Origin of the sequence: Vibrio gigantis, assembly GCF_024347515.1 — a bacterium.
In the GTDB taxonomy this organism is placed as follows: domain Bacteria; phylum Pseudomonadota; class Gammaproteobacteria; order Enterobacterales; family Vibrionaceae; genus Vibrio; species Vibrio gigantis.
Genome location: NZ_AP025493.1, coordinates 173,014 through 230,684, shown reverse-complemented (window position 1 = coordinate 230,684; position 57,671 = coordinate 173,014). Strand labels below are relative to the sequence as shown.

The following is a 57,671-nucleotide window of genomic DNA, read 5'->3' as shown; positions in this document are numbered from 1 at the left end:
CTAGCTTAGGCCTTCTCAGAGCCATTCGCTGCAATACCACCTCTATAGATGACATGTCTTGATAGCTTTCTAACCATCTATGTTCTGCCATTTTCTGATGGACAGTAATGAAATTCTCAGGCCAATGAGGCTCTTGATGTTCAAAGATCTGTTGATGGCTATCGAAACAAAAATGCTCTAATGTCTGCTGCGAGAACAGAGCCCAATGATTGGCTAAACAGTGATCCCAGAATACATCGAGTGCGATGGGCGCAAAACGTCGTGTTTGGTCTGAGAAAAGCAATTTTGCAGAGCGAGATAGATCATGACGGTCAGTATAACTATCAACGAATCGATGAAGCCTAATTCCGTCACAAAGTGACTCTGAGTAATATTTATTTGGGTCGCCTTTAACGAAGTCACCTAACAGGTTGCCTGCTAAGTTGCTGTTACAATGCTGAGCGATATGAAGATGTGCGAGAAAGTTCATTGAACCTCATTAAAGTATCGAGAACTAAGTAACATGGTAAACGTACTCGTTTATCTTCGCGAACTTTAATGAGGATAGTTTGGTATGACGTGTGAGCGAATGAGATTTGCTCAGCTTAGAATTGCTTGCTTTGAGAAACTTTAACTAAAGTAACTTTTAGATCAACAGACCTTTCCTTTAAGGCTTAATTAAAGATTAGTTCGAAGACTTAAAAAGTTCTTCGGCTAACTGTTTCACTGCCTGTTCATAGTCAGACAAATCAATGCCAATTTCCATTGCATCTAACAACTCTAGACTTTCGTCATTATAAGATTGGTCACTCATTGTGCCCCCTCTATTCCTTGATGTGGACATGATGTCCGATTAACTAGTGCACCATCTTGGACTTATATTATGTCACTTTGATGAACGCACTCTACTCTACCCATTCCATATTTATAGCTTGAAGCTACTCGCGATCATTAGCGCTTTTTTACGCTAAAGGGGTATACGCGAACGACATATGTACTGCCACCTTACACCAAGTACAACAAATTACTCTACAAATTTTGAAGCCGATCATGGTCAAACGTTTGCTTTGGTCATTTCAAAGCTGCCACACACCCCCACTGTAAACTCAAGCTTACAGTGGATATTTTTAATTACAATAGACATTGCATTTGGAATTAAACTCAATCAGAATACTTAAAAATCGAGATATTCTTTGGGTTTATCCGCTTAAGCTAGAAGAATTACAATGAAAACACACCCTAACGTAAAGAATTATATACAATGAATAAATCAAAGGTTTTTGGTAGTACTTTGATCATTGCAGGCACAACCATTGGTGCTGGCATGCTCGCTCTTCCACTTGCTTCTGCAGGTATTGGCTTTTCAACTTCACTTTTCTTAATGCTTGGTTTGTGGGCTTTAATGGCCTTCACTGCTTTATTAATGGTAGAACTTCACCAATTCGCAGAATCTGACGCAACCCTACACACGTTAGCTCACACAATTTTAGGGACAAAAGGAAAGTGGATTGCGAGCTTCGCGGTGATGTTTCTTTTCTACGCTCTGTGTGCGGCATACATAGCTGGCGGCGGTGCACAATTTAACCAACGTATTTCGGATATCGCAGGTATCGAACTTAACGGTCAAGTCACCACGCTTCTATTTACCCTATTAGTTGCCGCCGTAGTGACGATTGGTACCCACAGTGTTGATAAAGTTAACCGAGTTTTGTTTGGCTTAAAGCTAATCGCAATGGTGCTGGTACTCAGCTTCCTCGCTCCAAACATTACATCTCAATACCTAATGAGCATGCCTTTACAGCAAGGTCTGATTGTTGCGGCAATTCCTGTTGTATTTACCTCTTTTGGTTTCCACGGCAGTATTCCATCGATCGTTCGATACTTAGATGGTGACGTTCGTTCTTTACGTAAGGTAATGATCATTGGCTCTGCACTGCCATTAGTCATCTACATTTTCTGGCAGAGCGTGACTTTGGGTGTGATTAGCCAAGAACAATTGTTGTCAGATACAAGCTTGGGCGCACTTTTAGTTTCACTGTCGCAAACCGTTCATCAATCGAACTTGAGTGTGATAGTAGGTGTGTTTGCAGATCTTGCACTTCTTACCTCATTTATTGGCGTAAGCTTAGGCTTATTTGAATTCATGGGCGATTCGCTGAGCAAGAAACTAGGCAATGCAAAACGTGTTAAGACAGCTGCTATCACTTTCTTACCACCTCTCGGCTTTGCTCTATTCTACCCACAGGGCTTCATCATGGCGTTGGGTTATGCTGCGATTGCACTCTCAGTGCTCGCGATCCTTCTACCTACCGTAATGGTATACAAAGTTCGCTACACAGATTTCTCGGTAAAATCTCATGGTACAGAAGCTACTTACCAAGTAGTGGGTGGAAGCAAAACGCTATTTTTAGCAGGTAGTGTGGGCGTATTTATCATTGCGATTCAAATCCTTATATCAGTAGGGTTATTACCGTCTTTGGGCTAGCCAACTCATACAGGATAGAAATACTTGATTTAGCTCTCATAAACGACATGTGGTTATCATTAATTTTCACAATTAATCGATTAGTATCACATTTTTATTGAGGTCGGTTATTTAGAGTCCACGGTAAAGGATTTACCGTGGAGTTTTTATGAAAGAAGTACAATTTCGAACGATAGACAAACTGTTTATTAAAATGTCTATCAACGACAAGATTTGGGTCATTTTCTTAATCTTTTTTGCCGCAGTGGCGAGCCTAGCTGGGCTCAACTACGTCAACAAAATGGAACAAATTGAAGTAAGTGTAAAACAGCAAGTTGAATATCAACTCAAAGGCATTTTGTCAGCGTCAGATTCCCCAGCCTCTGTTCGTTCTGTTAGCCAACAAACTCGCCCTCAACAAACCACGATTACAAGCAATGGTTCGGTGACAGCAACAGCCCTTGCACAGGATGGTAACTACTACTCACTTACCGTTTCAACTAGCGATTTACAGAATCAAAAGCAGCAAGCACTGTACACTTTGTTACTTAGCTTTTTGTGGTGCGTGCCTTTTGGTCTTTTCTGTTACTGGGTCGCGACTTTCTTAGGCGGTGCACTTTGGGTTCTTTACTCAACGACTCAGAAGATTGGTGATGGTGACTTAACATCACGCCTTGGCTTCCACCCAGGTCGTGACGAGTTTGGCACGATTGGTTGTGCTCTTGACCGTTCAATGGACACGCTCAGTGAGTTAGTCAACAACGTAAACCACAGTGCAGCAACCCTAAGTGAAACGTCAGCTTCTTTCGAAACAGAGATGAAGCGCAGCGAAACACAAATTATGAGCCAGAATGCGTCTCTCGACTCGGTTGCTACAGCAATGGATCAGATGACGGCTTCAGCAAATGAGGTCTCAAACATCTCTGCACGTTCAACAGAACAAACAGAACAAGACGCACAGCAAATCAACGATAGCCACGCAAAGGTTCAACAAGCAATCTCAGAAATCACCACCCTCTCTTCTTTGATTGAACAAACCTCTTCTTCTGTTACGAGCTTGAATGTAAACACAAGCCAAATTAATGAAGTGATCACGACAATCAATGCTATCTCAGAGCAAACCAACCTACTTGCACTGAATGCAGCGATCGAAGCGGCGCGGGCTGGCGAACAAGGTCGTGGTTTCGCTGTTGTTGCAGATGAAGTGAGAACACTGGCAAGTCGTACTCAGTCGGCAACGGTAGAAATCCAAGCGATGATTGAGCGTTTACAGCAAGAGAGCCAAAATATCGCAAAAATCACCGAGCAAACTGTCGATCAAGCGCAAACCAGTAGCCAACTGATTTCTAACATTGGTCACGACGTAAACTCGATTGCAGATTCAGCTCAAGCACTAATGGACATGAGCATTCAAATCGCAACATCAGCCGATGAACAAAGTAACGTAGCCAATACGATTGCAGCAGAGCTCAATGACATCCGAAGCCAATCTGATGTGATTAAAGATGTCGCTCAGAACTCGTCAAATGGCGTATCTAAGCTAACAGAAGCGTCGGTTTCTCTATCTAAGACATTGGCACGATACCGTACTTAATTGCGTGAAAAAGAAGGCTGCAGCTGGTTTTGTTTACCCGAAAGACAACGAACAACCGAAAACAGAAATAAGTTGTAAGCATAAAAAAGGACTCTTTTGAGTCCTTTTTCTTTATCTACAGGGGAAGCTAGTTAGTGACTTGCCCCAATACTGGTCCAATTTTGTTCCCTTCTTCTCGCGCTTCCTCTCGAAAGAACAAGCTATAAAGCACAGGCACGACACCGAGCGTCAGTACGGTCCCGACCACCATGCCAAAGATCATCACAATCGACATTGAATACCAAAACTCACCGCCAGAAAGCGCTAACGGGACTAGTCCAAGTATGGTGGTTAGTGTAGTCATCACAATAGGTCTTAAACGACTCGTACAAGCTTCAATAATAGCGTCACGTACACTCATCTCGTTATTACGATTTTGTTCAATGCAATCAATCAGCACAATTCCGTTGTTAATAATGATCCCCGCTAAGCTAAAAATACCAAGCATTGCGGGAAACGTGAAATACGCGCCCGTAATCAATAAACCAGACACCGCACCAATCAAAGACAAAGGAATCGTCAGCAAAATAATTAACGGTCGACGAATCGAGTTGAATTGAAGCAGCAACAGAAGAATCATCACAGCAAAACACTGCGGCAAATACCCAAACAAGGCACCATTAGCTTTGCTTGCGCCCTTAAGTTCACCACCTAGCGCTATATGGTAGCCCGGTGGAAGATCTATTTGGGAAAGCTTAGGTTGAACCAGCTTGTTAAGCTCACTCGCTTGTAGACTTTCGTGCTTCACGCTAACAGTCACCGTTCTTTGTAAATCAAAACGACGAATGATTGAAGGCTCGCTGGTTGCTTTGATAGTGGCAAATTGAATAAGCGGTAAAGCCTCACCATTAGTTGAAGACACGATCTGTTTAGTAAAGAGCTTATCGATTGTTTTCTCTTTGTCTTCTGCACCAACGATAACTGGAATCACATCTTCATTTTCTCGAAAACTGGTGACCTCTTTACCACGCAAGTAGCTGTCTAAACTGGTCGCTATGTCTCGACTACTCACGCCAGCGCGAGTAGCCCTTGCTTGATCTATATCGAGGATAAGTTTAGGGACGTTGTTTTCCCAATCATTCGAGACACCAACGGTGCCGGGTACTTGTCGTAGGGTTAATTCAATCTGTTTGGCAATGCTCTGGATAGTCGATATGTCTTTACCCACCACTTGGTACTCAACCAAACCCAACTCGGTTCCCCCTAACCACATTCGTTTGGCTTGCCCACTCGCTTCTGGCAACTGTTCGATAATAAATCGATTGGTTTTATTAACCATTGCCAACGCGGCTTTGTAGTCTGTTGTGTTAACAACCATAAAAACGCGATTTGGCGCTCGATCAATAGGTGAAAGTGCTAAGAAAAAGCGCGGCCCACCGTCTCCTACATATCGAATAGTACTGGTGACGTTCGGGTTTTGCTCTTTATCCAACAACCAATCTTCAAGTCGCTCAGACACCCTTTCAGACTCTTCAACTTTAGTGCCGGCAGGGAGATCAACAAACACAAGATACTGATTTCGCTCTGAGCCCGGCATGAACTGTACCGTGACGAACTTGAAGCTATAAATCGATGCAGCAAAGATACTCAGCACTACCGCCAAAGTGACTAAGCGCATGTTTAAAATAGTACTGATAAGGTGTCGGTAACCAAGATGAAAACGAGAAAGTGATCGCTGCTTATGTTCATGTTCCGCTTGGCTGATTGGTTTCATGAACCAAACACACAGAACTGGCGTGGCGAATAAACACAGAAACCACGAAGACAATAACGCAACAGTAATGACCTGCGATAAAGATCGTAGATATTCCCCAGTGACATCTTGTGCTAACAACAGTGGCATAAAGGCCAATATCGTTGTCAGCGACGACGTTAACAACGGAACCGCCATCGCTTTCGATGCCGAGACTGCCGCTTCAACACGATCGATACCTTCTGCCATTTTACTTTTGATAAACTCAGCAATTACGATTCCATTATCCACCAGCAAACCGAGTGAAATGATGATCGCAGCAATAGACATCCTCTGCAGCTCAACGCCCCAAATCGACATCCCAATAACAGTAAGGAGTATGGTTAGCGGGACGATGCTACCAATGATCAATCCCATTCTTACACCAAGAAACGCCATCACAACCGCCAATACGACACCGATGGTTTGCATCAGGTTATTGGTGGCAGAATTCACTGCCTCATCAACTTTTTCTGGCTGGAAAGTTGCGAGTTCTAAATTCATACCTAACGGCAACTCCGCTTGGGCAGTTTCAATAAAATCTAATACTTCAGTACCAAATGCATCACTTTGACTACCCGACGCCATAGACGCGGCAATCACAACCGCACGCTTACCGTTAAAATAAACCGGTGTGTTAAACGGGTTTTCATAGCCGCGCTCAACATCAGCCAAATCTCTCAAGTAAACGGTATTTCCGGATTCACGTTCAATCAAATCAAGATCTAGGATCTCATCAACACTGTTAAAGTTTCCGGTCGGCTCAATCTCAATTTGCATGGTATCGGTTTCTATAAGACCGCCAGGCAATACGACATTGCGAGCCTGAAGTGCCGATACGATCTGACGAAACTGAAACTTTTCATTAGCCAAAGCACCACTGCGTGCGTTAATCCAGATGCGCTCTTCATTAACACCGTAAAGCTCAACTTGAGACACCATTTGAACACTGCTCAATCGGTCTTGTAATGCTTCAGCCGTTTTTCTCAGCTCTTGGTCATCGAAAGCATCACCAGTTAGCGCAATTGTAGCCGAGTAAACGCGGCCAAATTCATCGTTAACAAAAGGACCTTGTGTACCGTCTGGCAAACTAGTTTTCATGCTGTCCATGCGATTTCGAAGTGTGTCCCAGATAGGCTGTAGATCGAAGTATTTATCATGAACGGTAACGGTAATCTGTGTAACCCCAGTGCGTGACCAGGACTTTATCTCTGTTACTTCGGGGATCTGTTTGATTTCTCGCTCTAAGGGCTTAGTGATGAACTTCTCGATACGGTCTGGTGACATACCCGGGAATTGCGCAATAACAACAGCGCTACGAATTAGAATTTCCGGGTCTTCTTTGCTTGGCGCATTCTTAAATGTGCTAATGCCGATAACAAAAAGCATCACCAAGAACACTTGCGTAAATCGATGATATTTGAGGGCGAGTTCAGTAATTTTATGCATGATATCTCCCCTTACAAACCTTCCCACAGAGCGACTTGTTGCCCTTCATAAAGATAAGGAACGCCCGCTGTTACGACGTGTTCCCCCTCAAAAAGGTTGCCGATCACCACAACTTGAGCATTAATATTGCGTTTAATCTCAACATAACGCTTTTCGATCACATAACTTTCTGGATTAACAACAAAGATGGCTGCGTTGTTTTTCTCTGAACTGGCATCCCGGTCATTGAAGTTAAATGAATCGATAGGAAGTAATACTGCGCCATGGTTTGAGCCACCAATATTAAATTGAATTTCTGCGGACATGCCATTGCGTAACTCAGCCTTTGATTCACTCAGTTGTAAGGTAACCGCATACGCATTGCCTCTTTCGACCACAGCACCAATCTCAGAAACGGTACCCGTGAATGGAGTATCATTAACCGCTGGAATCTTAACCTTGGTTTCTTCGCCAAAGTAAACCTCAGAGATCAACGATTCTGGTACCAAGAAATCCACTTCGTAGGCAAAGTCATTCACTAATTCGATGATCTTCTGTCCGGAGCTAACTTTAGTAAATTCATCAATTAATACTTGGCTGACTTGACCAGAGAACGGAGCGTATAGTTTAGAACGTTCTAAATTAAGCTCTGCATTGGACAAATCAGTTTGAGCGAGGTTCTCTTGCTGTTGCTTAGCGTCCAAGTCAGCTCGAATTGCGATCAACTCAGACTCGGACACAAAGCCTTTCGTACTCAACTTTTCCGAGCGTCGGTACTTGTCTTCAGCTTGCAACTTAGCCACTTTCGCCGCTCCTAACGAGGCCTGCGCTTTGCTTAACGCAAACACCAGATCATTTGTTTCAAGTTGAGCGAGCACTTGTCCTTTTTCAACTCGCTGACCTTTGGAAACAATAAGTTCACTGACTGTTCCCCCTACTTTAAAACTCAAAGGCGACGTTTGTGCGCTTCGCACAATACCGCTAAGTTCACGAATTTGAGTATGTGATTGGAAAACGGTCGTAATGTACTTAACGCTACGAATGGGCTTCGTTGTGTCTAAGTCAGATTTGACAGGGTCTTGTTTGCACCCTGTTAGGATTAGGGCAACAAAAAGCAAAGTAATATGTTTCACGGGACGATCCGAAGTTATGGTACTCCGTTCCAGTATAGCAAACTGTATAATGTTTAACTATTCAATTATCATTACCATGAAGTTTGTCGCAAAGGGGAGATTATGGAGTGTCAAAACTGTCTAATATTCGAGCTTAGGGGTAATCTAATTGAACGGGTCTTTTTTCGCTTACCCTCTTGCTGCAGGTGACACATAATGAATAAAACAGAAGCACCAAACATCGACGACATCACATGCCCTTTATGCCAACACGACGAGTATCTGCTTTCAGAAAGTGGGGAAAAGTTTACTTGCGCATCTTGCGGTTTCCACACCAAACAATTTAGCAAGGTAGTCAGCCTTCAGTTAGGCTCTACCCCACCAAAGCTACAGAATTCGCTATACCATCAGTTGAGCAGTGCTTGCCACTAATCCAAACTGAAATTTCTTCTAAACTGTAGATATCCTGAGCCGAAAGTTCTGCTGAGTCGGCTTCGGAATCTACGATTGATTCGTCAATACTTGGTCGCAAGCGGAACGATTGAATACCCGCGCGAACACCTGCCTCAATCCCTTTCAAAGTATCATCCACATATATACACTCATTCGGTAGAAAGCCCATGTTCATTGCCGTGTAAATAATCAGATCAGGTTCTGGTTTCCAGCTATTAGCGTCAAAAGCTGAAAAGACTTTGCCTTTAAAGTCATCGAACATTCCAGTCATTGCCAATGAAGATTCAACTCTAGATTTGGGTGCATTGGAAGCGATACAAAACTCGATATCTTGTTGCTTAAGGAATTCGATAAGCTCGATAGCGCCGTCCATCGGCTTTAAATGACGCTGAAACAATGCTTCTAATTCGATCCTGTATAACGGTTCTAGTGTATCAATTGAGATAGATAAGCCTAAACGCGCTTGCGTATCCATTAAGATGTCGGCCAGCTTCCCACCTTGGAAGTGCGCATAACAGTCGTTGACGTTCAACTCCGCCCCAAAGCCAGTGAAAACGTTCACCAAAGCTTGGCAGCACAGCTTTTCACTGTCGATAAGTGTTCCATCACAATCGAAAATTACACATTTAGTCTGTTCTAACCGCATAGATATCTCACTCAGATTGAATCCAAGTTTTATCCTATAGTGTTCTTACAATACGCGAGATGATTGAGGTAACAGTTTGCGGAGACAGGCTTATTTCTCTTCGCGAAATATGGGCTTGATCACTTTATGGCTCGGAATAAGCAACAGTTTTCATCAGATTATCCCTGATTCTACGAAACCAAATAGCGCGAATTTCACATAAGCAATTCAATTTCAGTGGAAAATATTAATCACCACTTCCTATTCGGATCGTGACTCATTGATAAACAAACCAAGGTATATAGACTATTCAGATAGGACGAGAATCAACTAACAACCGGCTCTTCTAATACCTTTGCTTCAAGCGAAGGTGCTGACGCATATTCTACAGTTCCAGTATCGGGGTACGAATCTCGAATAGCGACAAACTCGGGTAAGTGTTCCAGTAGCAATTTGGTTAGCTGAGGATCAAATTGGTAGCCACTTTCTCTTTCGAATAAATCGACCACCATCTCTAAGGGCCACGGCTCTTTGTAACAACGCGCACTAAGCAGTGCATCAAATACATCGGCTACGGCGGTGATCCGAGCAAATAGGTGAATATCATCACCCACTTTGCCACTAGGGTAACCAGCTCCATCCCAACGCTCATGATGTTCGTTAGCAATAATCGCAGCGAGGTTGGTAATATCACCCGCTCCACTCTTCAATAAGTTATAACCCGCCGTGGTGTGAAGCTTCATCACCTCCCACTCTTGGTCAGTTAACTTTCCCGGTTTATCCAAGATTGATTCAGGGACTGAAATCTTACCCACATCATGCATAGGACTGATGATCTCAATCATCTCGACCTCGCGATGGCTCAAACCACGATACTTAGCAAGCAACGCAGACAACTTAGCAACGCGCTTAACGTGATTACCCGTTTCACCCGAGCGGGTTTCAATAGCCTCCCCGAGAACATGAATCATATCCTTTTGAATATTCAAGGTCTGTTTCTGGAGCTTTAAGATTCGTTTGTTCTTTTTGGCTAGCTCTTTCTTTTGGCGCAGAGTGACAAATTGCATCAAGATGATCAGGCTCAAGCCCGCAATAACCATCGACAGCCCCAATAACAACTGGAAGTTTTTGCGAATAAAGGAAGAAGGCTCATTGATGAACACCGCTTCGTCAGGTAACACGCTTGCACTAATTCCGTATCGTTTCATTGCGGGATAATTAAATACAAAACGTTTGTTGTCCCCAGGAGTTAACGGCGCAGTAAAACCAAGAGGAAGGTATTTGTCTAGCGCATCAACTGCCTCCTCACCCATGCTTTGTGAGTGATTAACATAGCCACCGAGTACATCACCGGAAATATAGAACTGCCACAAAGCAAATACTGGGGCAGCACTCGCTTTAGATAATGTCTCCGCAATCTCTTGATAAGTGTGGTAGACCCCTTGCTTTAACTCGGTGTTGTAGTGACTGAGCAAAACCGCATCGTCCACAGAGATCCCTTCCAAAAATTGACTTGTATGCTCCAGTGAGAGATCGCGAATTTCTACGAGGTTTATATTTGGAAACTCAGCCATCATGCGATTCATTTCTTTGCGAATCAACTCAGACGTGACACTGTAATCATTTACAAAATAGAGGTTCTTTAGATTAGGCCTTAGCTTAGAGATAAGCTTAATATTGACGTCGATCTGATCATTCTCGTACAACACAGTCGCTTTGTCAGACACTGAGTACATATTAGTGCTAGCGTCATTTATCCCTACAGCCACCACAGGTGTTGAACGCTCAATTAAAGTGTCTAGCGATTCGAGGAAATTGGCAGCGTTGTCGTCAGTAGCAATCACGCCGTCAAATTTATAACCTGCATATTTCGCACGTAAGTAGTTCGCGAGAGAGTCATAGTACTCTGGGCTGTGGACACGCTTTGAATCCAAATACTCTATTGAGAGTTTAACTTCGGTTTGAGATTGATGGAACGCACTGTCTATTCCTTTTTGGAAGTCAGCAGTCCATTGATAAGAAGGTTCGTATGAGTGTAAAACTAGGATGCGTTTGATATCCCAGTCGTTAGCAGAACTAAGTGAAGAATAAGCGCTAACACACAATACAGCGATTGATATCAATAGCTTGTACATACAATACCCTTTAAATAAGACGGGGTATTGTACTTAGATTAACGCTTTGTCAAAGAATCTTTAGTTCTCGATCCACACTTTATCGCCAGAAGCATGATCTTGTGCCCAAAAATCATGTAACTGCTTAGCAAAGTTGTTGATAGTTTGACCTTTTCCAGCAACAACATCCGAGATCAGTAGGGTATCTTCCGCTTCTGTAATGATAGCACTCGCCACAACTTCACCATTTTGAGTACCAATATATAAAACATGATCGTCAGATAGCATAATTTGGCTCAAGAACTCAAGCATGTGTGCCCTTTCGGCTTCATCTTGGTAAGCGCTTGCTTGATTAAGTGAAAATAGTACTGTCAATTTATGGAAATCGACTTTATGCAGTTCATCAATTTGGGAAGGAGTTTGATCTTGGGCGAGGAGTTGGTATGTCTTGGATGGGAGTTTACTTTGATAAAGTTCTCGGCCTAGAAGGCTCTCTTTTGCGGGATAAGCAATGTCGAGCTGACTAAACAGCCATTGATTTTTTGTATGTGCAATTTCAGGTATTTCGTTATTCATTCTTTTAGTACCTACGGTTAGTATCCCCAAATATCACAGTTATTTGGAAGACATATCGTCGGCTGAGGTGCCGAGCTACAAGCAGAGAGCATACAGAGCATGACCAAGGCCAACAAGTACTTTAAATACTTCATATTTTTCATAATCCAACAACATCCTTTCAGAACTTAACGAAAAGCTCTACACTCGTATCCAAGCTTTCAATATCCTTATAGTAAACAGAACTATATAAATAAAAAGGACTTCTTATGAAAAAAGCCTTAATAGCAGCAGGTATCGTCACAATGTTAGCTGGCTGTTCGGACAATGAGGTTGGCGATGTCTCACTGGGTTTCTTCACTATGAAGCATAAACCTTGTATTTAGATTTGAACCCTATAACAAATTTCACATAAAATCTAATATAAACAGAGTCATAAAGGGCACTAATCAATGAAAAAACTAATCTCTATCCTTTTACCTATTCTTCTTGTAGGTTGTTCAGACAATGAAGTTGGTAATGTTGACCTTGGCATATTCAGCCTAAAAGACGTATCAATCAAAAACTTGGATGACGAAAAAATACCAGGTGTAACGTGCCACATTGCATCTGTGGAAGCAGACTTTAGCCTTGCAGACCCAAGCGACAGCTCTATCTCATGCCGCCAAACCGGTGAGATCACACCAGAAATGATCGCAACAATTGACAAGGGAAAATCAGGCGAAGTTGTTTTCAAACAGTCTAAAAGTATCTTCTTTAAAACAATGAAGGTTCGACGTATCTACGATGCAGAGAATCAGACTCTACTTTACTTGTCTTACACGACCAAAGAGACTGATAGTAGCTTTAAGCATAGTTTGTCTACAGTTCCATTATGGGGAACTAAGGCATATGTAGAAGCCCAACCCGTGCAATAACTCACTTCATATAGAGAAAACCAATAACCTTTTGGTTTTCTCTTCATTCAATGTGTTCGCTAGAATTAACAACTTATGGATCAGTTTGATTAACGGTTGTTGTTGTCACTCAGGTTACTTCACTGACGCAGTGCGATTTGATACCATTAACCTATTGATGAATAAGAGTATTATAGTGATAGTTGAATGAAACTAGCTTTCCTGCATATTAATAGTCATAAAGCACTAGAAAATATTGACATACCAATAAATAGCTCACATAAATGCAGCTATATGGATAACCAATTAACCTTATTGTTTTCGCCAGATAAGCTTGATTACTATCAAGGGCTAGATTGTAGTGCCATAATTGGAAAAAATGGTGTAGGTAAAAGCACTATTCTAGATTTTCTGGAAGTTTCTTATGATGGAACCGACTCTAGTGGAGTTATCGTTTGGTTCGACAGTAGAAAAGAAAAATATCATGTTTGCCCTGTAAATTTATACATTGATGATAATTCTATCATAAGTAATCGGGACTATACTTTAGAGACTGCGCTGTCTAATCTCACTAAACGAAGCAAAGTTAAACTTGTTAAAGCAAATAATTTGACTGGTGTTGAAACTAATGAATTTTCAACCAAAAGAAAATCAAATTCCTTCATATATGATATGAGCCTATCACAATATGTAAAAGGAAGTAAAAGAGTCGTTGCTCAACGTACAAATCGATTAATTAGTTACTTCGACAAAAGTGAATCTTTCAACAAGTCCGAACAACCTAAAGTGAAGTTCACTTTTCAATTTAGCGCATCCTCTACCGCTTATCTAAAATCACTGTTGAACAACAAAGATTTTGTATCGCAACATATAAAATCAGAAGATGACTTAAGTCGGCTAAAACATCAACTTAATGATAACTTAGCATGTGTATACTTACAGGAGTATAAAATACTTGGCTCACAACTCATAAGAGCAAATCTTTTATCAATATGTAATTATTTATCCAAACTCAGTATCATTAAGAAAGATCATAGAGACGAAGTTTTCATTAAACTTCTGCTTGGATTTACCACTGGCCATTTTGATGAACAGCATATAAATAATTTACTATTGGAAGTAAGGAAAGATTCGAGCATTAATAGCATAGATAGTATTGTTAGTCTCGATGCATCTATTATATTGATGAAATTTCAAGAAGCAATCAATATTCTTGAAAATATTTCACGCCTGATACATTTATTTTCAGATCAGTTCAATATCGATAACAACAATACGTTATCAACTTTTAATCCTCACTTAATAATTGAATTGACTAACTGTATTTCTAATCTTCCTCAAATGCTATTGAGTAATTTTAAATATGGTTGGAACGGTTTTAGTACTGGCGAATTTGCCAAGTTGAACATATTTTCTGAACTCTATAATTACATACATGAGCAAAAAAATCGGTCTATTTCTAATCACCTTATAGTTATGGACGAAGTGGACTTATACCTACATCCCGACTGGCAAAGAACGTTTTTTTCTGAACTGCTCGAATTTATCAAAATTGAGTTCCCGATTAACACTGTTCAGATCATTTTGAGCACGCACTCCCCGATAATAATAAGTGATTTTCTACCAGAGGACATAATCTCTCTTGATAGGATAAATGGTACAACAAAAATTGTAGAGTCTTTCGGTTTCGCATCTCATATTACTGATTTATATGTAGATGGTATGCATCTTAATTCAACATTTGGCGAGCATTCAAAGAAAGCAATTAGTCAATTGCTAAAACGTGCAAATAACAGTTCTCTTACAGCACTTGATCTCAATTTAATCAGAAAAATTAAAAGTAAGAACATACAAAATATGATATTAGGTTACGATGATAAAAATTAATTGTTCTCATAGCGAAGATTTTTTGAATCGTTATGAAGGAAATGTTATAAACCAAGGACTACTTCCTTCTTTTAATTTAATGGTGTCGAGAGAAACAGGTTTAGAGCAACAACGAATATCAACTTTCTTCACACCAGCTTTTATAAAATCCTTGGTATTGTGCAATGCTGATGAGTTATATGAAAAAATAGTCACTATTTATGATAATTTTCATGAATTGTCCGAAAGATACTGCCTAGAATACTACTTAAAAGATATTAGATTGGATTCATCCATAGCATCGATGCCTATTCAAAAAAATACGGATAAAGATTTAATTAGGATTATTCACGAACAAACCCTAGCTGAACTTAAAGCTCTATCAGAAGAACGACAGTCTATATATTTACCCGTGATTATTAATAATATGGAAGGAACAACTGTAGCGTCGGAAATTAAAAGACAATTGAAATTACTAAATTCAATGAAGGCTGGAAACCATACACTAAGTGATGAAATCAAAGCACTGTTCCCTGTTTGGGTAAATGAAATTTCTAATATTTTTGATTACTCTTCGATGTCACGAAGTTTTGGTCATGAGATTACTCATAGTTTGAATTTCGATGTATGCCCATATTGTAATAATGAGGATATCGAAACTATTGATGTGGAAGGAGCCGAAACAAGACCAGATTTAGACCATTTCTATCCACAATCAAAGTTTCCATTTCTTGCGTTAACATTATCGAATCTAATACCTTCAGGATATAGGTGCAACAGAACATATAAAAGTGCAAATTCAATGTTCGGCTACGTCCATCCATATATAACTGGAGTTGGTCAAAACACCATATTTGATTTTAACTATATGTTTGATGAAGGCCGAACAGCATCCGCTATTAACATAAAAGTTAATAAACTTAATGATAACCTGGATAAAAATTTAGGCTTATTTAAAGTTGAAGTAAACCACAATAAAAGAAACGTTAAAGATTGGTTTCTTTTACTAGAAGAGCGTTATCAAATGCTAGTCAATTCAGACAATGATTGCCTTGATGAAGTACTGAACGACGACAACCTTATAAGACAACGTTTAGATATAGATTTAAACAAATCACCAACAACAGTTCTGTTTCAAAAGCTGAAAATTGACGCTCTAAATTATCTATCCGGACGAGAATACGAAATATCAGATTAATGTCTGGAAAAATAATTAACTCCTCTAGAATCTAAGTTAAATTAATTAAAAGCCACTTGAATAAGTGGCTTAAGATTGATTTAAGCAGTGATTTTTGCCATTCTGTTGTAGTGAGAGTTATAACCTGTTACATCAAACACAAGCCTTAACCCTTCTTTAAAGTCATTGTAATCAAATTCTTTAAAATCAAAGATATTTTGTCCTAAGGAATGGGATTCTCTATTGATATATCTTACAAATGCTTGAAACCTCTGTTCCTTCAACTCAGGCTTTTGAATTACATTACTTAAATCTTCTTTTTGGACAAAGTTAAAGAAATATTCAATTATGTTTCTCATACAATTAGCAATTAAAGCAGGTGGCTGTTTATCATCGTTAATCACAGACCAGTATGACTGATAGTCGTTTTGAACTTCTTCATACTTCATATTACTAATCGAGCTACCAGTCGTATTTTTAGATAGGCGGAAAAGGTTTTGAGTTTCTTTTCTTCTTTTATGATTTGCATCCGTTAGCTCATAGAAAAAATATAAACTATGCGTCAAGACAAAGACTTGCTCTACCGATGTTGAGTTAAAGAAATCATTCTTCAATATTTGCCCTATGTTATACACAAAAATGTGTGAAAGGCTTGAGACAGGGTCGTCTATAATTGCAATTTTTTTAACTTGCCCTTCCGTGGCACTTTGTTTACCTCTGAACAACTCCCTAAAGTAGAGAAAACTGATAATCATTTTTTCGCCTTCACTCAATGAAGAGAAGATTTTGTCATTGGTATCTGTTCGTACAAGCCGATATAAGTCATCTTCATATTTCTCTATATGAAAATCCGTAATACCAATCTCAGTTAAACCCAGATTTATGTTGCGAATTGCATCTTCAATATTGACTGTTGATTTTTGATACTTAACTCGCTCTTCGTTTTTCTCAGTTTCTACGACTGTTTTATCATTAAGCTCTTTTTGCTTCGTATCAATCACTTTAACGGCTTTATTTTTAGCATCATTGAAAGTACTAATCGTCAAATCGTATTCGAACCTCAGTATTGACCAAAACTCATTTCTTATTTTTTCCAGTTCAGTTGAAGAGTTATCTATGCGTGTATTATGCTCGACAATCTCTTTGTTAATCTTATCAATCAATATGTTAAAGTTATCAACAGAATCAGACATATCAGTCAAAATAATTCTTAAACTAGGGTTCGATACCTTCTGTCGAATCAAAGTCAGGTTTGATTCTAGGCCATTTGAAATTTGACCGTGATACTTTGTTAAATCTGCGAGGTTGGACGCTGAAAAAGGGGTTTGCTTATACTCATCTAAACTAGGAAATTGAGCTATAGTTGTTTCATACTGAGACTCAATACTTTTAATACCATTGACACTATCTTGATAGGACTCATCGAAATAGTCTTTAATTTGTTTAGTAAATGAATCTGTTATTGTCTTTGACTGACAGAAAGGACATTGACCATCTTCAAGATTTTCAATGTATTTTAAACCATCACTTACCCAATCTGAGTTCTGTAATTTCAAAATTAATTTTGAAACTGGACTGTCTTCACTGCCCAAAATGAGTTCTTGTAGGGAATCATTATCTTCGTCAGATAATTTGTAAGAACTCAACGGACTAAGTACTGCATATTTCGTTGCATTATCGCCATCAATTGCATTAGCTTCATTTTTTAAAGTAGCAATTGTCTTCGTTGGCTTGGATTGTAACAATGGAATTGAAGCGAGATGATTGAGTAGAACCTCTTTACCTCCCATTTTACCTTTCAGGCAAAACTCTAGAACTCGATCGCCACCAGAGTAATTAGTTTTTATTTCCCAAGCTTTTACTTGAGCTTTAAGCTTTGCTGTCGTTATAAGTTGCTCTTGCACATCAATTTCTTTTTGTATCGCTTCCCTATCCTTTGCTAATTTTTCTATTTCAAGCGTTACAGCTTCGACTTTTTGTTTTGCATCTTTATTCTCTTTAGACAGGCTAAAGATGCCATGAAGGGAATCTTTGTCGTAAAAATTTTCTTTAATAAAGCTTTGGTTGTACACAAGAATAGAAACATCGCCAACATTGTGTGTACATTGATTGTATTTTGGATTGTCGTAATCATAGAAATAATTCGAGAAGGTGCTTTTACCCGAACCGTTGAGACCGTAAATTATATTGACCTTTTTATCGGTAAAGAGCGTTGTTTTCTTTTTATAGCTCGCTACACCATCAAGCGTAATTTCAGTTATCATACATTAGCTCCATAGCCATCTAACATTATGAAATGAAGTTATCATGTCTCACTGTTTTTTTACGTGACTTCGGCTAGGATTGATATAAGTCTATGACTATAAAATAGAATACTTTGGTAAAAGAACAACGTGTGATGGGTAAGTGCCAATGAAACTAATCATTAGATTGGCTTCATTGGTTCAAAAATATCTTTGGTTAAGACTCCAAAATCAACTGTCTCAAACTATCAGGTGTAATCGTGTGACCACCTCTATGGAGCATTGCGTGACAATTTGGGCAGACTGGTATCAAATCTGTCTTTGGATTTACTTCGTACTCTTCCCTTACTTCACTCATTGGGATTACGTGATGAACATGAATAAATTCTTTACCTCGTACACCGTATTTTTTTTCAAAATCAAAAGTGCACACTGCACACTGATATCCAAACGCTTCAATACAAGCATTACGAGCTTCTTGATTACGCTCATATGCATTAACTAAAACGGTTTTCTTTGAACCCTCAAAAAATCGTTTACCGCTTTCTATTAACTCCTCTGGAAAGTAACTATCCTTTTGTATCGCTTTATAAACTCCACCACCTACGTCCTGAAGTATTCTCTTTTCAACGTTATGCTCAAAGCCAACATTGCTTGTTATACCGGCACGATTTGTCTTGGTTTGCTTTTTAAAAACCAGAAGGTCATACCCTTCTTCTATCACCTTATTGATATGTTTAATCGAGTGAGAATAGCCTTTACTTGACCAACTTGGATCAAGAATCACATCGTGATCTACATTAGTTGTGTCAAGGCTAAACAACACTTGTTTTGTTTCATCATTGCAATATGAGTACTTTCCCTGCGTAGACTTGAAATTTAACCCCATAACTCGGTTAACAAATGCCGTTTGTGTTTCTTTTTCCAATGGATAATCCTTAATTACAAATAAGTAGTCGAGATTTACTCTTCTTCATAGAAAATACAGTCCAATAAAGCAACTCGACCTTTCCATATTTGATTTTCTAATTGATCTCTTGGTTGTTCTTTTTCATACCATACCGAATCATGAATTCGACTGATTAACTCTGTCCAATAGCGTTCATACGTCATGTTTGACATTGTGATACCAAAGTCAGAGCACATTGCCTTGTTGTTTTTTGAATCAATGCAGACAAAGAAGTCAGGACGTTTCATCGCCAACAAACGACTGGCTATGCTAGTACCATCTCTACCGTTAGGAAATGCTTTTTTGAAAGACTCAACATAGCGATTGAATTGTAATAATGTAACCTCGCCATTCAGAGGAATATGGTCTAACGCTTCGGATATAAACGGATTATTGTTGTTTATATTGCTGTGATATACCCCAGCTCCTTTCATGCTACCGAACCAGCCCCAATGTTCATGTGTCAGATTAGGTAAACCAGCAATAGTCTTTCTTGCACCAAGTGGCATAGATTCATAATTTTCATATTGCTGAAAGTAACCTTGGATCACTTCTAGTAACTCCAAACGCTGGTCAATAGCATGATTTTTGTCTTGCTGCACTTTCTCAACATAAACAGACCAGTCCATTTGCATAACGATACTATCAAACAAAGATCTTGTTGTTTTGGTTGAGTTGTACTGCCCATTCAGTTTTTCTAATTTGGGTTTGTGCTTTTTGTGATAAGCAGCGTATACATTTACATACTCATCATTTACGGAAACACCAAGTTCATAATAGTTACTAAGCTGATTGGTTAACTGGTCAAACGTAGAACCATCTACATCATCTTGACCAGTTAGGTGCACATTCAACTCGTTGTTCACAGTAAACGCACCATTAGTCATATTTGCGCTACCAACAATGGCTTCCCAGCTCTGACCCGTTTGGAAAAAGTACAACTTTGGATGAAATACACCGCTTGGTTGCATGACGAAATGGACTTGTTGACTTTCTACAAACGATTTCAAAACATCTGGGTCTGTTTGATAAAAATGTGTGCCGATTGTCGATTCAAACAGCTTATCTTTGTTACTTAATAAAATATCAAAGAACTTTGTGCCAGCCGATGCCCAAGCTACGGCTACTGAAATTCTATCGTGCTTATTTGCCAACTGAATTAGCTTTTTCTCGAGTGTTTTATTGTTAGTAATAATTTCCATAGATCTTATATTTACGCTGTACCGTATTTATGATTGATCTATTTAAACAGCTATTGGTTGTTAAGGACTGTGATCAGTCTTCGGAAAAATGGATCTGTTTCTGGATTATAAGATTCTGCCCCACCCCAGTAATAGTTTCCCAGCACAGTCTTCACATTTTCATAGTGATTCTTCAACGATGAAGCCCTACGGTTTTTAGTTGTCCCTAACGAGGCTTGAATCTTTGCTTTCCAAGGGTGGTTACTTCCCATGATGTTTTCATTTCGAGCAATGAGCTTCTTGATGAAATGTTCACCAACAAGGCGATCTGATTTTAACAAGTTGCAATCACTATGAACTAAAACTAAGTTCCATACTTCATCATGATTCATCACTTGCCTCGGTAAAACATGGTCGACATGTATGCCTGTTCCCATTGCTTCACCGCAATAAAAACAAGTATTACCTTGATATCCAGATAAGAAAGGGACGTTGTTAGTCAATGCTTTACGGTCATAGCCATCACTTAAGTAAATTTCTCGAATATCATTCGCAAGGCTAAAGTTAGTTTGGTTGATGCTAAATGCGCCTTCAAGTAATCCCCACCTTGCTAAAACCTCTACTTCTAACATGTCCAACTGTTCTGGCGATAGACTGAGTAGAGAGTCTTTCAAAATCAATCGGCTGCCCATGTCAATTTCATAAAAATGATCACTTACAACGTTTTTATCCGTGCCAATCGTTTGAAATCGTGGGACAACATCTACAAACGCATTATCTGCAACTTTCTTTATTGCTTCTACTTTAGTTACTTCACCAAGTTGGAACTCTTTTACAATACGTTCCATTTTAGTAAGACGATATGGGTTGCCTTGCTGTGGCATTGGGTTTGTGTCTAAACGATGTACGTATGAATCAAAGTAGTTGGAGGATAACTCTTCCCAATCAAGACTGTTTTTATGATTACGGGCAGCATTAATGAGCGTTTGAGCTAAGCCCATCTTGTATGTCGCTGCATTTAATCCAAATAAGATAATGCCCTTGAAGTAGTCTTCATCGGTAAAGTTCATTATTAATCCTTAATTAAAATTGCGTTCAACCACTTTTCTTCTTCTCGACCTTTACGAGCGTCACCAGTAATCCAGGCTTTAGATATTCGCAATGAAGTGTTGGTCAGAACTTGATCTAATAGCTCTTCATTGAGGTTGGTAAAGTTTCGTCCACCACGCATTACTTCATCATTACCCAATTTAAAAGAGCAATAAAATGAGCCACCAGTTATCAAACATCGCTCTAAGTTTGATATCGATACTGACAGCTCTTCAAAAGGTACATGTAGTAAAGAAGCACAAGCCCAAATAGCATCAAAGGCTTTATCAGTGGTAAAGTCTTTAAATGTCGTAACTTCAACTGCTTGCTCTATCTGAACTTCCGCTAATTTAGCCAATTCATCACTCGCATCAATGGCATGAACTTCAAAACCTTTCGATAAGAAATATTTGCTATCTCTACCAGAACCACATCCAGCATCAAGTATTAGACTGCCACTTTTTAAATATGGTAAGAACTCTGAGTATAAAGAACTCATATCTACGTCAATTGTGCCTTCAAAAAATATACTGGCATTTTCGTTATAGTAATTCATTAATTTACCTAACTTTGAATTGGGTTGAGCATTGGCTTCTGACCAAATACATCGCCGATTCTCGCTTTATTTTCAAGACCATATGCTTCTTTACTCGAATCAACAACGACATATTGATACTCAAGTTTTGAATGGATGTATTGTTTCGTAAGCATATCTAAGGTCAACTTGCCCGAAGCAAACTTAGGAAAATCAGTTTCTTTCAGACTTGGAATGACTAATTGGTTTGCGACATAAACACAGAACTGATCACCGCTTAATCTTCCTAACGCATGGCTATTAAGACGTGTCACTAATCCATATTTCTTTTTATGGCGCTTTGTTTCTATTTCTCGCCCTGACATACCACAATAGACAAGTTTGTCACCTTCCCATATCGCATAAACGCCAGCAGCTACCTGTGGTACTTTTGAGTTTGACCACTCTGAAAATCTAACCTTATCAGTAAATTTCTCAACCATCTTTAAACCCAACTGCTCATCGCTTGTTAAATCAAACAGAAAAAATCAACATACTGTATATTAACACAGCATTGGTAAGTGATCGAGAAATGTGCAAATGTGTCCTAAGTTAACACCTTTAATTTCAAGGGATAAGAGTTGAACATTACACTGAATCAATTATACAAAAATCACATCGAGGAACATCATTTCTCATACAAAAACAACTTAACGCCATTTCAAGTAAAAGTTATTGAATCGATCGAAAAGAAAGAGTTTGTTAAGTTTAAAAGAAAAGGAAAGCTGGATTACTCATTCTCAAATGAAACTGTGGAAATATAATAAATTTGTAACACCTTTATTTGGGTAAGCGTATCCATAAGCTCCATAAAAAAATGGTTGTGTAATAAGGTAAGTATCCAAAGATATCAAGATGTCTTCATTAGATGACGATAAGATCGCAGGCGTTACCTGTCATATTGCATCAATCGAAGCAAACCTTAGCCTCTCTGATCCAAGCGATAGCTCTATCTCTTGTCGCCAAACAGGTGAAATCACACCAGAAATGATAGCTCAAATAGACAAGAGCAAATCAGGCGAAGTGGTATTCAAGCAGTCAAAAAGTATCTTCTTTAAAACAATGAAGGTCCGCCGTATCTACGATGCAGAAAATCAGTCACTGCTTTACTTGTCTTACACCACCAAAGAAACGGAAGGCAGTTTCAAACATAGCCTTTCAACTGTTCCGCTTTGGGGTACAGAGGCTTACGTAGATCCAGCAACGCTTGTTCCCGCTCAATAGCCTCAAGCCAAAGTATGACTATTCACCTGTACAGACATTGTGCAGGTGATTCAAAATGTAATAAAAATGAAAGAAACAGAAACAAAATGTGATATCATGCGGCAAAATTTTTTCACTGTATTTTTCATATGAAGTTTCCTGGACAGCGTAAATCTAAGCACTACTTTCCAACTCACGCACGTGATCCGTTGGTCAACCAAATTCAACAAACACCTAAGCTTCACCGCGCAACGATTGTCGGTGTTGGCCAAACAATTGTTGATATCGAAGCCCGTGTTGACAACGAGTTCCTAGAAAAATACGAGCTGAGTAAAGGTCACTCACTGGTATTGGAAGAAAGTAAAGCAGATGCTCTGTATGAAGAGTTAGTTGCGCGCGGTTTGATCACGCATCAATACCCTGGCGATACTATCGGCAACACACTGCACAACTATTCCGTACTTGCAGACAGCAAATCTGTACTGCTTGGCGTTATGTCTAAGAAGATCGAAGTTGGTTCATTTGGTTATCGTTACCTTTGCCGCACTTCTTCTCGTATGAATCTAAATCACCTTCAAACGGTTGATGGTCCAATTGGTCGTTGTTACACGCTAATTTCGGAAGATGGCGAACGTACGTTTGCGATCAATGAAGGCCACATGAACCAACTACTTCCAGAAAGCATTCCTGAAAAAGTGTTCGAGAAAGCGTCTGCATTGGTTGTGTCGTCATACCTAATGCGTGGCAAACCTGAAGATCCAATGCCAAAAGCCGTACAAAAAGCGATTGAATACGCGAAAGCGCACAATGTGCCTGTTGTACTCACACTGGGTACTAAGTATGTAATCGAAGGTAACGCTGAATGGTGGCAAGAATACCTGAAAGAAAACGTAACCATCGTCGCGATGAACGAAGACGAAGGCGAAGCGCTAACCGGTGAAAAAGATCCGCTATTGGCTGCTAACAAAGCACTTGAATGGGTTGACCTAGTTCTATGTACTGCAGGTCCTATTGGCCTATACATGGCTGGTTATACTGACGAACCAGCGAAGCGCGAAACCACACTGCCATTATTACCGGGTAACATCCCTGAATTCAATAAATACGAATTCAGCCGTGCTATGCGCAAAGAAGACTGTAAAGACCCTGTAAAAGTGTACTCTCACATTGGCCCTTACCTAGGTGGTCCACTTGAGATTAAGAACACCAATGGCGCTGGTGATGGTGCACTTTCAGCACTACTTCACGATATGGCAGCAAACAGCTACCACCACGTGAATGTACCAAACTCAGAGAAACACGAACATGCTTGTCTAACTTACTCTTCACTGTCTCAAATTTGTAAGTATGCAAACCGTGTAAGCTACGAAGTGTTGACTCAGCACTCTCCTCGCCTTTCTCGTGCACTACCTGAACGTGAAGACAGCTTAGAAGAAACATACTGGGATCGTTAATCTTTCTAGACGACGTCTAAGTAGAATTACGAATCCTTACAGGGCTGCTATATGCAGCCCTTTTTGTATTTAAATCCTATCTAAACATAATTGAAGGTCAACAAATCGAATATTTTGCTCGTTTAAGACTTGATCTCGCGCAATGACTCTTTAGATCTGTTATCTTCCAGCACATAATTCGTGTGGTTTGCCTTTACATGGCAAATTTATACAGTACCATCGCAACGCAAACGTTTACGTACCACCTTTCGGTTCTGATATAAGGAGCAAATATGCTGTCTGATATTGATATTTGTCGCTCAACTCCCCTTAAAAACATCAGTGAGGTTGCAAAGCAAGCAGGCCTACAACACAACGAACATCAACCACTAGGCCAATACAAGTCTAAGGTATCTCTCACGTCACTTGAACGCCTCGCCAAGCAACAAGATGGTAAATTGGTCGTAGTCACGGCGATTACACCGACTCCTCTTGGGGAAGGCAAAACCGTCACCACTATCGGATTAGCACAGGGCCTGGCAAAGATTAACCAATCTGCTATGGCCTGCATTCGCCAGCCTTCAATGGGTCCGGTATTTGGTGTAAAAGGTGGTGCTGCGGGTGGTGGTTACTCTCAAGTTGCCCCTATGGAGCAATTAAACCTGCATCTGACGGGCGATATTCATGCTGTTACGGCGGCTCACAATCTCGCTTCTGCCGCCATTGATGCACGTTTGTATCATGAACAGCGTGAAGGGTTAGACGCCTTTGAAGCTCGATCAGGCTTAAAAGCACTGGATATCGACCCAAGTAGAATCGTATGGCGACGTGTACTCGACCACAATGATCGCGCATTGCGTATGATCACGGTCGGTAAGAACGAAGCAGATAAAACAATTAATGGCTTTGAGCGTGAAGATGGATTCGATATCTCAGCCGCTTCAGAGCTGATGGCTATTCTTGCTCTAGCTGATGATCTTCAAGATTTAAGAAAGCGCATCGGACGAGTGGTACTTGCTTACAACAAACAAGGCTTGCCATTGACCGCAGATGATTTCAACGTTGCTGGCGCAATGACAGTAACAATGAAAGACTCTATCGAACCTACGTTAATGCAAACCCTTGAAGGTGTTCCGACACTTATCCACGCAGGGCCTTTCGCGAACATCGCACATGGTAACTCTTCGATCATTGCTGATAAGATCGCATTAAAGCTGAGTGATTTTGTCGTGACCGAAGGTGGTTTCGGCTCGGATATGGGTTTTGAGAAAGCTTGTAACATCAAGGTTAAGGCATCTAACAAGAAGCCTGACTGCGCCGTTATTGTTGCGACGCTACGCGGATTAAAAGCCAACTCTGGTTTATACGATTTGAGACCGGGCACTCCATTACCTGATTCAATCTTTAATGATGACCAAGATGCGCTTGTTGCAGGCTTTGAGAACCTTAAATGGCACATCAACAACGTTAAGCAATACCAAGTGCCAACCGTCGTTGCTATCAACCGATTCCCACAAGATTCAGAGCAAGAACTCGACGCATTGACACAGATGATCGCTGATTTTGATTCAAGTGTGAGCGTTGAAGTAAGTGAAGCGTTTGGTCAAGGTGGTGAAGGCGCCACTAAGTTAGCAAGTGCAGTAGTAAAAGCTTGCCAAGTTGAAAGTGAATTTAGATCTTTGTATCAATCAGAGCAAAGCTTAGAAGAAAAGCTGATGGCGGTCGCTGAAGTTGGTTACGGCGCAGCAAGTATCTCGCTATCGCCACTGGCGAAAAAACAGTTAGCTGAATTTATCCAACACGGATACAGCGATCTGTCGGTCTGTTTAGCCAAAACGCCACTATCCATCTCTACAGAAGCACATATAAAAGGTGCACCAACTCGGTTTGACGTTCCCATTCGAGAGCTAAAACTGTGTGCAGGCGCCGGTTTTATTTATGCTCTATGCGGCAACGTAATGACCATGCCTGGCTTACCTGACAAACCGGCGTTCATGTCGTTAGATATTGATAGCAATGGCAATATTATCGGCCTTAGTTGAATAAATCCCTAATAGTCACGATTAATCTTTCTAAGAATGTCCTTAGAATCCCCCTATTGAGCAATCAGTTTTTAAAGGAATTAATTGCTCAATAATCAAGTTCAATTGCAAAAAGTTGCACTAAAACTGCAGTTATATGTAGTTCTTGTTTTAAGTTCTGGGGCAAGATCACATTAAAAACCCTATAAAATATATAGTATTGCGCTGATTCTTTAAGGACAGTGATGAATACGAGTATAAAAAAACTAGTCAGCCAATTTCTATGCACCATATTCGCTCTAGGATTAGTCCCTGCCCTGTATATCAATTCTGAATTTGACAGAGTTGAAGCTCAGCATACGCTGAATATCAAGCAATCGAGCCAAAATCAGATTGAATACAGCTTTCATGAACTCGCCGTTATCGTGGAGCAAATTTCCAACTCTGTCCCTTCTATTGCAGATTCTCAAACTTTACTCCGTGCAATCAAACAGCCTTCGACCATACATAAAGAGGCGCTTCAAGATCTTTGGGTCATGTTAGCTCGTGGGCAAAAATACTATTCGCAGCTGCGATATCTCGACCTAAATGGTAATGAGGTTTTTCGTATCAACTACAAAGACGACAAAGCAACTGTAGTACCAGACACCGAATTACAAAATAAATCGTCTCGTGGTTACTTTGAGACACTTCAAACACTCAATATTGGGCAGGTCAGCTCGAATGGCATAGATTTAGAAGTAGAAAATGGGAAAATCGTACGTCCGTTAATCCCGGCGCTACGAATAATGACCCCGGTTGCATCACAAGGTCATATCGTCGGTTACTTTATCGCCAACCTCAACATGCTGGAGATCTACGAACGCCTGCACTATCAAATAGGCACTTCAGCGGCAGTACCGGTCATTCTAAATAAAACAGGTCACGTAATTATGGGACCTGATCAATCAGAAACCTTCGGCCATGTCATCGAATCGCGAGCAGATAAAACTTACGCAAAACGCTTCCCTAAACTTTGGAAAGCAATTCAAGACAATACTTCTTCAAGTTACTTCGATGGGAGCAATTGGTATTTTCACGCTGACATCAGCCCAAAGATTAAACAGTTTGAAGGTCCAATTTATATGGTTCTCCACATTGAGAACCAACAGTTCAACAGTCAATATAAGCAAGAAAAACAAGCAATTATAGTCCAGATTATTACGTTATCCTTCTTGATTTCGATGATCTCCGCAGGCTTCGTATTGTGGAACAGCAACCACAAGAAGAACAGTATCGAGAGCCAGCTAGCTAAAGCAGCAATGAATGGCATGTCTGCCTTGGTGATTACCGACAGAAACAACCGAATCATCAAGGTAAATCAAGAGTTCACCCGCGTGAGTGGTTACGAATTAGAAGACGTAAAAGGCCGCCAACCTTCTATGTTTGCCTCTGGTCGCTACAATGAAGAGTTCTACATCAAGATGTGGAGCATTATCAAAGAGAAAGGCATGTGGGAAGGTGAAGTAGTTAATCGTCGTAAAGACGGCTCGTTGATCACCGAAATACTGAGAATCCAAACCATTAAAGATTCAAAAGATGTGATTCAATTTTATGTCGCTTCATTTGTCGATATTAGCAAACACAAAGAGCTCGAAAATAAACTTAGAAATTTGAGTGAAAAAGATGCATTGGCTGGATGTTGGAACCGACGAAAGTTTGACCTTGAACTCCGCGACGAGTGCTCTCGCGTTAACCGTTACCCTACCCGCGAGCAATCATGCTTAGCTATCTTAGACATTGATCACTTCAAGCGTATTAACGACAGGTTTGGACACGATTACGGTGATAGAGTGATTCAAACTGTTGCTCAGGTATTACAACGAGAGTGCCGTGAAACTGACTTTGTAGCTCGTATTGGTGGAGAAGAGTTTGGTGTTATTCTGCCTCATACAACAACGGAAGAAGCAGAATATGTACTTAACCGACTGAGGGTTGCAGTCAGCTTAGAGCTTGACAGTGTGGTCACTGTGAGCGGTGGAATCACAAACTTAACCAATGACCCTGCCCTCAACTATAAATGTGCGGATTTAGCTCTGTACGAAGCAAAAGCGAACGGCAGAAACAGCGTATGCCTATTCTTAGATACTGAAATGAGTGAAATAGCCTAGCAAAAAATCAATGGCATCCCGCTAGGCTATAAATTAAAGCAGTTATTCATTAACTTAGGCTTCATTTAACTTGGTGCAGGATAGAACTCTAACTTTCTCCCTTCGACCACAAGAATACAATCCATGTTCGCTGCATGTGCCGCTTGCTTGCCTAAATCAGTATCTTCAAAAACGACACACTGGCTTGGTTCCAATCCCATGCCAAAACACGCATCCAAAAACGTATCTGGATTCGGTTTATGGTTCTTAACGTCAGTCGCTGTCACTAATACATCAAGTTTATTGAGAATGTTGGTTCTCTCTAATAACTGTTCAGCGCTTTTACGCTGGCTGCCCGTTCCCACTGCAATCTTCTTGCTGCCTAGATGTTCTAATAACAAAGAGTGCGTACATGGGATAATGCCTCCTTTGTCTTCAATGGCCGAAAATGAAGCCATTTTAAACGTTGAGACAGCTTGAGGGTCGAGCGATAAACCGTATTTATTATTCACTTCACCCGCAATCTTATAACTCGGCATACCACCTAAGCTATGAAGCCACGAAGCTTCAAAATCAAAGCCGAACTGTTCTGCCGTTTGTTTCCATGCTTGCACATGAGCAGGCATTGTATCGATCAACGTACCATCCATATCAAAGATTAATCCTTCATATGCCGTCAAATCTATTCCCATCACTACTACCACTCTTTAAGAAAGTTACTGATACCATAACTAATATTCAGTATCATGACCCCATATTTCAGTTCACTATGGATGTTTATGTTACAAATATCTAACTCTGTTTCGATTCAAGACTGGGAACTCCAGTTAACAGCGATCAGAGCGCAAGGAGCCGGCGGCCAGAACGTCAATAAAGTATCGAGCGCGATACATTTACGTTTTGACATCAAGCACTCGACCCTACCTGATTTCTATAAAGAAAAACTCTTAGCGCACAAAGATAGCCGCATCACTAAAGGTGGTGTGATTATCATTAAGGCCCAACAGTATAGAACTCAGGAACAAAATCGAGATGATGCTTTAGTGCGTTTGAAAGAGCTAATCTTGGAAGCAACGAAAGTTCAAAAAGTAAGACGAGCAACCAAGCCAACTCGTGGTTCTCAGAAAAGACGACTCGAAAGCAAGAAACAAAGAAGTACCACCAAACAACTTCGTGGAAGAGTGAACTGATGGCTTCGCATACTCAGTTAACACATTGCCCTAGAAATATTTGTCAATTTAGCTAACTATTAGATCCGTTGCACTCTTCATTTGAAAGAAATAATCTACTTCTGTTTTTTGACCGATAAAATCAGTTTGATCAACAACATTCGCTCTTCGCTGGTCAGTAAGCGACTGACCGCTGCCACATCTTCTGCTGTTGCCTGCGATGCTCCAACAATATCAAGTACCACATCCAAATCGGTGACTTTCAAAGTTCGTATTATCGAGCGATATTGTGACATCTTAATGTCCGCTTCTCCTCGCTCAATACGTTGGTAAGTCTTTAAGCTCATTCCTGCACTTGAGGCTAATTTTTCTTGAGACAAATTAGCTTGCTTTCTGCGCTCAATCAGCGCCATGACTATAGGCTCTTGCGACATTAGCTTTTCCTCATTAGACAGTTATGACCTAAATTCAGCAAGAAGCAGACCATATTGACTTGTGTCGGTTTACATAAGCCATTAAAGGCATATTATTCGATCCTTAAAAACCTTACGTATCATAAACATTCACACATACGTCAATTACAACTATTCAGGCTAGTAAACTTGGTCAACCAAGTCTTGGGAAATAATAAAAATTGCATATTGCGAACAAGAAAGAAGTCGAATTGGAAATTGCAAATGACTACAAATTAGCGTTTCCTTGTATAAAACAGGCTTTAAATTCAAACAAGACGCGCGCCGATATTATCGAAGTTCAGCACAGGCTTCTTACTTACAAAGAAGTCTTACTTCACGGAGATATGCTGGAAGATAAAGAGCTTAAACGTGCTTTTTCAGCTTTAAACACAAATGAGAAAGGCGTGGCGCAAGGCGGAATAAAAAGCATCAATGATGCGATTAAAGAGATGGATGAGATCCTAGAAAGGTACAGCCGTAAAGCGGTTGTCCAGCTGAGTAACTAAGTAGACAAGCAACTAACCAACTGTAAGCTTACGGAAACAAAAAAGTCGACGCTATCGTTAGATAAATCGTCGACTTGTTCAAACATTGAAGCTCTAACGTTTAACTGCTTTTCTAACACCAGCAAACAACATCAGCATACCTATCAAACCAAATGATACACTGCCACCACTGCTACCAGAAGAAGATCGGGCATTGATGTAAGTCGCTCGCTTAGCATCTGTCGAGACGAACTTAGCAGTCTCATTTCCTGCGATCACACTGTCAATCCAATCTTTATAATCGAAAACCTCGGTGAATACCGACGTCACAGTCGACGTAATGGAGCCACCGCCACAGGTTCCAGGCCCAAAACTCGTGATTCCGATTTGTCTATAATCGGTACCATCCTTCCAATACACCGGACCACCTGAGTCACCTTGGCAAGTTCCGCCATATAATCTCGTAAGCGCACTGTAATCACCAATAAAACAGATTTGTTTACCAGTTAACGCAGAACCATCTGTAAAGGCTGAAGCACAAGTAGCGTTATCTACATAATTCAGGCCAACCTTCTGTAACAAAGTTGTTCCGTCAAAGCCTGAACGTGTGTCACCATGACCCACTGCAACAAAGTCATTAACCCCAATCCGGTAATTATCGTTTGATGGTCGTTTTATAACATCATTGATGGAATCGACGTTAAGCGCACTCTCTAGCTTGAGAATAGCAACATCATTACTTAATAAATCACTTATTCTGTCTGAATAATCATTGTGATAGTAAACCTCAGCGACTCGAGCTTTCTGAATATTCCCATTCGGAAAGTCAGATGAATTCTCTAGTTGAGGAACAACCGAAGTAAAAAGCTGGGCATTCTCGTCACCATAGATACAGTGAGCTGCAGTCAAAATATGGGTAGGGGTAAGAATGGTGGCTCCACAGTAAGGGGATGTAGAATAAATACCATCATAATCGATACGGTCAATGAACAGACTGGCCATCGAAGGAAACTCAGCTACTGTGGCATCACTACCATTCACGATATAAGGTGTTACGTTCGCGTCAGGGGTACTTTCGATCGAGTTTTCTGTCGCCATAACGCTTGATGTGTAGATTAATGGCGCTAAAAGCCCAAGAACGGTCTTACGAACCGGACTCATTGTATGGTTCTCATTCATAGATAACTCCTTGTAACCCCTACTACTTATTTATAAGATTGATGAATCGCCACCATAACACGTACTAATCATCATTATAGTAAGTATTTGTAACGATATGGCCACATCTCTCATTTTATAAACGAATTTGTAAACAACTTACCTCAGCTCATCATTTTAAGTTTTATACGTTGCGAAAAACAAAAAAGCCTACCGTTAAACCTCTCAATACAGAGAAGCAAACAATAGGCTTTTACTTAGTGGTTTCTCTTAAAAGAGATTAGCCACGGTAGTAACGTTGAGGTACGAATGGCATTTTTTCTACTGTCATTGGTAGTTTCTTGCCACGAACTTCAGCAAATACTTCTGTACCGATAGCAGCAAGATCAGTGCGTACGTACGCCATTGAAACAGGCTTACCAGCATTAGGGCCAGCAGTACCGCTTGTTACAACACCTATCTTATTGTCTTCAGCATCGAACAACTCAGCACCTTCACGCACTGGTGCTTTAGTTTGACCAACAAGACCAACACGCTTACGTTGAACGTCTTTCGTTGCGATTTGCTCAAGGATGATATCAGCGCCTGGGAATCCGCCAGCACGCTCACCGTCAGTACGGCGAACTTTTTGAATGCCCCATAGAAGGCTAGCTTCTACTGGTGTTGTCGTTGTGTCTAAGTCGTGACCGTATAGACATAGACCACACTCAAGACGAAGTGAATCACGAGCACCAAGGCCAATCCACTCAACTTCAGCTTCTGCAGTTAGCTTACGAGCAAGTGCTTCAGCATGATCGTTTGGTACAGAGATCTCGTAACCATCTTCGCCTGTGTAACCACTGCGGCTCACGATGCATTCAACGCCATCGATATCTACCTTTTGAACGTCCATAAACAGCATGTCTGCAACGCTCGGTTGGAAACGAGCAAGAACTTCAGCCGCTTTAGGGCCTTGAAGCGCTAGAAGAGCACGGTCGTCAATCACTTCCATTTCAACATCAGCAGGAAGGTGAGCCGTTAGGTGATCGATATCTTGTGTCTTACACGCTGCGTTCACAACAACAAATAGATGATCACCTAGGTTAGCAACCATAAGATCATCCATAATGCCACCCTGCTCATTAGTAAAGAACGCATAACGCTGTTTACCAGAAGGAAGGTCAATAATATCTACAGGAACCAAAGATTCTAAGACAGCAGCTGCGTTTTCACCATGAAGACGAAGTTGCCCCATGTGAGAAACATCAAAAAGACCGGCAGCATCACGAGTGTGCAAGTGCTCTTTCTTTACACCTAGTGGGTACTGAACTGGCATATCGTAGCCAGCGAAAGGAACCATCTTTGCGCCTTCTTCAACGTGAAGTGCGTGCAGTGGTGTTTTTAGTAGGTCTTGATTAGCGTGTTCTTGAGTCATTTTCTTCTCCATGAAGCGTTGCAGGCCGTCCAAAATCGAGTCTGCCGCTTATATCTCTATTTAGAGTCGCCTCTAACGATACAGATTAACGCTAGAAGCAGTAGATAGTAAAAAGTGATGTCTTTTATATAGGCTTATATAGACAGCTTTATAAAAATGAATAGCTGTACAAAACCTCTACAACTCACTTTCTAAGAATTCACTTCAGTAAACTTCAATCAACATGAGTAAACCGTGTTCACTATAATAAACAAGCCTGAGTGAGTTTTACACCCTTAACAAGATTAAAACAGCTCAAAATGTGACATTTAACAATTTAAAAACAATTTATCGATACATACAAAAACGCGATATTGATGATTTTCACATCAATATCGCGTCTTTTGGCAAACGTTAGAAACAAAAGCAAACGTTTGCATTCACTATAAGAAATTCTAACTTTGTTATCTTATTTTGCAGTCACCCACAAAATCAGCGCATCTTCTGTACTGGTAGAAATCAGCATATGCCCCATATTGGCATCATAATACATGCTATCGCCTTCGCTCATTGGTACAGGTTCGTAGAACTCTGAGTAGAACATCACATCGCCAGAGATGATCATTAAGAACTCTTCCCCGTCGTGGCGAACCCAATCATTGTACTCTTCAAAAGTTCGTGCTCGCACGCGGCTCTTAAACGGCATCATCTTCTTATTTGAAAGCTCAGTGGCAAGCAATTCATGTTCGTAAGTCGGTGTTGGGTGAGGTTTTCCTTGGCCTGCCTTAGTTAAATCACGACGCCCTGTTGCGACTTTTTTTCTTGGCGGCTCAAAGAGTTGTGGCATGTCGATTTGCAAACCCATTGCCAATTTTTGCATCGCTTGGAATGTTGGAGAGATTTGTTCATTCTCAATTTTACTCAGCGTAGAACGCGCTAAGCCTGTACGCTGGCTCGCCTCTTCTAACGTAATACCAAGCTTGCCGCGGATATCTTTAATACGCTGGCCGAGCCTAAGTGGTTCGATATTCTGGTCTAACGTCTCTTTCGCCAACGTTAGAGATGGGTACTCATCATAAATGTCTTCTGACATAGGTCCCTCATTAATTTCTTACTTCCTGTCTATTGATTTCATTGTTGCATGAAGCGCTTTGTTGATTAAAGAGCACACAGAGAAATAAAGCGTGCTCCCTGTAGCAAAACAAGAAAAACTATTTCCTATTGGAAATTTTTGTTGAAAATTGATTTTATCGGAGCTATGTTATCGACTTGTTAGATGAAGAGATGCTACTTCAGCTTGCAGCAAATGATAGATTTAACATTTGTAAGAGCTGTTTTTTACCCGAACTTTTTGGGAAACAATTCGTGCTGCATTGACCCTACAACGATCGCTTAGACGCTGTAAGAGTATATTTATAACGCAATTCACGTTTATCTATACCTATATAGCGCAAACGATACCGATGCAGAAATCAACGTAAGACCTAATGGACTATAAAAACAATCACCATTAGCTTAATGAAAGGTCTCGACAATGAACGCTTACCAAAACCATAGCTTAGACAGTTTTTTCTCTACGAACCTATCTGCGACTGACGACGCAGTATTTGCTGGAATCCAAGCAGAGAACACTCGTCAAAATGAACAAATCGAACTTATTGCTTCTGAGAACATCGTTTCTAAAGCAGTAATGCAAGCTCAAGGCACTTGCCTAACCAACAAATACGCTGAAGGCTACCCTGGCCGTCGTTACTACGGTGGTTGTGAGCACGTAGATACCGTTGAAGCTATCGCGATTGAACGCGCTAAACAGCTTTTCAAATGCGAATATGTAAACGTACAGCCTCACTCTGGCGCTCAAGCAAACGGCGCAGTTAAACTTGCCCTACTTCAACCTGGCGATACTATCCTAGGCATGTCTCTAGATGCTGGTGGCCACCTTACTCACGGTGCTCGTCCTGCAATGTCAGGTAAGTGGTTCAACGCAGTTCAATATGGCGTAGACCGCGACACACTTGAAATCGATTACGAAGCGGTTCGCGCTTTAGCAATCGAAAACCAACCAAAAATGATTATTGCTGGTGGTAGTGCTATTCCACGCGTAATTGATTTCGCTAAGTTCCGTGAAATCGCTGACGAAGTTGGCGCAATCTTAATGGTCGATATGGCACACATCGCGGGTCTTATCGCGACAGGTGCTCACCCTAGCCCACTACCACACGCACACGTTGTTACAACAACAACGCACAAAACACTTCGTGGCCCACGCGGCGGTATGATTCTGACTAACCACGAAGACATCAACAAAAAGATCAACTCTGCAGTATTCCCTGGCCTACAAGGCGGCCCACTAATGCACGTTATCGCAGCTAAAGCAGTAGCGTTTGGCGAAGCACTTGGCCCAGAATTTAATACTTATATTGATTCAGTGATCGACAACGCAAAAGTTCTTGCTGAAGTGTTGCAAACTCGCGGTTGTGACATCGTGACTGGCGGAACAGACACGCACCTAATGTTGGTTGACCTTCGTCCTAAGGGCTTGAAAGGTAACGTAACTGAAGAAGCATTAGAGCGTGCGGGGATCACATGTAACAAAAATGGCATACCATTCGACACAGAGAAGCCTATGATTACCTCTGGCATTCGTTTAGGTACGCCAGCTGGAACCAGTCGTGGTTTTGGCACTGAAGAATTCAAACTTATCGGTGAATGGATCGGTGATGTTCTTGATGGCTTAGTTGAAAGCCCTGAAGGCAACGCTGAAGTTGAGCAACGTGTTCGCAAGCAAGTTAAAGAGCTTTGCAAGCGCTTCCCTCTTTACCGTTAGACCGTTTTTAAGATTTAAATTAAAACCTCATAAATTTTTGGAGAATAAGCAATGGACAATACACTAAAGTTTGCAGACAGCCACGAGTGGGTAAAAGACAACGGTGACGGTACTGTAACTATCGGTATTTCTGAGCACGCTCAAGAGATGCTAGGTGACGTTGTGTTTGTTGACCTGCCTGACACTGACGACGAAATTGAAGCTGGCGAAAGCTTCTCTCTAGTTGAGTCAGTGAAAGCTGCTTCTGATATCTACGCACCAATCTCTGGCGAAATCGTAGAAATCAACGAAGAATTAGAAGATAGCCCAGAGCTAATCAACGAAGAACCTTATGAAGGTGGCTGGATTGTTAAAGTGAAGATGTCTGATGCGTCTGAACTAGACAACCTTAAAGATGCGGAAGAATACCTAAGCTCTATCGAAGAAGACTAATAGGTAACCTCATTACGATAAAGCTGCTCTTTTGAGCAGCTTAATTTTAGGGGCTAGCTCACGGCTCCAGAGAGAAAGTAGAACATATCATGACTGAATTACTTCAAAGCCAATTACTGAAAGACTTGGGCACACAAAACGAGTTTGTTGCTCGTCATAACGGCCCAAATAAAGCAGACCAGCAGAAAATGCTTGAAGCGATCAACGCGACTAGCCTAGACGCACTGATCGACGAAACGGTTCCTGCACAAATCCGTCTTGAAAAACCAATGACACTTGCTGCGCCACTGAGCGAAATGGACATGCTGACCTCTCTTAAAGAGATCGCAAACCTAAACCAAGTGAAACGTACCTTCATTGGCCAAGGCTACTACAACACATTCACTCCAAACGTTATTCTACGTAACGTTTTAGAGAACCCAGGCTGGTACACAGCTTACACACCATACCAACCAGAGATTTCTCAAGGTCGTCTTGAAGCTCTACTGAATTACCAACAAATGGTAATGGACCTAACGGGTATGGAAATCGCGAACGCGTCTCTTCTAGATGAAGCGACAGCAGCTGGCGAAGCAATGACACTGTGTAAGCGTGCTGGTAAGAGCAAGAGCAAAGTATTCTTCGTTGCTGACGATGTTCACCCTCAAACACTAGAAGTTGTTAAAACTCGTGCTGAGTACATCGGTTTTGAAGTAATGGTTGGCGCTCTTGAAACACTTCCAGAGCAAGACGTATTTGGTGCGTTAGTTCAATACCCTGGTACAACAGGCGAAGTTCGTGATCTAACAGACGTCATTGCAAAAGCTCAAGCAAACAAAACGCTTGTAACCGTTGCAACAGATCTACTTGCTTCTGCTCTACTTAAGCCTGCTGGCGAAATGGGCGCAGACGTAGTAATTGGTTCAGCTCAGCGCTTCGGTGTTCCTATGGGTTACGGCGGTCCACACGCTGCATTCATGGCAACTCGTGAAAAGCACAAGCGTACAATGCCAGGTCGTGTAATCGGTGTTTCTATCGATACGCACGGTAACCAAGCACTACGTATGGCGATGCAAACTCGTGAGCAACACATCCGCCGCGAGAAAGCGACATCGAACATCTGTACGGCTCAAGCGCTTCTAGCAAACATGGCGTCTTTCTACGCGGTTTACCACGGTGCAGAAGGCCTACGTACTATTGCTCGTCGTACTCACCACATGACAGCTATCCTAGCGGCAGGCCTGACTAAAGCGGGTTACGAGCTAACGAACAACAGCTTCTTTGATACCATCACGATCAACTCTGAAGAGAAGACAGATGCACTGTACGCGAAAGCGCAAGCAGCAGACATCAACCTTCGCCTTCTTAAAGGTAAGATCGGTATCAGCTTAGACGAAACAACCACAATCGACGACGTGAATGCCCTATTCGCTATCTTCGACGTGAAACAAGACGTTCAAGCACTCTCTTCTGACATTGCATCAAACGAATTTGCAGCAATTCCAGAAAACTGCCGTCGTGAATCAGAATTCCTAACTCACCCAGTATTCAACACGCACCACAGCGAAACGCAAATGATGCGTTACCTAAAACAGCTTGAGAACAAAGACTTCTCACTAACGCACGGCATGATCCCACTGGGCAGCTGTACGATGAAGCTGAACGCAGCTGCTGAGATGATTCCAGTAACATGGCCTGAGTTTGGTTCAATTCACCCATTCGCACCTCTAGAGCAAGCGGCTGGCTACACAGCACTAGCGAAAGATCTTAAAGAGAAGCTATGTGAAATCACCGGTTACGACGATTTCTCACTACAGCCTAACTCTGGTGCATCTGGTGAATACGCGGGTCTAATCGCGATTCAACGTTACCATGCAAGCCGCGGTGAAGCTCACCGTAACGTTTGTCTGATCCCAAGCTCTGCGCACGGTACTAACCCTGCAACAGCATCAATGGTTTCAATGAAGGTAGTGGTTGTTAAGTGTGATGAAGATGGCAACATCGACATGACTGACCTAGCAGCGAAAATCGAGAAGCACAAAGACAACCTATCAAGCATCATGATCACTTACCCTTCTACGCACGGCGTATACGAAGAGCAAGTGAAAGAAGTGTGTGAACAAGTTCACGCAGCGGGCGGTCAGGTTTACCTAGACGGCGCGAACATGAACGCTCAAGTAGGTCTAACTTCACCTGGCTTCATCGGTTCAGACGTATCTCACTTGAACCTACACAAAACATTCTGTATCCCACACGGTGGTGGCGGTCCGGGTATGGGTCCTATCGGTGTTAAATCACACCTAGCACCTTTCCTACCAGGTCACATCGAAAACGGTGTACAAGGTTCTGACTACGCGGTATCGGCTGCAGATCTAGGTAGTGCTTCAATCCTACCTATCTCTTGGGCTTACATCGCAATGATGGGCGAACCTGGCCTAACAGACGCAACTAAAGTGGCGATTCTGAACGCGAACTACGTGATGGAAAAACTACGTCCTCACTACCCTGTTCTTTACCGTGGCACTAACGGCCGCGTAGCGCACGAATGTATTATCGATATTCGTCCACTTAAAGAAGACACAGGTATCAGCGAAGAAGATATTGCTAAGCGTCTAATGGACTTCGGTTTCCACGCGCCTACTATGTCTTTCCCAGTAGCTGGCACATTAATGGTAGAGCCAACTGAATCAGAAGATTTAGAAGAGCTAGACCGTTTCTGTGAAGCGATGATCGCAATCCGTCACGAAATGGCAGCAGTGAAAGCTGGTGAATGGCCACTAGACAACAACCCTCTAGTGAACGCACCGCACACACAAGTTGACCTTTCAAGCGCAGAATGGGATCGCCCATACTCTCGCGAACTGGCTTGCTTCCCATCGAAAGCAACGAAGAACTCGAAGTACTGGCCTACTGTTAACCGTGTAGACAACGTATACGGCGACCGTAACCTAATCTGCTCTTGCCCAAGCATCGACAACTACGAAGACTAATTCGTAGCGGCGCTAAGCAGCGAAACATAACAAAAGGCGAACCAAATGGTTCGCCTTTTTGTTTTCTGAAATTCAACGTAAACAAATGCATTGACCTTACCGTAAGGGAAAGGTTTAAGGTGAAATGAATCCAACGATGAATGAGGAAACAATTATGGGATGTTGCAATAAATCGCCAAAAGGTGGAGCCCCTCTTGGCCTGCTTCTAAAAGTCACGCTCGGGATTGGGCTTTTTGTGTTTCTGCTGGCGTTGTGGCAATAGAAGGCTTGTACGGCGTTAGGTTGAAGCTTTGAAATAGTGACATAAAAAATAAAAACAGCGCCAGATCAGCTATTGGCGCCTTGATAGTTTGTTAACAAAATTATTCAAGAACACCTTTTATTATGTATTCATAGAATTTAATTCCCTTTTTATTTATAAACGCCCCACCTAAATCTCCAGAATAACTACCCCCACTAGGTAGTCTCAGTAAGCCTGACATTAACAATGGCTGAAAGTCTATCTTTGCTCCTTCTGCCCAAATATCTTGCGTTTCTCGCTCTGAAGATGACTTTGCCAAACGCTGATCATATTTGTAGAACTCTTTGAGACAGTCCCAGCCTTCAACCGGGTGAACTTGTTCGATACTGAACATCAAAGAGTTATACTCTTTAACGCTAAACCTATTGTGCTTAAAGGTTTCTACAAATAGCTTACCCAGTAATTTAGCCTTTAACTCGTTATGATACCTGTCGATATAGATAATTGTATTTTCGATGATTTTATCTATGTCTTTAGGTGACGACAGGACAACATCAAGATTTTTAGCATCTTCTTCCGTTAACTTCTCAACAGAGATCTGACCAACAAAGTGTGCGTATTTTTTTAAAAAACTAGCACTTTGAATTGCACTATACAGATCAGTTGAGGCAAGGATCGCCTTTAGTCCGGGAACTTCTCGCAAGAAATCCGAGTCTTTTAACGCGAGATCTAAAACACCGTCTAAAGGTATTTCAGCAATATCTATCCAGAAATCCCTGACCTGACTCTTCAAACATTGAGCAACTACGTTCGTTCTTTTTATATTCTGCATATACTTCCAATTTTGTCCTAAGGTCATATTTAGGTGTGAGTAGCGCTATCACAGATAACTCGACCATACCTTCACAAAAAAACCAACACAAAGACAAAATCCCGAGGATTAGGAATCATTTTAAATACCGTGCCATACGCGTTTTCTTCGCATTGATCCTAACAACTCATTTTTCTTTGTCGATGCGAGCAACCATCTGATTTCAAAATAGTAAATAGGAAATAGGAAATGCTAAGCACACCGTAAACCACACATTAATGTTAAATAACTCTTTGATAGGACTGTCCATCAATAGATATACATAAAACAATATTGAGATACTAAACATAATGAAATGGGTATGACACTTAGCAATTTCATCTTGAACTATGGGATAAATATTCCTATTACGCCGAATTTCCTTCAAGCGTTTATATTTACGTTCACGCTTCCAAGCACTCAAACCTCGAAATAGAGCAATAGTTTGAACAGAAGAAAACAACCTTTCAAGTTTTGGCTCACATCGCTTTAAAGCATATGGTCCTAAGAGCCCAATTGCGACAGCCATTTCATTTGTAGTAGCAAAAGGCAAAATTTGCTCCATGTATTAACTCTCCTCTTAATTAACTAGAACACGTAAGCGTAAACATCATTCTGTCAAATTCATTATGCTACCAATTGTACTGACTTCAGCTTATTTATAACAATAACTTATGCAGGAACCTTAGTGATTTACATAGCAAATGTAGACTTTCCCGCTGCATACGAATCAAATTAAAATCAGGCACTTACGTAACTAAAGGCAGCTTTAGAACGATATAGCTCAAACTCACGCTCTACATAAATGAACATCTGTAAACCAAAACCTTGACCCTATACGGTAAGGTGTTTATATTGTCGCCCGCCCAACGGGGCACATCCTAAAATACACACCGGCCATCCTGCCATCATTCGTGTATTTATATTGGTGTTGTGAACTTCCATGCTAACGAAATTTCGTCCTTTTACTCGTGAATCGGGTGCGCTTATGCATCTTTCGATTCCAATCATTTTGACTCAAATAGCTACCCAAGCGATGGGATTTGTCGATACGACAATGGCTGGCCAAGTAAGCCCTGCCGATCTCGCCGCTATTGCACTTGGCACCAGCCTTTGGATTCCTGTATTGCTGTTACTGCGTGGTGTGATTATGGCGCTAACGCCTGTTGTCGCTTACCACCGAGGCGCACGCGACTTTCAAAGTATCTCTGTTGAATTCTTCCAGATGGTTTGGTTGGCATTAATTGCGAGTGTACTGCTTATCGCTTACTTGGTGAGTGCGAAACCGATCTTAGAATGGATTGGCGTAGCCGCTGAGATCATTCCAATTGGCAGTGACTATGCGTTTGCCCTAGCCTTTGGTGTGCCGGGTATTGCCCTGTTTTATACCTTGAATGGCTTCTGTGAAGGCATGAACAACACCAAAGTGCCGATGATCATTTCGGTAATTGGTTTGCTGATTAATATTCCAGTCAACTACGTGCTTATCTACGGTAAATTCGGCTTCCCTGAAATGGGTGCTGTGGGTTGTGGCTGGGCGACAAGCTTGGTGTATTGGCTAATGTCGGGCATGCTCTATTCCTACATTAAAGGTCATCACCACTACAAAACTATTATTAGCTTTGCTGACGCTAAACCAAAAGCAAAAGAGATGCTTCACCTTCTAAGGTTAGGTTTACCTATCGGTATGAATATCGCTGTGTGTGGCAGCATCTTTGCAGTAATAGCTCTGATGATCGGCCGTATTGGTGCCGAGAACGTGGCAGCGGCGCAAATTGCACTTAACATCTCAAGCCTAACTTATGTGATTCCAATGAGTATCTCATTTGGCATCACGATTCGTGTTGGGCACGCGCTAGGTGAAAAAGATGAACTAGGCGCAATTGAACGCAGCAAAGTTGGCATCTTGGTTGCAGCGTTGATTTCATTGCTTTCAGTTGCGATGTTCCTACTGTTCCCTGAATTAATCATTAGGCTTTACACAACTGACCCAGTAATCAGCGCAACTGCAGCAGTGTTATTGACCTTTACCGCTATGTACCAATTCAGTGATGCTCTGCAAACCTCGGCAAACGGTGCTCTTCGCGGCTATAAAGACACTAAGATCCCGATGATCTTAGCCATCGCTTCATATTGGGGCTTGGCGCTACCACTCGGCATGGTGTTGGGCTTAACAGACCACATTGTGCCTGCGATGGGTGAAGAAGGCTTTTGGATTGGTATTCTGACGGGCTTGAGTGTTTCAGCAGCTCTGATGTTAATTCGCTTACGATACGTGATTAAGAAGCGTGACTTGCCATCAGCAAGTGCTCCATTGGCAAACTAAAACTGAGCATTAAACTGATACAAAATAGCGCGTTACTACCAATCGGTAATAACGCGCTTTTTTATTGAATTTCTATAAATCAATTCATGTGTTCGGTTTAACACTCATCGTTAACGACTTGAACTGTACATACACAACCATCAGCTGGACATGTATCTCCACTCGTTCTACCACCAAAAGAATCATAGAGAACATAACAACCAGATGGAAGATCGTCTATTATGGCACCGCCAAGATCTCCAGTGGTAAACGGGTATTCATAGCCAACCACTGTATACCTATTAGCAAAGTCAGACGTTAAGCTGTCATCCTCTGACAATGTCAGGAAATCGAGCATATTTAATTTGTCGCCAGACTCGCCTCGACTTTCAGGGCAAAGCGTTCCCCAATCGACTTCAACGCTGCCGATACCAAAATCGATAACGTAATTACTCTGGTCACTTGGGTTGCTAGCAGCCGGGTCTAATCCGACAATAATAGCCTTAGAGGTTACCTGAGTGATTACCCCTTCCATTGCACCAGCGACGCCCTCAAGTACCGCTTCTCTTGCCGACTCTTGGATATTAAGAAACCTCGGGGCTGCTGTCACAGCCAAAACACCGAGTATCACGATAACAATGATTAATTCCATTAACGTAAAGCCGTTTTTCTTCATAACACCCACATCAACTGACAGCTACAGATACAATTACTGAATAAACTATCAATAACTATACATCGTGATGAGATATGTAACACTTTCTGTGTCGCGCCAGAGCTGTTATTTAGTCGATTTTTTGACCTTACGCATGTGCTAATAAAAGTAAGCGCCTTGCTGCCATTGTCTTCTTTGACTAAGTTGTTCTGCATGGTCAAATTGTCACAATTTTACACTGCAGGTAGACTCTTCATTTCTGCTGCTCTCTATCGGAGTATCTGCGTCTGTATATCGCAAAAAAATAGCGCTCATGTATGACATAAGCGCTATTGAATAACTGGATATTCGACACACCTCTTAATGAGATATGCTAAGAAATCTAGATTTTAAATGAACCGACATAACGATCGAGTACTTGTGACAACTCAGCCAATTGCTTGCTTGATTGTTCTAACTTCTCACTTGCAGTCAAACCATTTTTGACTGAGCTATTGACCGTATCCATGTTCATATTGATCTCATTTGCTACCGCTGACTGCTGTTCCGTTGCCGTCGCAACTTGCGTGTTAATATCAAGAATAGCCAAAACTTGTGTAGATATTTTTTCCAAAGCTTGGCGAGCCATTTGAGTTTCAGCCGTGCCCTCTTCAATTAAGCTCTTACTATTACTCATAGAGCTAACAGCATTCTTAGCTTCGGTTTGGAGTTGGTTGATCATAGTGTCAATTTCATCGGTCGATTGTGCTGTTTTTGTCGCAAGGTTACGAACTTCGTCAGCAACTACCGCAAAGCCTCGGCCGGCTTCACCAGCACGCGCAGCTTCAATTGCGGCGTTAAGTGCAAGCAAATTAGTTTGCTCAGAGATACCTCTAATAACATCAAGAATAGTACCTATCGACTGCGTATTATCGGCAAGGCTCACGATGATATCAGAAGCACTATTCATCTCAGCTTCAAGGTTCGAAATTGAAGTCGTCGTCTTCTCGATTGTCTTATGACCTTCTTGAGTTTCACTTGCTGCCATGTTTGCTGCATTTGCTGCACCCGCAGCGCTTGACGCGATTTCATTCACCGTGGCGATCATTTCATTCATAGATGTTACGACCAACATGGTTTGTTCGTTCTGTTCTTGCCCTCTTTGCAATGCTTGTTGTGACTGCTCACGAAGACCAATAGCGGTGCTATTTAATTCAACACCCGTATTCACTGTTTGCTTAATTATCTCGTGTACATTACCAACGAACACATTGAAAGCCGATGAGATTTGGGCAACTTCGTCATTCCCTTTAATAGGTAAACGTACCGATAGATCGCCATCACCTTCAGAAATATCGTGTAATGTGTTTTTCAATACTAAGAGAGGCTGCATCAATTTGCTAAGAAGAAGCGATAGAACAACGAGACAAACAACAAAAATGAAAACCATTGAAGCGAGCTGGTAGCTAATAATACCGTTCGTTGCTTGGCTAACTTCTGTGATGGGAATACCGATATCAAAGGTACCATACAGCTCACCATTGACATAGATAGGTGCCATGATATCAAACACCCATACTTGTTGAACATCAGCGTACCATTTTGAATACTGTTGTACGCCTTGAGTTGCACCTTTAACGGTATAGCTATCCTCGTAAACCTTATTGAGTTTATTTTTATCGCTGTGAGCAATAGCACTTACGTTACTATCAATAACAATGGCATAAGTGACGTCAGATCGCTGTTTCAGCTCACCCACCAGCTTTTGTAAATCTTGAACTGGGTTATCAGAATTCTCTAAAATATACCCAGCATTTCCAGCCAAGAATTCAGCTTGAACTTGAGATTTGTTCAATATTATCTCATCGATTTTTTCGCTCGAAATGAAATAGGTTGACGCCATACTCGCAGCGACTGCAATGCCAAACATAATAAAAACGGCAAATAGGATTGTTTTCTTCATTTAGGTTGTCTCGACGCAAGTTTGTTAAAAGTTATCTAAAGGTTTCAATAGCTGAAACCAAAGCTCGCACGTTTTATCTCGTGTTAGAGCTCGCCACTAATCCTTTATCTGTAAAAATCCCGATAACTTTAGCCGAATCATATGAAAAACATATATTAATCACACATTCTTAACACACAGACAAACCCAACTCGGAACCTGCATTTGGAAATCTAATTAATAAGTAAATCCGTCGCTTAATAAATACATTTGTATGGAAAGTCAATTTCGCGTATCGAATCGCAGAGTTGATATCTGGTGAAATGTTAGGGCTTGGTGTAAACAGTTTGCTTAACCTTCTCGCTTATAAGTTGATGCGATAAAACAAAAAAGGCGAACCATTCGGTTCGCCTTTCTGCATGAAGAGTCGTGCTTATCGATTTATCGCCAAATATGATCCTGCAGCAATCATTATTCCACCAGCACTTTGATTAAGTCTTTTATGTGCACGTGGCGTTTTAAGTAAGCTTGCCATTCTGCCTGCACCCATTGCAATTAGCATTAAGCCAGACATCAGAGCTACAGCCGCTAAAACAGAAACCAATATGATATCTTGCGACTGTAAAACCGTCAGGTCAATGAACGTCGGCAAGAATGAAATATAGAACAGAATCACTTTCGGATTTGATGCTGAAATTAAAAAGCCTTGCGCGAAACTGGCGAGTTCCGATTTCTGACTTTGTTTGGCCGCAAGCTCTGCTGAACCTTGCACTTCAGGTAGGCTCTTAAACATCTTGTAGCCTAAGTAAATCAAATAAGCGGCACCAACGTAGCGAATCACTTCAAACGCGAACGACCAATTCTCGGCAACGGTCGCTAGACCAAAGCAGGCAAGTACAAGATAGATGAGATCACTGCATGTCATCCCTAACGAAAGCGTGATGCATTTACGCCACCCATGAACCATCCCACGAGATAAAATAGCAAAGACACCGGGCCCCGGAGTAATACCAAATATAAACATGGCAATAAAAAATGTAACTGCGCCTTCTAGTGACATCTGCCGTCCCTCAAATATCATTCAACATTATAATTTTCGAACGTATCATGGAGCCCCGATTCGGGTAAAGAGCGTTTTTGTCTAAGAGCGTGTTTGACTAACAGCGTTTTTAGCTAACAACGATTCACACGACTCATGTTTTGAATAAGTGACACACGTCATTTCCCCGCTAAGTATGGCCCTAAAGCTAAACCGAAACTATTTTCGCTAAAACACCAAAATGGCGAACCTAGTGGCTCGCCTTTGAAAATATTGACTATGGATCAACGCAACAAAATTAGTTCGCTATTGGTGACAACAACTCCGGGTTAACCACTAAGTTTCTCACACCGTGGGCGTGGTCTTCGTTAAAGTCATTTCCTTCACACCAGCTCCCAACTGTCGCGATGTTTACTTTCGCTACTTGTGGACGTACGCTCCATGTTACTTGGAAAGGCGAACCTTGCTCGTTGTAGCCTGGGCCCGTCGTAGAGCCTGCGTATTGAATCGCTGAGCCAGTATCTTGTGGGATGTTTGGTGCTTGGTGTAAACCATTCACTTTTGAGTGCTTGGCTAATGCTTCGAAGTCGAGTGCTTTGTCGTCATTCACTAATACGTAGACTTGAGTTTCTACACGCAGTTGCGGGTTGGTAATCGTGTCGTTAAAACAAGCACCCAATGTTTCGCCCGGTTCAACTTGTGCAGTCGAGTAAACGTAATGCACCTCGATAGTGTCACCGGAATTAAGTGAACCGTGGTCGCTAGGACAAATCTTCTGCTCGAATGGTTTAAGCTCGGCCGTGCTCAACTTACCTGTGTATTTAAAGCCACTTTGGAAACCCTTGCCATCACCGTTACCAGCGTATTGAGTAAACTCACCACCTTTGTGTTCAGCGTTTTTATGGAAGTGAATATTACATAAATTCATGGCTGTTGAATCTGGCGCATCGGAAAAAAGACGAGCGTTAGTTCCCTGTAAAGAACCCAAATCACGTGGGGCTTGCGGGCCGAAACCTTTCCCTTGCGTGTTTTCAGATAGGTTTGCTCTTTGTTCAGCGATAACACTGTCAGCTACAGACTCATGATTTCCGTCAGATGCATTTGCATGAGCTGACAACATCACCATCGCGACACTTAAAAACACACTTTTATTCTTCATATTTCTTCCCTAGAATATTGATAACTAAACCTAAAATGAACTTAACAGCAAACATCTTACTATGCTCACAAGTGAATATGGTACTTGTCTTTGTAAGATTAGATTTCACGGCTTATTTTGGGAAGAGTATTAAAACCCTTGATGCATATAACAAGTCACACACAGTAAATACGGCGAGTCCATTCCATAACGAACAAATTCATACTTTGCTGACTGTCCCTTGACTCAAGCCGATAAACAAGCGGATACACGCTACAACCAGAGCTAATAGTAGAGTTTCTGATATAAAAAAGGCGAACCATTTGGCTCGCCTTCACGTCTCATTCTATCTGTTAGTTTGGCTTTCTTGGTTAACGGATCAACCGTGGCCCGTGGCAAATATCCCAAACGTCATGACGTTCAATGCATCTGTCACGCCCTCTAATGATTTAATCACCGTCTTGGTCGGTTCGTTATGGCGGATAAAATAGCTTCCGATACCTTTTTCACCGCTACTCTTAGCATCATTCTCAATTGTTTCTGTTGCTGCTACTTGAGAGGGATCGGCTGATTCTGGCTCTGCATTAGCGTGAGTTCTCGTGCCTTTATTTGAATCAAGGTTTGAGTTTGCGTCATGGCCATTTATAGATTCATCGCTAATGGTTAGTTCATGGGAAGATTCGCCACTGGTCTCAGCATTTGTACCCATTGAAGTCTCGAGATTACCCTTTTCCTCTACGCTTTTCGACATAGCGTCTTCGTTGCTCAATGTCTTGTCGTCTAGCTGATGATTACTCGTTGAAGAACAAGCTGTTAAGAAGAACAGGCTAACGATGAATATGAGTAAGTTTCTCATCATAATGATAAATCACGAATTAATAAAACATTGTTCGATTGTATTTTATTTAGCTGATGACATCCAGTGATAAGCGGAGTAAACGTGAAAAGTCGAGTTTTGAAAGAGTAAACAAAAGCGTACGGGTTTAGCGCTTAAGCCTAATAATTTGAGACCTCAATCAGATTGCCATCAGGATCTCGAATATAAACAGAGACTATTTTTCCCTTTGCACCTGTTCGCGGTACTGGTCCCTCTTCTATCACGACTCCTTGCGCTTGGATATGCTCTACGACCTCAACAATTGGTGTAGTGGTAACAAAGCAGAGGTCAGCACTACCGACCCGCACATGCCTTGCCTTTGGCTCGAACTCGCTACCGGAAAGGTGTAAATTTATCTTTTGCATCCCGAATGACAACGCCAATCTTCCTTCACCAAATTCGATGGGCTTCATTCCAAGCACCCGTTGGTAAAAGTCGACCGTAACTTGTAAATCACTCACAGTTAATACCAAATGATCTAAATGACTGATTTCCAATTTAATCATCCTTGTTTCGTCGTTACTGAATATTGCATGCTGAATGCCGAATCAGGCTAAGCCACATACTCTAATGTTGGACGTGCGAATACAAGATAAGCTTACATCTTGACCTCTCACTTTGGACCAATAAAAGGAGCACAGACTGGGCTCCCTTTTTAATTTAATCGGAAGGCTTACAAGATGTTCAGGCCAAATAGTTCTTTAACATCAAACAACACTGTTTCTGTTCTTTCTCTCGATACTTGCGTGCCTTTGCGCAAGATATCGATAAGTTGCGCTTTGTCATCCAACAATTCGGCTCTACGTGCTCTAACCGGGCGAATAATCTCTTGTAGACACTCTTCCAATACCTTCTTAGTTTGGCCATCCCCTAATCCGCCTCTGCGGTAGTGATCTTTTAGTTCATTGACGTAGTGAGCGTCAGTATGGAAAGCATCGAGATAAGTAAATACGATATTGCCTTCAACTTGGCCCGGATCTTCGATTCGTAGATGATTTGGGTCGGTATACATGGATTTGACTGCTGCTCGAATCTCTTTCTCGGTCGCACCTAAGTTGATAGCGTTGCCCATTGATTTGGACATCTTGTTCTTACCGTCCGTACTTGGAAGGCGAGAGGCATTGCTTAGCAAGGGTTTACACTCATTTAAGATTGGCTTGCCCGCGAGTGAGTTAACTTTTCTCACGATCTCGTTGGTCTGTTCTAGCATCGGCAATTGGTCGTCACCCACAGGAATCAAAGTCGCGTTAAAGGCTGTGATATCAGCCGCTTGTGAAATCGGATAAGTAAGAAAACCAGCCGGAATTGAGCGGCCAAACCCCTTGTTTTGAATCTCACTTTTAACGGTTGGATTGCGCTCCAAACGAGCAATAGACACAAGGTTGCTGTAGAACATGGTGAGTTCAGCCAGTGCTGGCAATTGTGATTGAAGGCAGATTGTGGTTTTTGTTGGGTCTATACCCACTGCGAGATAATCAGCCACCACATTGAGAATGTTAGACGATACCTTGGCAGGATTATGAGCGTTGTCAGTAAGTCCTTGCATGTCAGCAACCAATATCGTTTGGTCGTGAATATGCTGCAATGAAGTGCGCTGCTGAAGTGAACCAACATAGTGACCCAGATGTAAAGGGCCTGTCGCTCGGTCGCCAGTCAGAATAATTTCTGGTTTGTTCGTGTTTTGCGGTGTTTTCATGGGGTGTCTCCAAGTAATAAAAGCTACTGGAGATAAAAAGAGACGACATTCTTGGTGACATTCTTAACTACCTTCCAGCAGCTAAAGAATGTGAGTATTCCGTGCTGCTCTAGATAGAGCACCACCAAAAGAAAATTGAAGTTGAAACGGAATTAAATTTCATTATTAAAACCTACCAATAATAAGAGTTAGCGACAACCCTTTTATTGGTAGGTAATAAAACTAACGTACCGAAACCAGTTTTCGATGCGTTTTAAAACAGAAATCATTGAAGATGCATATCGTAAGTAAATGTATTAATTACATAAATCAATAATTCTAGAGCGCATAGCTTGGTTGACGTTGAAGTGAGCATTCAAAAATTCAAGCTGTGCCAAAGCCGATTCCGCCGTGCGTTCGTAGCCTTGAGCAAAGGTTGGCAGTATCTGAGCAAACTTAGGGAAGCGCGATTCTAGCCTTCTATCAGACATAAACTCATCGACAAATTCAGGTTGTGAGCTTTCTGTTTGATCCACAAGATCGATCAAACGATCAAGTGCGTAAGATTGAACAAACCGGTTCCCAGATAGCTTTTCACCTCGGTTATAGCGAGACATGCCCACGTAAAGGTTGGTGAGCGCCTCACCTAGGATCCACTCTTGGGAATTAGCCTCTACCGCAGCCTTTTGTGGTGGAATACAACACTGAGTGTCAAAGTCGGCTTCCTGCCAAACAATGCGCCCTTCAGCAAACGGAATATGTGCTAATTCATGTGGTTCAAATACCGCAAACTCGCAGAAAACACCGTCAGCATAGAGCACCTTATAGCCGTCGACCGTATTCCTTACCGCATAGTCAATTGGGTGGATATCAGATAACCAATGCAAACTGTCTAAGAAATACTGCTTGTGCCCGTTCTGCACTATCGCAAAGAAATCGACATCTGAATATTGATCCAGTCGCTCCGTTTCAATACCAACAGAACCAAGCCCCAACAAGGCATGCGCCTTACCTGAGGCTCTTAAAGACTCTCCAATCGCATCTAAACGTTGTAGTAGCTTTTCTGGTGTATTGGCTTGTAACGTTTCTTTTTTATTCGATTGAATCATTTTATCGGCTTGCATCTTTATGTCCCTATCAAGTTGAATGCTACTCAACCTAACTGACAGTTATAACAACGATGAAGTCTAATTTATAAAATCTGTGTTTAAGGTAACGATCTGCGCAAGTTATTGTTTCATTTAAACCCGTAAATCATCCACCAGCGTCCGTTTTCCTATTCGATTTACAACGAAGACTTAGCCAGATACTCTGCCATTTCTTGCTCTGGAACCATACCGCCACCGGTTGCCCAAACAAGATGAGTCGCGTTCGCTAACGTAGACTCAGCGATGCCTAACCTCTCCAGATATTCACTGTTGTGTTCAACATGAATAGCACCCGGCATACCAGCCAATGCAGAAGGCTCTAACTGAATACCTTCGGCTTGATTCAATTCACTCAACAGTTGATACATCCGTTCGTCTGTTAATGTGTAGTAACCATCTAATAAGCGTTCCATTGCTCGGCCAACAAAACCAGACGCACGGCCTACTGCAAGCCCGTCTGCTGCGGTCAAGTTATCAATACCAAGATCTTGAACTGCGATTTCGTCATGCAAGCCAGTGTGAACACCCAGCAACATGCAAGGAGAATGAGTCGGCTCAGCAAAAATACAGTGAACACCATCACCAAAAGCCATCTTTAAGCCAAATGCCACACCACCAGGGCCGCCACCAACACCACATGGCAAGTAAACGAACAATGGGTGCTCTTTGTCGACGACAATCTGTTGTTGTTCGAATTGTTGTTTGAGCCTCTCTCCCGCCACAGAATAACCAAGGAACAAGGTTTGAGAGTTCTCATCATCAATGAAGAAACATCGCGGGTCTTGCTCTGCTTCTTTACGACCTTGTTCTACCGCGACACCGTAGTCTTGTTCGTACTCAACGACATTAACGCCGTGCTCACGCAGTTTGTTCTTCTTCCACGCTCTTGCATCAGCAGACATGTGAACCGATACCGTAAAACCAAGCTTGGCACTCATGATGCCGATAGACATACCAAGGTTACCTGTCGACCCTACGGCAATACTGTATTGCTTAAAGAAGTCACGGAATTCAGGCTCTAACAGCTTGCTGTAATCATCGCTCTCGCTCAGTAATCCAGCTTCAATCGCAAGCTTTTCGGCATGCGTTAGTACTTCATAAATGCCACCACGCGCTTTGATTGAACCAGAAATCGGCAAGTGGCTGTCTTTTTTCATCATCAAGCGACCTTTAATCGGCAACTGACAATGATCTTCCAGTACTGATTTCATCGATGGGATATCAATAAGCTCAGACTCAATAATGCCGTTGGTTACTTGAGTTTCAGGGAATGCCTTCACCAGATAAGGCGCAAACCTTTGTAATCGCAGGCTTGCGTCGTGAATGTCTTTATCGCCCAAACCCACATAAGGTAAACCCTGCTCTAGCGTGGTGATATTTGGGTTAAACCAATTCACCTCTTCAAGTGCTATCAGTTGTTTTAGCAATGGGAAATCGCTAGTGAGTTTATTTATATTTAAATCACTTTTTGGGTTCAATTCAGTCATGGGTTACCTTCTCTGGTATAAAGCAATCTGCGTTGGTATACAAAGATCTGCGCTCGTTCAATCACTTGGTTTTGTGCCTATTAAAACGGTATTTTGATGTTTGTTCAAACGACGATAAATCACACTTGCATGAACTCAATTCATCTATAACCTAATAGTTCGAGAATTAACTCCGCTAAAGCAAGTTATGACTAACTATCACTCATAGATAGAGCTATGATATGACATCAACGATGTGTATCGAATTCCTCTTGTTTGAACCAAGGTGCCCTTAACGACATGTATAGCGAAGACAACCTGTACTCCAAAAATCAACGACTAAACAGCCACCAGCTTTCGAAATTGCACACGTTTGAAGCGGCGGCTCGACATGGTTCGTTTTCACTTGCAGCCCAAGAGTTATCGATGACACCAAGTGCGGTTTCTCATCGTATCAACAAGCTTGAAAGAGAGATGGATATACAGTTGTTTGAACGAGCGCATCGCAAAATCACCCTGACAACCGAAGGCAAACGCATATATGCAGCGTTGAGCCGTACCTTGAATGATCTAAACCAAGAGATTTTAGATGTTAAGAACGAAGAGATATCAGGCACACTCACGATATATTCACGACCTACGTTTGCACAAAGTTGGCTAGTACCTCGGATAGCGAGCTTTAAACAACGTTACCCATCAATCACATTAAAGCTGCTGACTGGTAATGAAAATATCAGTTTTCAAGGACACGGTATCGATATTGCTATCTACTTCGATGATCAGTTCCCCGATAAACTTTTCTGCAAAGCATTCATGCATGAGAGCATGACTCCGGTTTGTACCCCTCAATACGCTGAGTTACACGACCTTAATCAACAACCAGAGAACCTGACTCGAGCAACGTTATTGCACGACAACCAAGCATGGAACTACGATTCGAACCGTAATGAATGGGAAGTGTGGGCACAAGTGAACAAACTCAGCACTGTGCATTCCAACTCTAACATCGAGTTTGACCGCTCCGATCTCGCGATACTGGCAGCCATAAACAATGCCGGTATTGCCATTGGACGCTATAGCGTTGTATCGAAATACCTTGAAGACAATACGCTTATCACGCCATTTAGCGAACCGCCCGTCACATGCAAACAACAGTACTATTTTGCGACGCCTTCAGAGCAACAATCCCCAAAAGTTAAAATGTTTATTGAGTGGGCTTTAGAGCAAAGAGACCAGATGTAGGTGTGTATGCGAGGATCAAATGAATAATGCGGATTACGTGAAATATGGGAATTCCTGGCTCAGCAAGCTCTTTTTAGCACCGGTAATTGTTTCTACATTCAATGATCTGTAGGCTAGCCTGTCTTCTTATAAGCAAACAGTAGAACAACCTATGAGCGCCTCACTTCGTAACAGCATTTTCGTAATGTTAGGGATTCTATACCTATCACTTAACCTTCGTGGGCCGTTTACGAGCTTGGCTCCGGTGCTTTCTCAGGTTATGGAAGGGCTAAGCCTTAATTCTTCTGCTGCTGGATTCTTAACGGCTTTACCGCTGTTAACGTTCGCCTTATTCTCGCCGCTAGTGACCAAAATATCTCAGCGAATTGGGCTTGAACCTAGCTTGCTGCTGGCTTTAGTTTTGATCACCACAGGTATCACGCTGCGTTCTTTTGGAGCGATTACGACTTTATACATCGGCACTGCGATGATCGGGCTTGGTATCGCAATTGGTAACGTGTTACTTCCAGTCGTGGTCAAAATTAGCTTCCCGACACGCATTGCGACGGTGACTTCTTTGTACATTTTTACGATGGGGATAGGTTCGACGTTAGGCTCTAGTTTGATGGTACCGTTTTCAGAGCTAACTTTGTTCACGTTGACAGGTTGGCAGTTAGCGCTGTTAATGAACCTCATATTTCCGATATTGGCCTTGATGATTTGGTTACCTAAGATCACCAAGCGTTCCTCTTCTAAGAGCACTAAACAGAACGAAGAAAATCCAGTTCCGTTGAAAAAGATGATCAAGAGTGGTGTCGCTTGGCAAGTGACACTCGCACTTGGGCTTAACTCATTCACCTTTTACTCTTTGGCGGGTTGGTTACCACAGATCTTGAACGATCTTGGCTACAGCGAGATCGATGCGGGTTACATTTACGGATTTCTGCAGTTTTCAACTATGGTTCCAGGGCTACTGTTACTGCCATTCTTAGGCAAGAGCAATAACCAACGATGGCTCATTACCCTTTGTACTTCGAGTGTGTTTATTGGATTGATTGGCCTGCTGTACTTACCTGATTTTGCGATATTTTGGGTCGGACTCTTTGGTTTAGCCAACTGTTCTACATTTATTATCGCGCTCTCTTTCGTTGGGTTGCGTACATCAAACAGCAGCCAAGCGGCTTCGTTGTCTGGTATGGCTCAAGGTATTGGTTATGCCCTAGCGGCGACGGGTCCGACTTTGGTGGGTAAGCTGCATTCACAAACAGGCTCTTGGAGCGTACCGATTCTTTTAATTGCTGGCGTTGCCTTCGCATGTACGATTTTTGCCGCGCTCGCAGCAAGAGATACAAAGGTCAGCGTTTAATCAGTAGAAGAATTATTAAACAATAGAAGAATGGTTAAGGCGTTGCGCCTCTATCACTCGCAACAGTCTTGATATATTCACTCGGCGATAAACCAAACTTACCTTTAAAACGTTGGCTAAAACGCCCTTCAGATTGGTAACCACAAGACTGAGCCAACATCGCCACATTCTGTTGGCCATTCTGCATCAAATACAGTGCGTGACTTAAGCGCACTTCCGCTAACACCTCACGATATTGCATGCCTTCAAGTTTAAGCTTACGAATCAGCGTGGTACGACTCATCGCAAAACGTTCTGCTACCGATTCTAACGGATGCTTCTCTTCAGGAGAATGTGACAGATAGTGACTGAGCTTTTGGCTAAACGAGACGTTGGCACTGGCAAACAGTCGATGCAATACCCCTTTTTCCGCTAATTGCTGATACAAGCCCAGCAACCAAAACCGCTGAGCCTCTTTGCTCATGCTCTGTGTATCAAACGAAAACAGCGCGTTGAGTGAGTCTTGTAAGTTTCGATCCGCTTGAACGGTAGGTAACCCCAGCTCGTTTGAACGTTCCTCACTTAAATCAAGCATCGCCTGAGAAGGTTGGAATTGAAAGCTGAATACTCGCGACAAGAAACGCCCTTTATGGGGCATATTCTCAAAGCTTAGTGAAGCTGACGCCTCACACAACAACAGCTCAGATTGCGAGATCTCTGCCGCTGAATCTTTCCAAAACAGGCGCTTACTGCCTCTAATTATCTGAATAATACTTGGGGATAGAATCCTCACATTACGCAGCTTTTGTAATTGTTCTGCGCGAAAGATCGTCACTTGATATTGATGATTCATCTCATCACCTTGTTTTATTTATTATCAACGACCAACTATCGCATCAATAGTTGGTCGATTTATTGCGTGTGTAAATTATTAACATATACAAGCTATTAACGTGTATAAGTTGCGGTCAATCTCGCTTTGTCTAAAGCCATACTGTTCAAGGTAAATCCAACCACAGCAGACGGCGTGTTTTCATCTAGGCTAAGTTTGTCCGTTGGTAATGCCCAAACGGTGAATTGGTAACGGTGCATGCCGTCCTTCTCGGGAGGGCAAGCACCACCAAAGCCGACGGTTCCGTAATCGATGCGCCCTTCTTTGCCACCTAACTTCGCGATGTCCACAGCGCGTGGTAATTCGTTTACCGTTGCTGGGATGTCAAATGCGACCCAATGCCAAAAACCACTTTCGGTTGGTGCATCCGGGTCGTAAGCGGTAATCGCAAAACTTTTGGTTCCTGCTGGCGCGTCTTTCCACATCAACTGAGGTGATAAGTTATCGCCATCACAACCCCAGATAGAGTATTCAAACGTCTTCGCCATTGGGTGACCTTCTTGAATATCATTGCTCGTGAGTTCAAATGCCTGAACTGAACCTGCAGCCAAGATGCTCATTGCCAATACTGATTTTATGATTGTTTTCATGGTGGTTCCTCTTATTAGGTTTGAACCCAGTATATTCAGTTCCACCGCCCCAAAAATAACATTAAGTACACAATTATCTAATTTTAACCAAATAAATGATACTTTCTGTATTTTATCCTTGTTCTCTGAAAGCATGCTCAATTCAGGCTTATGATTTATTTCATGACTCAGCTTCACAATTTGTTATCGAAAGGACACTTGTTGACATTCAGGTTACAAATCTCAGTCAAAACTCTTTAGACTCGCCCTAATGACTTTTAGTGAGAATGACTGGATGCGTAGGCTGACATTAGCCCTTTGTTTGACCCTTTGGCTCCCAACGCTAGCCAATGCCCAAAGTTTGCAAGACAAGTGGCAAACCCTGTATCAACTCAGTTGGCAGTCGTCTCCAATTTCTGTATCTCAGCAAGAATTATCTCAATATCCAAAAATTCTTCTTAAGGAAAGCAGTCGCTATCCGGATTTCAAAAAATTCAGTTGGGAAGACATTGCAGAGCTGGCCTCGATACAAAATCACTGCCGAGCGATTGAAAATACCAACCCTTCTTTGAACGATGCCATCGA

Annotated in this window: 49 protein-coding genes and 1 pseudogene (2 of these 50 only partly in view); 19 read left to right on the top strand and 31 right to left on the bottom strand. The window is 41.7% G+C overall.

Annotation, left to right across the window (positions count from 1 at the left end):
* A protein-coding gene (locus OCV56_RS17115) for an acyl carrier protein phosphodiesterase (protein WP_086713918.1) crosses the window boundary here: on the bottom strand, positions 1-469 show its 5' portion. Its footprint begins 143 nt before the window's first position; the window shows 469 of its 612 coding nt (coding positions 1-469); its start codon is at positions 467-469; its stop codon lies off the left edge, out of view.
* A gap of 195 nt (positions 470-664) precedes the next feature.
* Positions 665-793, bottom strand: a complete 129-nt coding sequence (locus tag OCV56_RS17110; protein WP_261901426.1) for a hypothetical protein — start codon at positions 791-793, stop codon at positions 665-667.
* A 447-nt stretch (positions 794-1,240) separates the two neighbouring features.
* Between OCV56_RS17110 and OCV56_RS17105 the strand changes: the two genes are divergently transcribed.
* On the top strand, positions 1,241-2,464 hold the full coding sequence (locus tag OCV56_RS17105; RefSeq protein WP_086713917.1) for an aromatic amino acid transport family protein: 1,224 nt from the start codon (positions 1,241-1,243) through the stop codon (positions 2,462-2,464).
* A 148-nt stretch (positions 2,465-2,612) separates the two neighbouring features.
* Complete coding sequence (locus tag OCV56_RS17100) at positions 2,613-4,037, top strand: methyl-accepting chemotaxis protein (protein ID WP_086713916.1); 1,425 nt, start codon at positions 2,613-2,615, stop codon at positions 4,035-4,037.
* Between the two features lie 127 nt (positions 4,038-4,164).
* On the opposite strand, the gene OCV56_RS17095 is transcribed toward OCV56_RS17100, so the two are convergent.
* The 5 genes from OCV56_RS17095 to OCV56_RS17075 form a co-directional block, all read right to left on the bottom strand.
* Positions 4,165-7,257, bottom strand: coding sequence for an efflux RND transporter permease subunit (locus tag OCV56_RS17095; RefSeq protein WP_086713915.1), 3,093 nt, complete (start codon positions 7,255-7,257; stop codon positions 4,165-4,167).
* A gap of 11 nt (positions 7,258-7,268) precedes the next feature.
* Entirely contained in the window at positions 7,269-8,369 is a 1,101-nt protein-coding gene (locus tag OCV56_RS17090; protein ID WP_158094627.1) for an efflux RND transporter periplasmic adaptor subunit, read from the bottom strand.
* Positions 8,370-8,721: 352 nt separating this feature from the next.
* Complete coding sequence (locus tag OCV56_RS17085) at positions 8,722-9,447, bottom strand: HAD-IA family hydrolase (RefSeq protein WP_086713912.1); 726 nt, start codon at positions 9,445-9,447, stop codon at positions 8,722-8,724.
* 305 nt (positions 9,448-9,752) lie between these two features.
* Positions 9,753-11,561 carry an HD domain-containing phosphohydrolase gene (locus tag OCV56_RS17080; protein WP_086713911.1) on the bottom strand — a complete coding sequence of 603 codons (1,809 nt, stop codon included), beginning with the start codon at positions 11,559-11,561 and terminating at the stop codon, positions 9,753-9,755.
* A 60-nt stretch (positions 11,562-11,621) separates the two neighbouring features.
* Entirely contained in the window at positions 11,622-12,116 is a 495-nt protein-coding gene (locus tag OCV56_RS17075; RefSeq protein WP_086713910.1) for a hypothetical protein, read from the bottom strand.
* Between the two features lie 248 nt (positions 12,117-12,364).
* Here OCV56_RS17075 and OCV56_RS17070 point away from each other — a divergent pair, with 248 nt between their 5' ends.
* The 4 genes from OCV56_RS17070 (at position 12,365) to OCV56_RS17055 (ending at position 16,055) form a co-directional block, all read left to right on the top strand.
* Positions 12,365-12,481: a lipoprotein gene (locus OCV56_RS17070; RefSeq protein WP_158094626.1), complete on the top strand. Its 117-nt coding sequence runs from the start codon at positions 12,365-12,367 to the stop codon at positions 12,479-12,481.
* Between the two features lie 66 nt (positions 12,482-12,547).
* Complete coding sequence (locus OCV56_RS17065) at positions 12,548-13,012, top strand: CreA family protein (protein ID WP_086713909.1); 465 nt, start codon at positions 12,548-12,550, stop codon at positions 13,010-13,012.
* A 186-nt stretch (positions 13,013-13,198) separates the two neighbouring features.
* Positions 13,199-14,878, top strand: coding sequence for an AAA family ATPase (locus tag OCV56_RS17060; RefSeq protein ID WP_086713908.1), 1,680 nt, complete (start codon positions 13,199-13,201; stop codon positions 14,876-14,878).
* Positions 14,879-14,900: 22 nt separating this feature from the next.
* Positions 14,901-16,055 carry a hypothetical protein gene (locus OCV56_RS17055; RefSeq protein WP_143691574.1) on the top strand — a complete coding sequence of 385 codons (1,155 nt, stop codon included), beginning with the start codon at positions 14,901-14,903 and terminating at the stop codon, positions 16,053-16,055.
* 80 nt (positions 16,056-16,135) lie between these two features.
* On the opposite strand, the gene OCV56_RS17050 is transcribed toward OCV56_RS17055, so the two are convergent.
* The 6 genes from OCV56_RS17050 to OCV56_RS17025 form a co-directional block, all read right to left on the bottom strand.
* On the bottom strand, positions 16,136-18,298 hold the full coding sequence (locus tag OCV56_RS17050; protein WP_086713906.1) for an AAA family ATPase: 2,163 nt from the start codon (positions 18,296-18,298) through the stop codon (positions 16,136-16,138).
* A 196-nt stretch (positions 18,299-18,494) separates the two neighbouring features.
* Positions 18,495-19,205 carry an HNH endonuclease gene (locus OCV56_RS17045; protein WP_086713905.1) on the bottom strand — a complete coding sequence of 237 codons (711 nt, stop codon included), beginning with the start codon at positions 19,203-19,205 and terminating at the stop codon, positions 18,495-18,497.
* A gap of 35 nt (positions 19,206-19,240) precedes the next feature.
* Entirely contained in the window at positions 19,241-20,428 is a 1,188-nt protein-coding gene (locus OCV56_RS17040; RefSeq protein ID WP_086713904.1) for a phospholipase D family protein, read from the bottom strand.
* 50 nt (positions 20,429-20,478) lie between these two features.
* Complete coding sequence (locus tag OCV56_RS17035) at positions 20,479-21,477, bottom strand: HNH endonuclease (protein WP_076673755.1); 999 nt, start codon at positions 21,475-21,477, stop codon at positions 20,479-20,481.
* Positions 21,478-21,479: 2 nt separating this feature from the next.
* Entirely contained in the window at positions 21,480-22,052 is a 573-nt protein-coding gene (locus tag OCV56_RS17030; RefSeq protein WP_076673754.1) for a class I SAM-dependent methyltransferase, read from the bottom strand.
* A gap of 8 nt (positions 22,053-22,060) precedes the next feature.
* Positions 22,061-22,513 carry a hypothetical protein gene (locus tag OCV56_RS17025; RefSeq protein WP_086713903.1) on the bottom strand — a complete coding sequence of 151 codons (453 nt, stop codon included), beginning with the start codon at positions 22,511-22,513 and terminating at the stop codon, positions 22,061-22,063.
* Positions 22,514-22,913: 400 nt separating this feature from the next.
* On the opposite strand from OCV56_RS17025, the pseudogene OCV56_RS17020 reads away from it, so the two are divergent.
* The 4 genes and pseudogenes from OCV56_RS17020 to OCV56_RS17005 all read left to right on the top strand — a co-directional run.
* Positions 22,914-23,294, top strand: a pseudogene (locus OCV56_RS17020) (CreA family protein); the annotation flags it as partial.
* Positions 23,295-23,422: 128 nt separating this feature from the next.
* Complete coding sequence (locus OCV56_RS17015; RefSeq protein ID WP_086713901.1) at positions 23,423-24,727, top strand: inosine/guanosine kinase; 1,305 nt, start codon at positions 23,423-23,425, stop codon at positions 24,725-24,727.
* A gap of 272 nt (positions 24,728-24,999) precedes the next feature.
* Positions 25,000-26,748, top strand: a complete 1,749-nt coding sequence (locus tag OCV56_RS17010) for a formate--tetrahydrofolate ligase (protein ID WP_086713900.1) — start codon at positions 25,000-25,002, stop codon at positions 26,746-26,748.
* Between the two features lie 224 nt (positions 26,749-26,972).
* Positions 26,973-28,877, top strand: a complete 1,905-nt coding sequence (locus OCV56_RS17005; RefSeq protein WP_086713899.1) for a sensor domain-containing diguanylate cyclase — start codon at positions 26,973-26,975, stop codon at positions 28,875-28,877.
* A gap of 65 nt (positions 28,878-28,942) precedes the next feature.
* On the opposite strand, the gene OCV56_RS17000 is transcribed toward OCV56_RS17005, so the two are convergent.
* Positions 28,943-29,548, bottom strand: coding sequence for a beta-phosphoglucomutase family hydrolase (locus OCV56_RS17000; RefSeq protein ID WP_086713898.1), 606 nt, complete (start codon positions 29,546-29,548; stop codon positions 28,943-28,945).
* 87 nt (positions 29,549-29,635) lie between these two features.
* Between OCV56_RS17000 and arfB the strand changes: the two genes are divergently transcribed.
* Positions 29,636-30,046: an alternative ribosome rescue aminoacyl-tRNA hydrolase ArfB gene (gene arfB / locus OCV56_RS16995; protein ID WP_086713897.1), complete on the top strand. Its 411-nt coding sequence runs from the start codon at positions 29,636-29,638 to the stop codon at positions 30,044-30,046.
* Positions 30,047-30,141: 95 nt separating this feature from the next.
* Here arfB and OCV56_RS16990 read toward each other — a convergent pair whose 3' ends face one another.
* A complete protein-coding gene (locus tag OCV56_RS16990; protein ID WP_086713896.1) occupies positions 30,142-30,459 on the bottom strand; it encodes a helix-turn-helix transcriptional regulator in 318 nt (105 codons plus the stop codon).
* Positions 30,460-30,659: 200 nt separating this feature from the next.
* On the opposite strand from OCV56_RS16990, the gene OCV56_RS16985 reads away from it, so the two are divergent.
* Positions 30,660-30,986: a hypothetical protein gene (locus tag OCV56_RS16985; protein ID WP_086713895.1), complete on the top strand. Its 327-nt coding sequence runs from the start codon at positions 30,660-30,662 to the stop codon at positions 30,984-30,986.
* Positions 30,987-31,079: 93 nt separating this feature from the next.
* Here the strand turns inward: OCV56_RS16985 and OCV56_RS16980 are convergent, their stop codons facing one another.
* The 3 genes from OCV56_RS16980 to OCV56_RS16970 form a co-directional block, all read right to left on the bottom strand.
* Positions 31,080-32,144: a S1 family peptidase gene (locus tag OCV56_RS16980; protein WP_086713894.1), complete on the bottom strand. Its 1,065-nt coding sequence runs from the start codon at positions 32,142-32,144 to the stop codon at positions 31,080-31,082.
* 259 nt (positions 32,145-32,403) lie between these two features.
* Positions 32,404-33,537, bottom strand: a complete 1,134-nt coding sequence (gene gcvT, locus OCV56_RS16975) for a glycine cleavage system aminomethyltransferase GcvT (protein WP_086713893.1) — start codon at positions 33,535-33,537, stop codon at positions 32,404-32,406.
* Positions 33,538-33,985: 448 nt separating this feature from the next.
* Positions 33,986-34,609: a helix-turn-helix domain-containing protein gene (locus OCV56_RS16970; RefSeq protein WP_017064652.1), complete on the bottom strand. Its 624-nt coding sequence runs from the start codon at positions 34,607-34,609 to the stop codon at positions 33,986-33,988.
* A 441-nt stretch (positions 34,610-35,050) separates the two neighbouring features.
* Between OCV56_RS16970 and OCV56_RS16965 the strand changes: the two genes are divergently transcribed.
* The 3 genes from OCV56_RS16965 (at position 35,051) to gcvP (ending at position 39,744) form a co-directional block, all read left to right on the top strand.
* Positions 35,051-36,343, top strand: a complete 1,293-nt coding sequence (locus OCV56_RS16965; protein WP_086713892.1) for a serine hydroxymethyltransferase — start codon at positions 35,051-35,053, stop codon at positions 36,341-36,343.
* 51 nt (positions 36,344-36,394) lie between these two features.
* A complete protein-coding gene (gene gcvH / locus OCV56_RS16960; RefSeq protein WP_017072176.1) occupies positions 36,395-36,775 on the top strand; it encodes a glycine cleavage system protein GcvH in 381 nt (126 codons plus the stop codon).
* A gap of 89 nt (positions 36,776-36,864) precedes the next feature.
* The gene (gcvP, locus tag OCV56_RS16955) at positions 36,865-39,744 is read left to right on the top strand and encodes an aminomethyl-transferring glycine dehydrogenase (RefSeq protein WP_086713891.1); all 2,880 of its coding nucleotides are present in this window, start codon (positions 36,865-36,867) and stop codon (positions 39,742-39,744) included.
* Between the two features lie 362 nt (positions 39,745-40,106).
* On the opposite strand, the gene OCV56_RS16950 is transcribed toward gcvP, so the two are convergent.
* Positions 40,107-40,817, bottom strand: a complete 711-nt coding sequence (locus OCV56_RS16950; RefSeq protein ID WP_086713890.1) for a hypothetical protein — start codon at positions 40,815-40,817, stop codon at positions 40,107-40,109.
* 202 nt (positions 40,818-41,019) lie between these two features.
* Positions 41,020-41,400 carry a hypothetical protein gene (locus OCV56_RS16945; RefSeq protein WP_228761176.1) on the bottom strand — a complete coding sequence of 127 codons (381 nt, stop codon included), beginning with the start codon at positions 41,398-41,400 and terminating at the stop codon, positions 41,020-41,022.
* A 378-nt stretch (positions 41,401-41,778) separates the two neighbouring features.
* Here OCV56_RS16945 and OCV56_RS16940 point away from each other — a divergent pair, with 378 nt between their 5' ends.
* Complete coding sequence (locus OCV56_RS16940; protein WP_086713889.1) at positions 41,779-43,161, top strand: MATE family efflux transporter; 1,383 nt, start codon at positions 41,779-41,781, stop codon at positions 43,159-43,161.
* Between the two features lie 97 nt (positions 43,162-43,258).
* On the opposite strand, the gene OCV56_RS16935 is transcribed toward OCV56_RS16940, so the two are convergent.
* The 9 genes from OCV56_RS16935 to OCV56_RS16895 all read right to left on the bottom strand — a co-directional run bounded on the left by OCV56_RS16935 (position 43,259) and on the right by OCV56_RS16895 (position 53,080).
* Complete coding sequence (locus tag OCV56_RS16935; protein ID WP_190960451.1) at positions 43,259-43,792, bottom strand: type II secretion system protein; 534 nt, start codon at positions 43,790-43,792, stop codon at positions 43,259-43,261.
* Between the two features lie 385 nt (positions 43,793-44,177).
* Positions 44,178-45,704 carry a methyl-accepting chemotaxis protein gene (locus tag OCV56_RS16930; protein ID WP_190960452.1) on the bottom strand — a complete coding sequence of 509 codons (1,527 nt, stop codon included), beginning with the start codon at positions 45,702-45,704 and terminating at the stop codon, positions 44,178-44,180.
* Positions 45,705-46,149: 445 nt separating this feature from the next.
* Positions 46,150-46,776, bottom strand: a complete 627-nt coding sequence (locus tag OCV56_RS16925) for a LysE family translocator (RefSeq protein WP_086713886.1) — start codon at positions 46,774-46,776, stop codon at positions 46,150-46,152.
* Positions 46,777-47,053: 277 nt separating this feature from the next.
* Entirely contained in the window at positions 47,054-47,914 is an 861-nt protein-coding gene (locus OCV56_RS16920) for a delta-class carbonic anhydrase (RefSeq protein WP_086713885.1), read from the bottom strand.
* A 358-nt stretch (positions 47,915-48,272) separates the two neighbouring features.
* Positions 48,273-48,752 carry a putative periplasmic lipoprotein gene (locus OCV56_RS16915; protein ID WP_086713884.1) on the bottom strand — a complete coding sequence of 160 codons (480 nt, stop codon included), beginning with the start codon at positions 48,750-48,752 and terminating at the stop codon, positions 48,273-48,275.
* 137 nt (positions 48,753-48,889) lie between these two features.
* A complete protein-coding gene (locus OCV56_RS16910) occupies positions 48,890-49,267 on the bottom strand; it encodes a VOC family protein (protein WP_086713979.1) in 378 nt (125 codons plus the stop codon).
* A 176-nt stretch (positions 49,268-49,443) separates the two neighbouring features.
* Positions 49,444-50,466, bottom strand: coding sequence for a tryptophan--tRNA ligase (gene trpS / locus OCV56_RS16905; RefSeq protein ID WP_086713883.1), 1,023 nt, complete (start codon positions 50,464-50,466; stop codon positions 49,444-49,446).
* Positions 50,467-50,762: 296 nt separating this feature from the next.
* A complete protein-coding gene (locus tag OCV56_RS16900) occupies positions 50,763-51,569 on the bottom strand; it encodes a hypothetical protein (RefSeq protein WP_086713882.1) in 807 nt (268 codons plus the stop codon).
* Between the two features lie 161 nt (positions 51,570-51,730).
* The gene (locus OCV56_RS16895) at positions 51,731-53,080 is read right to left on the bottom strand and encodes a D-serine ammonia-lyase (protein WP_086713881.1); all 1,350 of its coding nucleotides are present in this window, start codon (positions 53,078-53,080) and stop codon (positions 51,731-51,733) included.
* Between the two features lie 279 nt (positions 53,081-53,359).
* On the opposite strand from OCV56_RS16895, the gene dsdC reads away from it, so the two are divergent.
* The gene (dsdC, locus tag OCV56_RS16890) at positions 53,360-54,301 is read left to right on the top strand and encodes a DNA-binding transcriptional regulator DsdC (protein ID WP_086713880.1); all 942 of its coding nucleotides are present in this window, start codon (positions 53,360-53,362) and stop codon (positions 54,299-54,301) included.
* A 151-nt stretch (positions 54,302-54,452) separates the two neighbouring features.
* On the top strand, positions 54,453-55,646 hold the full coding sequence (locus tag OCV56_RS16885; RefSeq protein ID WP_086713879.1) for an MFS transporter: 1,194 nt from the start codon (positions 54,453-54,455) through the stop codon (positions 55,644-55,646).
* 34 nt (positions 55,647-55,680) lie between these two features.
* Here the strand turns inward: OCV56_RS16885 and OCV56_RS16880 are convergent, their stop codons facing one another.
* Both OCV56_RS16880 and OCV56_RS16875 read right to left on the bottom strand, forming a co-directional pair.
* Positions 55,681-56,478, bottom strand: coding sequence for a helix-turn-helix transcriptional regulator (locus OCV56_RS16880; protein ID WP_086713878.1), 798 nt, complete (start codon positions 56,476-56,478; stop codon positions 55,681-55,683).
* Between the two features lie 95 nt (positions 56,479-56,573).
* Positions 56,574-57,107, bottom strand: coding sequence for a YbhB/YbcL family Raf kinase inhibitor-like protein (locus OCV56_RS16875; protein WP_086713877.1), 534 nt, complete (start codon positions 57,105-57,107; stop codon positions 56,574-56,576).
* Positions 57,108-57,381: 274 nt separating this feature from the next.
* On the opposite strand from OCV56_RS16875, the gene OCV56_RS16870 reads away from it, so the two are divergent.
* Positions 57,382-57,671: the 5' end (the start) of an ATP-binding protein gene (locus OCV56_RS16870; protein ID WP_086713876.1), read on the top strand. The gene runs 1,120 nt beyond the window's last position; 290 of the gene's 1,410 nt are visible here — the first part of the coding sequence; the start codon lies at positions 57,382-57,384; its stop codon lies beyond the right edge, outside the window.

Coding starts and splice junctions, on each gene's coding strand:
- OCV56_RS17110 (WP_261901426.1), bottom strand. CDS start 793: ATGAGTGACCAATCTTATAATGACGAAAGTCTAGAGTTGTTAGATGCA.
- OCV56_RS17105 (WP_086713917.1), top strand. CDS start 1,241: ATGAATAAATCAAAGGTTTTTGGTAGTACTTTGATCATTGCAGGCACA.
- OCV56_RS17100 (WP_086713916.1), top strand. CDS start 2,613: ATGAAAGAAGTACAATTTCGAACGATAGACAAACTGTTTATTAAAATG.
- OCV56_RS17095 (WP_086713915.1), bottom strand. CDS start 7,257: ATGCATAAAATTACTGAACTCGCCCTCAAATATCATCGATTTACGCAA.
- OCV56_RS17085 (WP_086713912.1), bottom strand. CDS start 9,447: ATGCGGTTAGAACAGACTAAATGTGTAATTTTCGATTGTGATGGAACA.
- OCV56_RS17080 (WP_086713911.1), bottom strand. CDS start 11,561: ATGTACAAGCTATTGATATCAATCGCTGTATTGTGTGTTAGCGCTTAT.
- OCV56_RS17075 (WP_086713910.1), bottom strand. CDS start 12,116: ATGAATAACGAAATACCTGAAATTGCACATACAAAAAATCAATGGCTG.
- OCV56_RS17070 (WP_158094626.1), top strand. CDS start 12,365: ATGAAAAAAGCCTTAATAGCAGCAGGTATCGTCACAATGTTAGCTGGC.
- OCV56_RS17065 (WP_086713909.1), top strand. CDS start 12,548: ATGAAAAAACTAATCTCTATCCTTTTACCTATTCTTCTTGTAGGTTGT.
- OCV56_RS17060 (WP_086713908.1), top strand. CDS start 13,199: ATGAAACTAGCTTTCCTGCATATTAATAGTCATAAAGCACTAGAAAAT.
- OCV56_RS17050 (WP_086713906.1), bottom strand. CDS start 18,298: ATGATAACTGAAATTACGCTTGATGGTGTAGCGAGCTATAAAAAGAAA.
- OCV56_RS17040 (WP_086713904.1), bottom strand. CDS start 20,428: ATGGAAATTATTACTAACAATAAAACACTCGAGAAAAAGCTAATTCAG.
- OCV56_RS17035 (WP_076673755.1), bottom strand. CDS start 21,477: ATGAACTTTACCGATGAAGACTACTTCAAGGGCATTATCTTATTTGGA.
- OCV56_RS17030 (WP_076673754.1), bottom strand. CDS start 22,052: ATGAATTACTATAACGAAAATGCCAGTATATTTTTTGAAGGCACAATT.
- OCV56_RS17025 (WP_086713903.1), bottom strand. CDS start 22,513: ATGGTTGAGAAATTTACTGATAAGGTTAGATTTTCAGAGTGGTCAAAC.
- OCV56_RS17015 (WP_086713901.1), top strand. CDS start 23,423: ATGAAGTTTCCTGGACAGCGTAAATCTAAGCACTACTTTCCAACTCAC.
- OCV56_RS17010 (WP_086713900.1), top strand. CDS start 25,000: ATGCTGTCTGATATTGATATTTGTCGCTCAACTCCCCTTAAAAACATC.
- OCV56_RS17005 (WP_086713899.1), top strand. CDS start 26,973: ATGAATACGAGTATAAAAAAACTAGTCAGCCAATTTCTATGCACCATA.
- OCV56_RS17000 (WP_086713898.1), bottom strand. CDS start 29,548: ATGGGAATAGATTTGACGGCATATGAAGGATTAATCTTTGATATGGAT.
- arfB (WP_086713897.1), top strand. CDS start 29,636: ATGTTACAAATATCTAACTCTGTTTCGATTCAAGACTGGGAACTCCAG.
- OCV56_RS16990 (WP_086713896.1), bottom strand. CDS start 30,459: ATGTCGCAAGAGCCTATAGTCATGGCGCTGATTGAGCGCAGAAAGCAA.
- OCV56_RS16980 (WP_086713894.1), bottom strand. CDS start 32,144: ATGAATGAGAACCATACAATGAGTCCGGTTCGTAAGACCGTTCTTGGG.
- gcvT (WP_086713893.1), bottom strand. CDS start 33,537: ATGACTCAAGAACACGCTAATCAAGACCTACTAAAAACACCACTGCAC.
- OCV56_RS16970 (WP_017064652.1), bottom strand. CDS start 34,609: ATGTCAGAAGACATTTATGATGAGTACCCATCTCTAACGTTGGCGAAA.
- OCV56_RS16965 (WP_086713892.1), top strand. CDS start 35,051: ATGAACGCTTACCAAAACCATAGCTTAGACAGTTTTTTCTCTACGAAC.
- gcvH (WP_017072176.1), top strand. CDS start 36,395: ATGGACAATACACTAAAGTTTGCAGACAGCCACGAGTGGGTAAAAGAC.
- gcvP (WP_086713891.1), top strand. CDS start 36,865: ATGACTGAATTACTTCAAAGCCAATTACTGAAAGACTTGGGCACACAA.
- OCV56_RS16950 (WP_086713890.1), bottom strand. CDS start 40,817: ATGCAGAATATAAAAAGAACGAACGTAGTTGCTCAATGTTTGAAGAGT.
- OCV56_RS16945 (WP_228761176.1), bottom strand. CDS start 41,400: ATGGAGCAAATTTTGCCTTTTGCTACTACAAATGAAATGGCTGTCGCA.
- OCV56_RS16940 (WP_086713889.1), top strand. CDS start 41,779: ATGCTAACGAAATTTCGTCCTTTTACTCGTGAATCGGGTGCGCTTATG.
- OCV56_RS16935 (WP_190960451.1), bottom strand. CDS start 43,792: ATGGAATTAATCATTGTTATCGTGATACTCGGTGTTTTGGCTGTGACA.
- OCV56_RS16930 (WP_190960452.1), bottom strand. CDS start 45,704: ATGTTTGGCATTGCAGTCGCTGCGAGTATGGCGTCAACCTATTTCATT.
- OCV56_RS16925 (WP_086713886.1), bottom strand. CDS start 46,776: ATGTCACTAGAAGGCGCAGTTACATTTTTTATTGCCATGTTTATATTT.
- OCV56_RS16920 (WP_086713885.1), bottom strand. CDS start 47,914: ATGAAGAATAAAAGTGTGTTTTTAAGTGTCGCGATGGTGATGTTGTCA.
- OCV56_RS16915 (WP_086713884.1), bottom strand. CDS start 48,752: ATGATGAGAAACTTACTCATATTCATCGTTAGCCTGTTCTTCTTAACA.
- trpS (WP_086713883.1), bottom strand. CDS start 50,466: ATGAAAACACCGCAAAACACGAACAAACCAGAAATTATTCTGACTGGC.
- OCV56_RS16900 (WP_086713882.1), bottom strand. CDS start 51,569: ATGCAAGCCGATAAAATGATTCAATCGAATAAAAAAGAAACGTTACAA.
- OCV56_RS16895 (WP_086713881.1), bottom strand. CDS start 53,080: ATGACTGAATTGAACCCAAAAAGTGATTTAAATATAAATAAACTCACT.
- dsdC (WP_086713880.1), top strand. CDS start 53,360: ATGTATAGCGAAGACAACCTGTACTCCAAAAATCAACGACTAAACAGC.
- OCV56_RS16885 (WP_086713879.1), top strand. CDS start 54,453: ATGAGCGCCTCACTTCGTAACAGCATTTTCGTAATGTTAGGGATTCTA.
- OCV56_RS16880 (WP_086713878.1), bottom strand. CDS start 56,478: ATGAATCATCAATATCAAGTGACGATCTTTCGCGCAGAACAATTACAA.
- OCV56_RS16875 (WP_086713877.1), bottom strand. CDS start 57,107: ATGAAAACAATCATAAAATCAGTATTGGCAATGAGCATCTTGGCTGCA.